This window comes from Leptospira kobayashii, from assembly GCF_003114835.2.
In the GTDB taxonomy this organism is placed as follows: Bacteria; Spirochaetota; Leptospiria; order Leptospirales; family Leptospiraceae; genus Leptospira_A; species Leptospira_A kobayashii.
This window is the reverse complement of the sequence record NZ_AP025028.1, coordinates 3,290,831-3,348,501: the sequence shown is the minus strand read 5'-3', so window position 1 is coordinate 3,348,501 and position 57,671 is coordinate 3,290,831. Positions and strand designations below refer to the sequence as shown.

General features: G+C 40.9%; 55 protein-coding genes and 2 tRNA genes (2 of these 57 running past the window's edge). 29 read left to right on the top strand and 28 right to left on the bottom strand.

What is annotated here, in order from left to right:
- The 9 genes from DI077_RS15020 to DI077_RS14980 form a co-directional block, all read right to left on the bottom strand.
- On the bottom strand, positions 1-160 hold the beginning of the coding sequence (locus tag DI077_RS15020; protein WP_109021204.1) for a SpoIIE family protein phosphatase. 2,117 nt of this gene lie to the left of the window's left edge; 160 of the gene's 2,277 nt are visible here — the first part of the coding sequence; its start codon is at positions 158-160; its stop codon lies beyond the left edge, outside the window.
- A gap of 99 nt (positions 161-259) precedes the next feature.
- Positions 260-1,444, bottom strand: a complete 1,185-nt coding sequence (locus DI077_RS15015; protein WP_109021041.1) for an EAL domain-containing response regulator — start codon at positions 1,442-1,444, stop codon at positions 260-262.
- Positions 1,434-4,508, bottom strand: coding sequence for a PAS domain S-box protein (locus DI077_RS15010; protein WP_109021042.1), 3,075 nt, complete (start codon positions 4,506-4,508; stop codon positions 1,434-1,436). Before DI077_RS15010 ends, DI077_RS15015 begins: the two co-directional genes overlap by 11 nt.
- Positions 4,509-5,136: 628 nt before the next feature.
- Complete coding sequence (locus DI077_RS15005; RefSeq protein WP_109021044.1) at positions 5,137-5,577, bottom strand: hypothetical protein; 441 nt, start codon at positions 5,575-5,577, stop codon at positions 5,137-5,139.
- A gap of 1 nt (position 5,578) precedes the next feature.
- Entirely contained in the window at positions 5,579-6,847 is a 1,269-nt protein-coding gene (locus DI077_RS15000) for an acetyl-CoA acetyltransferase (protein WP_109021045.1), read from the bottom strand.
- 14 nt (positions 6,848-6,861) lie between these two features.
- Positions 6,862-8,172: a 3-hydroxyacyl-CoA dehydrogenase family protein gene (locus DI077_RS14995; RefSeq protein WP_109021046.1), complete on the bottom strand. Its 1,311-nt coding sequence runs from the start codon at positions 8,170-8,172 to the stop codon at positions 6,862-6,864.
- A 194-nt stretch (positions 8,173-8,366) separates the two neighbouring features.
- The gene (locus DI077_RS14990; protein WP_242935231.1) at positions 8,367-9,428 is read right to left on the bottom strand and encodes a tRNA dihydrouridine synthase; all 1,062 of its coding nucleotides are present in this window, start codon (positions 9,426-9,428) and stop codon (positions 8,367-8,369) included.
- 3 nt (positions 9,429-9,431) lie between these two features.
- A complete protein-coding gene (locus DI077_RS14985; RefSeq protein ID WP_109021047.1) occupies positions 9,432-9,917 on the bottom strand; it encodes a DUF2721 domain-containing protein in 486 nt (161 codons plus the stop codon).
- 205 nt (positions 9,918-10,122) lie between these two features.
- Positions 10,123-11,319: an MFS transporter gene (locus tag DI077_RS14980; RefSeq protein WP_109021048.1), complete on the bottom strand. Its 1,197-nt coding sequence runs from the start codon at positions 11,317-11,319 to the stop codon at positions 10,123-10,125.
- Positions 11,320-11,434: 115 nt separating this feature from the next.
- Between DI077_RS14980 and DI077_RS14975 the strand changes: the two genes are divergently transcribed.
- Genes DI077_RS14975 through DI077_RS14955 form a run of 5 tightly spaced genes read left to right on the top strand, consistent with a single transcriptional unit; the run spans position 11,435 to position 15,342 of the window.
- Positions 11,435-12,547, top strand: coding sequence for a DNA alkylation repair protein (locus DI077_RS14975; RefSeq protein ID WP_109021049.1), 1,113 nt, complete (start codon positions 11,435-11,437; stop codon positions 12,545-12,547).
- A complete protein-coding gene (locus tag DI077_RS14970) occupies positions 12,544-13,152 on the top strand; it encodes a hypothetical protein (protein ID WP_109021050.1) in 609 nt (202 codons plus the stop codon). Before DI077_RS14975 ends, DI077_RS14970 begins: the two co-directional genes overlap by 4 nt.
- Position 13,153: 1 nt before the next feature.
- Positions 13,154-13,669, top strand: a complete 516-nt coding sequence (locus DI077_RS14965) for a hypothetical protein (RefSeq protein WP_109021051.1) — start codon at positions 13,154-13,156, stop codon at positions 13,667-13,669.
- Complete coding sequence (locus DI077_RS14960) at positions 13,666-14,616, top strand: CE1 family esterase (protein ID WP_109021052.1); 951 nt, start codon at positions 13,666-13,668, stop codon at positions 14,614-14,616. The genes DI077_RS14965 and DI077_RS14960 overlap by 4 nt, the downstream gene beginning before the upstream one ends.
- Complete coding sequence (locus tag DI077_RS14955) at positions 14,617-15,342, top strand: SDR family oxidoreductase (RefSeq protein WP_242935230.1); 726 nt, start codon at positions 14,617-14,619, stop codon at positions 15,340-15,342.
- A 31-nt stretch (positions 15,343-15,373) separates the two neighbouring features.
- On the opposite strand, the gene DI077_RS14950 is transcribed toward DI077_RS14955, so the two are convergent.
- The 5 genes from DI077_RS14950 to DI077_RS14930 all read right to left on the bottom strand — a co-directional run bounded on the left by DI077_RS14950 (position 15,374) and on the right by DI077_RS14930 (position 20,590).
- On the bottom strand, positions 15,374-15,880 hold the full coding sequence (locus DI077_RS14950; RefSeq protein ID WP_242935229.1) for a Crp/Fnr family transcriptional regulator: 507 nt from the start codon (positions 15,878-15,880) through the stop codon (positions 15,374-15,376).
- Positions 15,870-16,295, bottom strand: a complete 426-nt coding sequence (locus DI077_RS14945; RefSeq protein WP_109021053.1) for a Crp/Fnr family transcriptional regulator — start codon at positions 16,293-16,295, stop codon at positions 15,870-15,872. Before DI077_RS14945 ends, DI077_RS14950 begins: the two co-directional genes overlap by 11 nt.
- The gene (locus tag DI077_RS14940) at positions 16,295-18,262 is read right to left on the bottom strand and encodes an ankyrin repeat domain-containing protein (protein ID WP_109021054.1); all 1,968 of its coding nucleotides are present in this window, start codon (positions 18,260-18,262) and stop codon (positions 16,295-16,297) included. The genes DI077_RS14945 and DI077_RS14940 overlap by 1 nt, the downstream gene beginning before the upstream one ends.
- 16 nt (positions 18,263-18,278) lie before the next feature.
- The gene (locus DI077_RS14935) at positions 18,279-19,994 is read right to left on the bottom strand and encodes a peptidoglycan DD-metalloendopeptidase family protein (protein WP_242935228.1); all 1,716 of its coding nucleotides are present in this window, start codon (positions 19,992-19,994) and stop codon (positions 18,279-18,281) included.
- Positions 19,995-20,071: 77 nt separating this feature from the next.
- Positions 20,072-20,590 (bottom strand): helix-turn-helix transcriptional regulator, encoded by a 519-nt coding sequence (locus tag DI077_RS14930; protein ID WP_109021055.1) that lies wholly within the window; start codon positions 20,588-20,590, stop codon positions 20,072-20,074.
- Between the two features lie 165 nt (positions 20,591-20,755).
- Between DI077_RS14930 and DI077_RS14925 the strand changes: the two genes are divergently transcribed.
- Positions 20,756-21,223: an ankyrin repeat domain-containing protein gene (locus DI077_RS14925; RefSeq protein WP_109021056.1), complete on the top strand. Its 468-nt coding sequence runs from the start codon at positions 20,756-20,758 to the stop codon at positions 21,221-21,223.
- A gap of 1 nt (position 21,224) precedes the next feature.
- A complete protein-coding gene (locus tag DI077_RS14920) occupies positions 21,225-21,551 on the top strand; it encodes a hypothetical protein (protein WP_217351563.1) in 327 nt (108 codons plus the stop codon).
- A 158-nt stretch (positions 21,552-21,709) separates the two neighbouring features.
- On the opposite strand, the gene DI077_RS14915 is transcribed toward DI077_RS14920, so the two are convergent.
- From DI077_RS14915 to DI077_RS14900, 4 genes are read right to left on the bottom strand one after another with little or no spacing between them, the layout of a single operon-like run.
- Positions 21,710-23,797 carry an adenylate/guanylate cyclase domain-containing protein gene (locus tag DI077_RS14915; RefSeq protein ID WP_109021057.1) on the bottom strand — a complete coding sequence of 696 codons (2,088 nt, stop codon included), beginning with the start codon at positions 23,795-23,797 and terminating at the stop codon, positions 21,710-21,712.
- A 6-nt stretch (positions 23,798-23,803) separates the two neighbouring features.
- On the bottom strand, positions 23,804-27,547 hold the full coding sequence (locus tag DI077_RS14910) for an adenylate/guanylate cyclase domain-containing protein (RefSeq protein ID WP_109021215.1): 3,744 nt from the start codon (positions 27,545-27,547) through the stop codon (positions 23,804-23,806).
- A gap of 50 nt (positions 27,548-27,597) precedes the next feature.
- Complete coding sequence (locus tag DI077_RS14905) at positions 27,598-28,593, bottom strand: spore photoproduct lyase family protein (protein WP_109021058.1); 996 nt, start codon at positions 28,591-28,593, stop codon at positions 27,598-27,600.
- Positions 28,586-29,467 (bottom strand): nucleoside phosphorylase-I family protein, encoded by an 882-nt coding sequence (locus DI077_RS14900; protein ID WP_109021059.1) that lies wholly within the window; start codon positions 29,465-29,467, stop codon positions 28,586-28,588. The genes DI077_RS14905 and DI077_RS14900 overlap by 8 nt, the downstream gene beginning before the upstream one ends.
- Before the next feature lie 27 nt (positions 29,468-29,494).
- Between DI077_RS14900 and DI077_RS14895 the strand changes: the two genes are divergently transcribed.
- The 5 genes from DI077_RS14895 to DI077_RS14875 are packed head-to-tail and all read left to right on the top strand — an operon-like array spanning position 29,495 to position 35,020.
- On the top strand, positions 29,495-30,037 hold the full coding sequence (locus tag DI077_RS14895; RefSeq protein WP_109021060.1) for a glutathione peroxidase: 543 nt from the start codon (positions 29,495-29,497) through the stop codon (positions 30,035-30,037).
- Between the two features lie 6 nt (positions 30,038-30,043).
- Entirely contained in the window at positions 30,044-30,928 is an 885-nt protein-coding gene (locus DI077_RS14890) for a ChaN family lipoprotein (RefSeq protein WP_109021061.1), read from the top strand.
- Positions 30,929-30,958: 30 nt separating this feature from the next.
- Positions 30,959-33,592, top strand: a complete 2,634-nt coding sequence (locus DI077_RS14885; protein WP_109021217.1) for a transglycosylase domain-containing protein — start codon at positions 30,959-30,961, stop codon at positions 33,590-33,592.
- 1 nt (position 33,593) lies between these two features.
- Positions 33,594-34,538: a hypothetical protein gene (locus DI077_RS14880; RefSeq protein ID WP_109021062.1), complete on the top strand. Its 945-nt coding sequence runs from the start codon at positions 33,594-33,596 to the stop codon at positions 34,536-34,538.
- Entirely contained in the window at positions 34,538-35,020 is a 483-nt protein-coding gene (locus DI077_RS14875; protein WP_109021063.1) for a hypothetical protein, read from the top strand. Before DI077_RS14880 ends, DI077_RS14875 begins: the two co-directional genes overlap by 1 nt.
- A 2-nt stretch (positions 35,021-35,022) precedes the next feature.
- Here the strand turns inward: DI077_RS14875 and DI077_RS14870 are convergent.
- Positions 35,023-35,104, bottom strand: a tRNA-Tyr gene (locus DI077_RS14870).
- A gap of 9 nt (positions 35,105-35,113) precedes the next feature.
- Positions 35,114-35,188: transfer RNA gene (locus tag DI077_RS14865), tRNA-Thr, on the bottom strand.
- Between the two features lie 113 nt (positions 35,189-35,301).
- Here DI077_RS14865 and DI077_RS14860 point away from each other — a divergent pair.
- From DI077_RS14860 to DI077_RS14845, 4 genes are read left to right on the top strand one after another with little or no spacing between them, the layout of a single operon-like run.
- Positions 35,302-35,667 (top strand): DUF420 domain-containing protein, encoded by a 366-nt coding sequence (locus tag DI077_RS14860; RefSeq protein WP_174705650.1) that lies wholly within the window; start codon positions 35,302-35,304, stop codon positions 35,665-35,667.
- 9 nt (positions 35,668-35,676) lie between these two features.
- On the top strand, positions 35,677-36,489 hold the full coding sequence (locus tag DI077_RS14855; protein ID WP_109021065.1) for a transketolase: 813 nt from the start codon (positions 35,677-35,679) through the stop codon (positions 36,487-36,489).
- A 49-nt stretch (positions 36,490-36,538) separates the two neighbouring features.
- On the top strand, positions 36,539-37,432 hold the full coding sequence (locus DI077_RS14850; protein WP_109021066.1) for a transglutaminase-like domain-containing protein: 894 nt from the start codon (positions 36,539-36,541) through the stop codon (positions 37,430-37,432).
- A 3-nt stretch (positions 37,433-37,435) separates the two neighbouring features.
- Complete coding sequence (locus tag DI077_RS14845) at positions 37,436-38,389, top strand: polyprenyl synthetase family protein (RefSeq protein ID WP_109021067.1); 954 nt, start codon at positions 37,436-37,438, stop codon at positions 38,387-38,389.
- An 8-nt stretch (positions 38,390-38,397) separates the two neighbouring features.
- Here DI077_RS14845 and DI077_RS14840 read toward each other — a convergent pair whose 3' ends face one another.
- Together DI077_RS14840 and DI077_RS14835 are read right to left on the bottom strand one after the other, a co-directional pair.
- Positions 38,398-40,611 (bottom strand): sensor histidine kinase, encoded by a 2,214-nt coding sequence (locus DI077_RS14840; protein WP_109021068.1) that lies wholly within the window; start codon positions 40,609-40,611, stop codon positions 38,398-38,400.
- Between the two features lie 18 nt (positions 40,612-40,629).
- The gene (locus tag DI077_RS14835; protein WP_242935226.1) at positions 40,630-41,337 is read right to left on the bottom strand and encodes an LIC10920 family plasminogen-binding lipoprotein; all 708 of its coding nucleotides are present in this window, start codon (positions 41,335-41,337) and stop codon (positions 40,630-40,632) included.
- A 101-nt stretch (positions 41,338-41,438) separates the two neighbouring features.
- Here DI077_RS14835 and DI077_RS14830 point away from each other — a divergent pair, with 101 nt between their 5' ends.
- Genes DI077_RS14830 through DI077_RS14815 form a run of 4 tightly spaced genes read left to right on the top strand, consistent with a single transcriptional unit; the run spans position 41,439 to position 46,395 of the window.
- Positions 41,439-43,247: a chloride channel protein gene (locus DI077_RS14830; protein WP_109021069.1), complete on the top strand. Its 1,809-nt coding sequence runs from the start codon at positions 41,439-41,441 to the stop codon at positions 43,245-43,247.
- A gap of 60 nt (positions 43,248-43,307) precedes the next feature.
- Positions 43,308-43,847: an ATP-dependent zinc protease family protein gene (locus DI077_RS14825; RefSeq protein ID WP_109021070.1), complete on the top strand. Its 540-nt coding sequence runs from the start codon at positions 43,308-43,310 to the stop codon at positions 43,845-43,847.
- A 2-nt stretch (positions 43,848-43,849) separates the two neighbouring features.
- Positions 43,850-45,445, top strand: a complete 1,596-nt coding sequence (locus tag DI077_RS14820) for a 7TM domain-containing protein (protein ID WP_109021071.1) — start codon at positions 43,850-43,852, stop codon at positions 45,443-45,445.
- The gene (locus tag DI077_RS14815) at positions 45,442-46,395 is read left to right on the top strand and encodes an alpha-L-glutamate ligase-like protein (RefSeq protein WP_109021072.1); all 954 of its coding nucleotides are present in this window, start codon (positions 45,442-45,444) and stop codon (positions 46,393-46,395) included. The genes DI077_RS14820 and DI077_RS14815 overlap by 4 nt, the downstream gene beginning before the upstream one ends.
- Before the next feature lie 3 nt (positions 46,396-46,398).
- On the opposite strand, the gene DI077_RS14810 is transcribed toward DI077_RS14815, so the two are convergent.
- Positions 46,399-46,935, bottom strand: coding sequence for a DUF6580 family putative transport protein (locus DI077_RS14810; protein WP_109021221.1), 537 nt, complete (start codon positions 46,933-46,935; stop codon positions 46,399-46,401).
- 76 nt (positions 46,936-47,011) lie between these two features.
- On the opposite strand from DI077_RS14810, the gene mazG reads away from it, so the two are divergent.
- Positions 47,012-47,878 (top strand): nucleoside triphosphate pyrophosphohydrolase, encoded by an 867-nt coding sequence (mazG, locus tag DI077_RS14805; RefSeq protein WP_242935225.1) that lies wholly within the window; start codon positions 47,012-47,014, stop codon positions 47,876-47,878.
- Positions 47,879-47,896: 18 nt separating this feature from the next.
- Here the strand turns inward: mazG and DI077_RS14800 are convergent, their stop codons facing one another.
- Positions 47,897-49,468, bottom strand: coding sequence for a M14 family zinc carboxypeptidase (locus tag DI077_RS14800; protein WP_242935224.1), 1,572 nt, complete (start codon positions 49,466-49,468; stop codon positions 47,897-47,899).
- Between DI077_RS14800 and DI077_RS14795 the strand changes: the two genes are divergently transcribed.
- From DI077_RS14795 to DI077_RS14765, 7 genes are all read left to right on the top strand, one after another.
- Complete coding sequence (locus DI077_RS14795; protein ID WP_109021224.1) at positions 49,365-50,306, top strand: formylglycine-generating enzyme family protein; 942 nt, start codon at positions 49,365-49,367, stop codon at positions 50,304-50,306. The genes DI077_RS14800 and DI077_RS14795 overlap by 104 nt on opposite strands.
- A gap of 7 nt (positions 50,307-50,313) precedes the next feature.
- Positions 50,314-51,318, top strand: coding sequence for an LIC_10091 family protein (locus tag DI077_RS14790; protein WP_135354915.1), 1,005 nt, complete (start codon positions 50,314-50,316; stop codon positions 51,316-51,318).
- Positions 51,315-51,713, top strand: coding sequence for an LIC_13241 domain-containing protein (locus DI077_RS14785; RefSeq protein ID WP_109021076.1), 399 nt, complete (start codon positions 51,315-51,317; stop codon positions 51,711-51,713). Before DI077_RS14790 ends, DI077_RS14785 begins: the two co-directional genes overlap by 4 nt.
- Positions 51,714-51,814: 101 nt before the next feature.
- Complete coding sequence (locus DI077_RS14780; RefSeq protein ID WP_109021077.1) at positions 51,815-52,837, top strand: patatin-like phospholipase family protein; 1,023 nt, start codon at positions 51,815-51,817, stop codon at positions 52,835-52,837.
- A 154-nt stretch (positions 52,838-52,991) separates the two neighbouring features.
- Positions 52,992-53,903 (top strand): hypothetical protein, encoded by a 912-nt coding sequence (locus tag DI077_RS14775; protein ID WP_109021078.1) that lies wholly within the window; start codon positions 52,992-52,994, stop codon positions 53,901-53,903.
- 349 nt (positions 53,904-54,252) lie between these two features.
- Entirely contained in the window at positions 54,253-54,717 is a 465-nt protein-coding gene (locus tag DI077_RS14770) for a DUF1499 domain-containing protein (protein ID WP_242935223.1), read from the top strand.
- Between the two features lie 9 nt (positions 54,718-54,726).
- The gene (locus DI077_RS14765; RefSeq protein WP_109021079.1) at positions 54,727-55,122 is read left to right on the top strand and encodes an acyl-CoA thioesterase; all 396 of its coding nucleotides are present in this window, start codon (positions 54,727-54,729) and stop codon (positions 55,120-55,122) included.
- A gap of 6 nt (positions 55,123-55,128) precedes the next feature.
- On the opposite strand, the gene DI077_RS14760 is transcribed toward DI077_RS14765, so the two are convergent.
- Both DI077_RS14760 and DI077_RS14755 read right to left on the bottom strand, forming a co-directional pair.
- Entirely contained in the window at positions 55,129-55,533 is a 405-nt protein-coding gene (locus DI077_RS14760; protein ID WP_135354916.1) for a hypothetical protein, read from the bottom strand.
- Between the two features lie 131 nt (positions 55,534-55,664).
- The gene (locus DI077_RS14755; protein ID WP_109021081.1) at positions 55,665-56,042 is read right to left on the bottom strand and encodes an LIC_11502 family protein; all 378 of its coding nucleotides are present in this window, start codon (positions 56,040-56,042) and stop codon (positions 55,665-55,667) included.
- 9 nt (positions 56,043-56,051) lie between these two features.
- On the opposite strand from DI077_RS14755, the gene queG reads away from it, so the two are divergent.
- A complete protein-coding gene (gene queG / locus DI077_RS14750; protein WP_109021082.1) occupies positions 56,052-57,026 on the top strand; it encodes a tRNA epoxyqueuosine(34) reductase QueG in 975 nt (324 codons plus the stop codon).
- Here the strand turns inward: queG and thiE are convergent.
- On the bottom strand, positions 56,998-57,654 hold the full coding sequence (gene thiE / locus DI077_RS14745) for a thiamine phosphate synthase (RefSeq protein WP_109021083.1): 657 nt from the start codon (positions 57,652-57,654) through the stop codon (positions 56,998-57,000). The genes queG and thiE overlap by 29 nt on opposite strands.
- Positions 57,623-57,671 carry the final stretch of a hydroxyethylthiazole kinase gene (gene thiM, locus DI077_RS14740; protein WP_109021084.1) on the bottom strand. It continues 752 nt past the right edge of the window, so only the last 49 of its 801 coding nucleotides appear in the window; its start codon lies beyond the right edge, outside the window; its stop codon occupies positions 57,623-57,625. The genes thiE and thiM overlap by 32 nt, the downstream gene beginning before the upstream one ends.

Genomic DNA, 57,671 nt, shown 5'->3' with positions numbered 1-57,671 from the left:
CGGTTGCAAAGAAGAGGCATAAGGCGACAAAGATCATCCATTTTTCAGTTTCCATCTTTTGGGTGATGATGGCATAATAAACAGCAAATGGAACAGGAACTGTATGTGTGAAAGTTTCTAGTTTTAAGGTGAGTTCCCAGAATAGTTTTTTTGAATTCACGGATTCCACCTGAAAAAGCAACTGTTCGTTATTTTTTCCCTTGTGTTTAGATTATGCAATCATAAAGAAACTTTGTAAATTAGAAAACCGGAATCCGGCTCAATCTGCATAATGAAAATTCTTGATAAAACTGACAACTCCCGAAGTAGGTAAAGGAACACTGAAATAATAGCCCTGTCCCAGATGAACTCCCGATTCACGTAGTAGATTTCTTGTTTCTTTGTTTTCAATTCCTTCAGCTACAACTTCCATCTTCAATTGATTTGCCAGATGCACTGTTGAATCAATGATCTTGCTGGTATTTGCATTCTTTAATACATCAAATACAAAACTTTTATCGATTTTCAATTCTGTGAAAGGTGCTTTGCTCAGTTGATCCAGAGAAGAAAATCCTGTTCCGAAATCATCAATGGAAAGTCCGATCCCTTTCATGCATATCCTTGTTAGTATTTCCAAAGCCTTCGGATGATCTTCGATTTTTCCGGTTTCAATCAGTTCGAGAATGATTTGGTTTGGGTCCAGGGAATATTTTTGAATCAGATGGACGATATCTTCCGGCATGGAAGTATCCACCAAATCATAAACAGAGATATTGATGGAGACTCTTTTTTTGATTCCTAATTTTGCCAAAATCCCGAAGAAAGAACATGCTTCCTGGATCAGATATTTCGTAAGATCACCTAACATATTGAAATTGGAAACCAAGGGGAGGAATTGGTCCGGAAAAATAATTCCATGTGCAGGATGGATCCATCGAACCAATGCTTCAAAACCGCTGATTTCTTTTATTTGTAGATTGATTTGGGGCTGGTAGTATAAAACGACTTCTTTGTTTTTAATTCCTGTTAGAATTTCCTCTTTGGAGAAATGAAATTCTTTTTTTTCCAATTGTTTCGGTTTCTTTTTTTGATTTTTTCCTTGTTCAATTGTTTTTAAAATGGTATCGATAGAAAAGGGTTTGGTTAAACTACCGATTACATTCAGTCCGTAAGCCTTTGCCACACGTTCCGCGCTTTTAAGAACGGACTGACTGTGTCCACTGATCAAAATAATCGATGCTTCCGATTGTGCTTCTCCCAAATATCTGAGAATTTCCACTCCGTCCATATCGGGCATAAACAAATCGAGCAAGATCAAATCAATCTCCGCAGAATAGTTTTCAAAAAACGAAGTAGACTTTATCAATTGGATGATTTCCTGGAAATTCAGTTCCTTCAGAACATCGGATAAAAACTCATTCATATCCGGTTCATCATCTAAAATCAATGCCTTGTTAAAGTTCATGCTTTCGTCCTAATACTTTTTGAATGGTTTCTTCCAGTTCTTTTGCTTTGTAAGGTTTACTTAAAAAATGAAATTCGGTTAAATCGTTATATTCTCTTTTTCTTAAATCTCCGGGAAAGCCGGAAGTAAGAATGATTTTCATATTAGGATAATCTTTTTTTACAATCTCTGCGAGGGCGAGTCCGTCGATCTCACCCGGCATCATTATATCGCTGATCAACAAATCAAAACTTTCTTTTTGTAATAATTTCAAAGCATCATCGGCGGATAATACTGCTGTAACGGCAAATCCCAAATCACTCAAAAGGCTTTCCGCAATATCGATGATTCCTTCTTCATCATCTACAAGTAACACATGTTCGGAGTATTTTTCGCCGGAAGAGTTGCTCGATTTTTCTTCAGCTGCCGGATTTTCCTTTTTCGGGCTTTCTTCCATTATGGGAAAATATAATTTAAAACTAGTGCCTACATCCACTTCACTATATACCTTGATATGGCCGTTGAAATGTTTTACGAAAGTATAAATCATCGATAACCCGAGTCCTGTTCCCTGTCCTACTGCCTTGGTTGTAAAAAACGGTTCATAGATTTTTTCCAATACATTCGGAGGAATTCCTTTGCCTGTATCTATTACCGATATTTCGGCGTAATTTTCCTGGAGGTCGGGTGAGTTTTGCAGTTCGGGCAAAATATTCTTTTGCACTTGATCGATCGTTATGATCAATCGGCCCGTATTTTCCATGGCGTCTCTGGCATTGATTGCCAAATTCAAAATGGTATTTTCCATATCGTTCTTATCAAGGAAAAGATAGAGAGGTTTATTATAGAAGTTGAATTGAATTTGAATGTGTTTTCCTATAACTCTTTCGAGAATTTCATGCATGTTGGAAATCACTTGGTTGATTTCAACCAGAGTCGGAACAACCGGTTGTTTTCGTGCGAAGGCCAAAAGTTTTTGGGTAAGTTGAGAGCCTCTCTCTACCGCTTTAAGAGCGCTGCCGATTTGTTTTGTGAATTGTTCTCCTTTGTCTATGATTTTTCTTTGAATTAGTTCCAAATTTCCACTAACAATTGCTAGTATGTTGTTGAAGTCATGTGCGATACCTCCGGCGATTTGACCGAGCGCTTCCAGTTTCTGTGATTGTTTGAGTTGTTCCTCTACCTTGATTTTATTGGAAATATCCCGTATGGTACCTGTGAAATATTTTTCACCGGAAAACTCCCATTCGGTGACGGAAAGCTCGGCGGGAAAATTTTCTCCGTTTTTTCTTCTTCCGATGATTTGTCTTCCGTAACCGATGATCTTTTTGATTCCCGTGGTGTGATATCTTTTCAGATATTGATCGTGTTGGGAATGATCCGGTTCCGGCATTAGAATTTTTACATTTTGGCCTACGAGCTCTGACTCCGTGTAACCGAAGGTTTTTTCCGTAGCCAAGTTGCATTTTTGAATGATTCCATTCTGATCTATGATCAGAAGTGCGTCTATGATGGTTGCCAAAATGGTTTTGAGCCGGATTTCATTTTTGATCAGAGAGGCTTCGTGTCTTTTGCGTTCCGATATATCCTGACGGGTTCCATGCATGAATAAAGGCTCTTTGTCTTCAGACCATTTCGTAACCTTGGCTCTGTCCAAAACCCAAATCGTATGACCAAACTTATGTTTCATTCTGAACTCGGCTTCATAATAGGGACTTTCACCTTTGAGATGGTGCCCCATAATTTCATTGATTCGGTTCAGATCGTCTTTCAATGTGAACTTAGTCAATGTATTCAGGTTGGTTTCTCCCAATTCGGCAAGTTTGTAACCTAACATGTTTGCCCAACGTTCGTCTAAAAATACTTCTCCCGTCGGAATATTCCATTCCCAAATTCCTACGTTCGTTCCTTCCAGAATGTCGGTTAACCTTTGTTTTTCGATCTTCAGATCTTCTTCCAGTTTTCTTCTTTCTGAAACATCGATGCCTGTAATCAGAATGTATGTTTCTCCTTTGTAAGGAAAAATCTCTGCCGAACTGAGAACGGTTTTTGTTTCCCCGCTTTTGTTTTTAATATTGATCTCGAAATTTTTTAACTTTTTGTCTTTTTCCAGAATTTCGAGCAATTGGGCTCTTGATTCCAATTCCAAGATGCCCAAATCTACGGAATTGCGACCTATCGTTTCTTCCAGGCTATATCCGAAAATTTCCGTCCATGCCAGGTTTGCCTCGACGATGATTCCTGATTTTTGTTCGGATAAGATCATAAAAGAAGGATTGGAAAAGAATGTTTTTTTGAATTTCTCTTCGCTTTCGATAAACTTCTGTTCGGCTTTCTTGATGGCCGATAAATCCTGAACTACTTTTACTATATAATCAATGTTTCCGTTTTGATTGTAGATGGCGGAAAGATGCGCTATGACCCAGACGTAAGTTCCTCCTTTTTTCAATAATCTTTTTTCAACAGAATATTTATCTATTGTTCCATTGAGTAATTCGGAGAAATGGGGACTATTCGAATTGCGATCTTCGGGATGAGTTACATCGTCCAAAGTTAGATTTTCCAGTTCCTCTTTGGAATACCCTAAAAGTTCCTGAAATTGTTGGTTATATCGTAACCATTTTCCGTTGGGATAAAAATGTGCGATGCCTGCGGCTGCATGTTCGAATGTGGATCTGAATAGATTTTCGGTAACTATTTTTAAATCAGGGTCATTTGATTTTGCTTCTACAACATCATGTCCGATCTGCAAAACCCCTGCATACATTCCATCTTCGTTTTTCCACGCGGAAAATTCCCATTCCGTCCATTCGTTGACTTCGGGATCATTGGAATGTTTTCTACATTGAAAACGAATCAGTTTGGAAGTTGAGGCGCATTCTTCCAATGCGGTTAAATACACGGATCTATCATCAGGATGAATGAAGTTCAATGCTGAGTGGTAAAGAAGAGCAGCGTGCGTTTTTGCAAATCTATACTTAAACCAATCGTTTGTGTATAAATATTCTCCCGAAAGATTCGTGAGTACATAATAATACACTTCTGAGTTTGTCATCCATTCCGGAAATATATTAGTAAAATTCATTGTTTGCAAATTACCATTATAAAAGTAAAAATTGAAAACCGTTTCAAAATGAAATGGAACGTAGGAATGAAAGCTTAGAGTTTGATTATCAGATAATAGTTTTTTTAAAAATAAAGCAAAAATATTACACCTATCTGTTAATTATACGGCGTACAATCAGTACTGTTTGATTTTTGTTCTATGGTCTTAGAGAGAGTCTAGGGAAATCCCCAGGAATCCTTGATGCTTAATTGTGTAAGGACTGTGTCATAAAGTAGGCATTTTGCTGATGTAATTTATAATTTATTTAAGGAGAGATCCCTCGCCAGGGATTGCAGCAAAGAGCCCGGTTGTGATGTCGTTGCATCCTATTCGTCTAACACCTCCGAGGTAATCATTAGGCAAAAAGGCGAACTTATAGAAAAAATTTTTACAAAAGTCTGAATCGGGATCGCGGAATTTGCTGATTTATGTTAGGTGGAAAACGGCAAGCCCACGAGCCACACCCCCCAACCCTAAACAGGGCGGGGGATTTTAAGATTCAATGCAATATTATGTCTCTTCCTTCTATTGGTGCCCAGACCTGGGCGGGGAAACTAGATTCGCGCGTGGTTCAAGGCAGGAGAGCTGGGAACATCGAACACAACGTCTAATTGTCTTCCGAGTCCCAACCGATGGAATAGATGGCACCTGTAGCAAGTGCAAATAGAGTTTGGTATCCTACCCATACCCAAATGAGAGCCGTTGGTGCGACTGATACTAGGTTGGAAAGAAATAAGCCGAGTCCCACGTAAGCGGTCAAACTAAAGAGCAGTCCGAATAAGAGTCCACCCACAAGTCCTTTGGGTAGATTTTCTTTGGCATAACCGTACATAATTCCCAAAAACAAAGTTTGGAGTAGGTCGCCTGCAATCGGTCCAACCCAATAAACATCTGCTATCGGAACGAAAATCCCTTTTAAGGAAGGGTCAAAATAGAATTTGGAAAAAAATAACATGCGTAAGGGGATCGCAATTGCTTCCCAGAACGCGAAGGCCAAAAGGAACCGGACTAGAATCCGGTTCCATGTATCTGTGTTGGCAGATTTCATTTTATCTTCCTACGATGAACACCATATTGGTAGTTGCAGAACCACCGATGTTCAACATAAGACCGTTTTTAGCACCTTTCACTTGGTATTCGCCAGCATTTCCAGTCACTTGTTTGTGAAGGTCTAGCATCATACGAACTCCCGAAGCTCCTACCGGATGGCCCACACCAATGAGTCCACCGGATGGGTTGATCGGTTTTTTACCACCGAAGTCGATTGTGCCTTCTTCGATTGCGATGTGTTCTTTGCCCGGATCGGAGATTCCGAAAGCGGAGATCGCAGCGTATTCGGAAGAAGTGAAACAGTCATGAGTTTCAAAGACATCAATGTCTTTTACGTCCATACCCGCTCTCTTATAAGCGTCTTTTACTGTTTGGCGTGTCCAAGGAAGGATGTATTTGTCACCCACGGACTCATCTTTTTTTGCTTCGAATGTAATCGGTGCTACACGGTGTCCCCAACCTTTTACGCGAGGGATGTCACCTAGGCTTTTGCCGTGTTTTTTAGCATAAGCCTTAGCATAATCTTTGGATGCAAGCACGGTTACCGCAGCACCGTCCGTTACTTGAGAACAGTCAGTGATACAAAGTCTTCCACCCACAGCCATATTGTTATCACCACCGCGAGCAAGTGCATGTTCTTTGTTCATGAACCAGGAACGGGTTTGTGATTTAGGGTTACGTTTTGCGTTTGCATAATTGATTCTGGATATCTCTGCAAGAGCATCCATAAATCTTTCTTCTTTTAGGCCGTATCTTTCTAAGATAACGTCTGCTAGTTTTCCGAAAAGTTTAGGGAAAGGAAATTGAACTCCCTTTGCTTCTTTTTCGTAATATGCTGCAGTTCCTAGGAAGTCTCCTCCAACCGAAGAAGAAACCGTTTTCATCACTTCGATTCCTAGAACGATCGCAAGATCGTAATCATCTGTGCGAATGTGAGAGATCGCTGCATCCAACGCAACGGATCCGGAAGCGCAAGCTGCTTCATAACGAGCACCGGGAACTCCGTAAAAAGCAGGGTTCACTTCCGTTAAGAAAGCACCCAAATGACCTTGGTTTGTGTATTGTTCCGCATCAAAGTTTCCTACGAATACCGCTACGCGGTTTTCTTTGTTGAGTCTTTTGATTTCGGAATATTCAATTCCTGTTTTCTCCAAAGAGTCTTCGATGATTTCTCTCATCATGGATACGAAGGTTTTTCCTTCTTTGGACCAGTTTCTTTGGAAGTCGGTTTGTTCTCCGCCGAGTACGAATACTTTATTATCACCCATAGTAATCTCCTGCCTTAACCTTTGAAAAGAGAGCGAGCATCGAGTTTGTCGCCTAACTCATAGAATTTTTTGCCTGATTTTGCATCCGAAAGGATTTTCGGAACCGGCAATTTGGATGTTTCTAACATTTTGATGGTTTCTTTCGGTCCACCGAGGAAATCTACTAGTGCGGAAGCAGGAACCCAGTTGAATCCGAATCCCATCGCACCGTCTGTCATTTCTTTAGTTTCCACTACTTCTCCGACTAGGGAAAGAGAATAGCTAATATAACGACCGATAAAGTAACGAGCGATGTCTGCTTCGAAACCGTTTGCGGTTTTTACAATTTCCATAGCACCTTTGTAATCGGACTCTTTGATCTTTAGACGTGCTTGTTTGATAAAAGGGATATCGAATTTCGGATAAGGATCGTAAGCACCGGTTTTGATGTTATAAACGAATTTTTCACGTTTTCCATCAGCGTGTTTTACTACTTTGGTGAGTCCGCTTCCGGATTTCATACCTAACTTTCCTTCGTCGATCAACTTTTGGAAGTAACCCGGAAGTTTGAAAGTTTCGTGTGCTTCGTCTTTTGTGTTGTCGTAAATATTATCAACGATCGCTTTGTGAACGTCTAAGCCGACAAAATCAGCAGTAGCAAGAGGAGACATCGCACGACCGGTATAACCGGAAATGATTTCGTCAAGTAATGCAATTCCACCTTTGTCTGCATATTTTTCCGCGAAGTGAGCCACTTCGTTCATCAATTGAAAACCGATTCTGTTTCCTGCGAAGGCAGGAGTGTCGTTTGTATAAACTACGGCGCGGCCCAGAACTTTGTCCAAATACTCACCGAGTGCTTTGGTTACTTTTTTATCGTTACCCGCATGAGTGACTAACTCACAAAGGATCATTTTATAAGGAGGGTTGAAAAAGTGGGTTCCGTAATAGTGCTTCTGACCGTCTTCATCATAAGCTTTTGCCAATCTTCCGATGGAAAGACCGGAGGATACGGTTGAAACAATGGTTCCCGGACGTCTTGCTTTCGCAATACGGGCATTAATCGGTTCCTTGACTTCGTAACTTTCGGCAACAAGTTCAAATACCCAATCGGATTCTGCGACTGCTTTTTCCAAGTCGGCATCATACGAACCAGGGATCATTCTGCCCCGTATTGTATCTGTTTTTACAGAACTAACTGCGGCTTCGATACCTTGTTTTGCTTTTTCTACGTCTCTTGCGAGCATATGGACTTTAGCACCACCGAAAGCGGCGATAACGCCCGCACTCCCAGAGCCCATAGCTCCGTTGGCACCTAAAATCGTGACGGTTTTGATTTCTCTCATGAAGTTGGATTCCGAATATAATTTTACTTACCTTTGTACAAAAGGAAACCCCTAGGAAAATCGTTTTTTTTGTCAGAAATGTTACAAGCGGGTGGGGAATTTATGCGTCTAAGAGGGTTTAAAAGATCACAATGTGACATAATGTCCGAGGAGTGGGGAATGGGAGTGGAGTTATTTGTAAGAGGTACCACATCTTAGGAGCGTGGGCGGCTCGAACATTTCCAAAGACCCGGATTTTTTCCTTCAACGACCCGGCTCTTCGCTTCAATCAAACGAGACAGGTTTCGTTTGATTTCCGCTTCGATCCCTGCCGCGGGTTGATCATCGCAAAGATATAAATTCATCTCTTCCTGGTCCGTGAAGCGTTTTACGGATGCAAACCCCTTTTCCGCTTCATCGTAACGGAGAGAAAGATAATGTAACCATTGCTTGATTCTCCCTAAGCGGCTTTGTGCGTTCATATTGCCCGCCAGGCTGATCCAATACTGATAAAGGATTTCTTTCATCTCTTTCCAGGCAAATGATTCGTTTCGTTCTCCCCGAATTTCCAAGGCCAGGGTAGGATTCGCAATCATACCTCGACCGATCATAAGATCGGTACAACCGGAAATCTCCCGGCAGCGAGCCGCATCTTCCTTCGTCCAAATCTCACCGTTTGCCACCACGGATACCCGGACTTCCTCTTTTATTTTAGCAATCCATTCCCAATATGCAGGGGGTTTGTAACCGTCGATTTTCGTTCTTGCATGCACTACGATTTCTTCTGCGCCGCCGCTTTCCAGAGCTTTTGCACAATCAATCGCCTGTTCGGTGGAGTCGAATCCCAAGCGCATTTTTGCAGTGACAGGAATCGTTGATGGAACTGCCTTTCTAGTCGCATAGACGATTTTGTATAAAACATCCGGTTCTTTCAGTAATACTGCTCCCCCTCGGTTGCGATTGACCGTAGGAGCGGGACAACCGAAATTGATATCGATCCCATAAGCACCAAGGCTCGCTACTTTCGCTGCATTTTCCGCCATACAAACCGGGTCCGAACCCAAAAGTTGGACTTTTACGGGAACGCCCGCTTTCGTTCTGCAATTATGATTCAATTCGGGAACGTATCTATAAAATCTCTGTGAGGGAAGAAGCGTATCATTCACTCGAATGAATTCACTGACACATTGATTGATCCCGCCGATTTTTGTGATGATATCACGCAAACGGAAATCGAGAAGCCCTTCCATCGGAGCAAGTAAGATACGCCCGATCATGATTTATCTTTTGGCTTTTTGCTGTAAAAATTCGGTAAATTCAATTTGTCCCATAATGAATGTTAGATTGTATCTGCTTTCGTATAACAAAAAGGCGCTTGCTAGAAACAAAAAAACTCCACCGAACAAAGCAACTATTATGGGAATCCAGGAATATTCCTTGGAGACGGCAAGCGTAATCGCAAGGCTTAGACTCGAAATCACGAATAAGGAAGTAGCAGTGTATAAGAAAGCCATCGAACGTTGGATGAGAACCGCCCGTTTTCTTTGTATGGACAATTGATTTTTTAAATAAGATATTCTTTCTTCAGGAAATTCGAATTTACCTTCCAGTATTTTTTCTACTTCCGCTTTGAGGAGATTGACTCTGTCGAAAATCCGCCCTAACCGATTGGCGGTGGAAAAAATGAGACTGGCACTGGCGGAGACAAGCACGGCGGGCGTGATCATTCCCGAAAGAATTTCTAAACTGGAAAAAGATTCGAACATAAGGTTAAATTTGCGGTCTTAGCCGCTTTCACAAACAAAAAATGATGACTAGGCAAAAAGGTGAACTTTTTGGGAAAATTTTTACGAAAAGTCGAATTGCAACGGACAAAATCCTGATTTTGTGTTAGGCGGTGATGAGCAGCCCACGAGCCACTCCCCCCAATCCCTATGAAGGGTGGGGGCCACTGATTCACAAGCATTAGAATTATGTCTCTTCCTTTACTTCCCTCTTTAACAAAACCAAAACCATCGATGGCATCACCAAGACAGAAATGGCGATCGCAATCGGACCCAGCCCCCATTGTAAAAAAGGAGATAGGATTCCGGTGATTCCTCCGGAAAGAACTGTCACAGCCAAAATCATAAATGCGGAACCGCGGGCATCATTGTCCCTTGCGGCAATTAAGGCATTGACAAATCCCGCTCCACCGCGCAACCCAAGCCCGATATTGATCGGGATAAAATAACATACCAAGTAAATTGGGTCGTCTAACCGAAAAAGTGCGCCAAAAAGAAACAATACCGAAGAAAGGGAAGCAAATACAGTGCCGATCAGAATGACTTTTTCCGGACCGAATTTCCTTACGAAATAGGATGAGATTTGTGCGAACGTAAAGAACATCGCTACCGAGATGATTTGCAATAGAATGAAACTTTCAATCACTCCTTTTTTATATGTTACGATCAAGTTCGGTGCGGAAAATACAAACACCAATAATCCACCCAAAACACCTGCATGACTGAGAGCGTATCTTAAAAAATTAAAATTTGTAAATAGACTTTTATAGCTTCTGTTCGGATTATCAGCTAACTTTGATTTATCTCTCATCGGATCTTTTGTTTGGGATACGAATAAAAACACACTTACAATCAGAGAAAGGATCGCAGTCAGTTGAAATCCCGATTTCCAACCGAACTTTGCCGCCAAATACGCACCCAGGAGAGGCGCAAATGCGGGGACCATGGATTCTATACTTCCCATAATACTGATGGCGCGCATTGCACCGTGAGAAGAAAAAAGCCCGCGGATGAGACCTGGCGCGAGCACTGCGGCTCCACTGGAACTGAGACCTTGCAAAAAACGGTAAACGATCAATTCGTAAATATGAACGGAGAAAATACAAGCCAGAGAAAACGCCGCAAAACAAAGTAAAGATGCGGAAAATAAACGAATCGGGTCAAACCTGTCCGCAAGAAAACTAAATACCAAAAGTCCTACGCTCGTTCCCAAAACATAAAACGCGATGATCCATTGCGCCTCGGCAGGAGAACTTCCCGGAAACACTTTGCTAAAGTCGGGAATGGAAGGGAGGATGAGGTCTATCCCGGATAAACCGAGAACTGTTCCCAAATTGATCAAAACTAAAATCCGGAGAGAGGGCCCGGAAAGAAAATGATTCATGGATACAAAGATTTGATCGGAGTTCTGTTTGGCGATTCCTCTTTCTTACCAAGAACCTTCTTTACAGAAGCCGAATGTGTTTTTTTACTGAATCCATTCTTTCCCGGCTACTTGAATGGAACCACTTAAATATATTTATTCCGAAACATTGATTGCCCAGTTGACAAACGCTTTGGCAAAGGCTCATCCCAAGTTGGAAAAAGACCGATTTCAAAAATCCGTTTTTGCATCCCCTTGGAAGGATCTGGAATTGAAAGAGAGAATGTCCCGTATTTCAGATACGATCATAGAATTTTTACCAAAGGATTTGGATCTTCTTTTTCCTATTTTAAAAAATACTATCGATCATCTCAGACAGAACGGAGTGGCGGATTTTAACTTCGCCTATATGTTCTTTCCTGAAATTGTTCAGAAAGCAGGGCTCTCCGAATTTTCAAGAAGCATGAAAGCATTGGAGTTTATCACCGTATTTTCCAGTGCAGAATACGCCATTCGTATTTTTTATCTCCATCATCACAAAGATACAAATAAACAAATGTTAGTCTGGTCGAAACATAAAAACCCCGGAGTGAGAAGGCTTGCCAGCGAAGGAAGCAGACCTCTCCTTCCTTGGGGATTGGGAGTGCCCGACTTAAAAAAAAATCCGGGACAGAGTCTTTCCATACTTGAAAATCTTTGGGATGATGAAGACGAAGTAGTAAGGAGAAGTGTTGCCAATCATCTGAATGATATTTCCAAATTGGATCCGGATATGACTTGGAATTTTTGCAAAAATAAATTCGGAAAGTCGAAAGAGTTGGACAAAAGTCTGAAACACGCAGTTCGTACTCTTTTGAAAAGAGGCCACAAACAATCATTAACTCATTTTTCCTATGATACGGAATGGTCTCCTACCAAAGTATCTCTTAGTTTGGAAAAAGATTCCGTTCGTATCGGTGAAAAGCTAGAGTTTCATATCGGCTTTGATTATAAGGAAAAGAAAACAAGAAAGATCCGAATGGAGTATTTGATTGAATTTGTTCTGGCAAATGGTAAAACCGGCAGAAAGATTTTCCAATTGGGAGAAAAAAACTTGAACCTGGGAGACAAACTTGCGTTAACCAAAAAACATAATTTCGCCTTGATCACCACAAGGACTTATTATCCCGGAAAACACAAATTGATTCTTGTGATCAACGGCAAAGAAGTTAAAGAGATAACCTTTCTTTTGACAAAAGGTAAAAAATGATTTCAAATTATAAGTTTTTCTTTCTATGTATTTTTTTCTTTTCCCAATGTTCCGTTTATTATTTGGAAGAAAAAAAGAATCTGAAACCGAATCACTCGGCGATCGATAAGGAAATCAGTTACGAATTGATCGGTTGGGAAACGAACGAAAACCGTGAGCTAGCTTCTTTATTACTGAAGGCATTCCATACATCAGGCAAATTCAAAAAAATATCCTCTTATGTGAAATCGGACTTAGATATGAGAGTTCAAATCATTTTGGAATCCTCTCCCCGTTTCCAAATTTTATTCGGAGAAAGTCCCGAGCCGGTTTCTTGGATGGTGGAGAGAAAGTTAGGGAGCTTTTCTTTGTATATTTTGAATCGTGTTGCTGCAATGCAAAGTCTCTTTATTATCCCCGTATTTGTTAAAAATGACGATACGATTCTGTTTCGTATTTGGAAAAAGAACAGATTGATCGGGGAATACGTTTATCCTGCGCATTCCCTATATGTAATCGGATGGGTATCCTTATTCTTAAGATGGTCGGATGACCGTGAAACTTTGGATAAACATTATTCCGATATAGTGCATCAATTCATTGAAGATACAAGAGAGGTGTATTAGAATGTACTTTCGAATCGCTTTCTTCATTATAAGTATTTTGTTCCTCGGTTGTGCAGGGTTTTCCAATCCGGTTCGTCAGGCGACCCCGCCAGATTCTTCATTTCCTCCTACTCCCGTTCGCTTGCATTTTACCGGATTCGGTTTTTACGAAAAAGAAAAACTCAAATTGCGTGAGACGATTCTACAATCAGGTTATACGGAAGATCCGAACGCCGATTCGCTTTTGGAAGTAAAATTGGAAGAAATAGAACATTATTATGAAAACATCAATCTGCATCGATTGAATTTTGTATTGAGTTTGGTCAGTGTTTCTTTGATTCCTTATCGAATTGATACGGATCATAAGATTACATATCGTTACGCAAAAGAGAAAGTCATAAAAGAATCCGAATACCAATTGCATTTGAGCCAATACAGAGGGATTTTGATATTATTTCTATCTCCTTTCTATTGGCCTTCAAGAGCTTTTTATCAAAATATAGAAGAAACCTGGAAACAGGAGTCTACGAACAAATGACCTATCCGAAATTGTTACATTTTATTTTATATGCCTTCCTGGCGGTTTCGCTCTGTTTCGGATGCGGATTCATTCGAAAACAGAAAAAATTAAAAGATTCCGATACCTCGGCTCATGAACTGGAAATGAACGGAATGGTTCGAAGTTTTTATGTTCATGCGGGTAACAATCAAAAAGAGGCTGAGTCCAGACCAGCTAACAGCCGTCCACTTTTGATTGTATTGCACGGACGCCTTGGTTCCGGTTTGCAGGTGATGGAGCAGTCTCGGTTCAATGGATTGGCGGATAGGGAATCCTTTGTAGTAGTGTATCCGAACGGATATAGCAGGAGCTGGGCGGACGGAAGAGGCAAAACTCCTGCCGATAAGGAAAAAATAGATGATGTTTCTTTTTTGGAAGAAATGATTTCATACGTGAAGGACAGATATAATATAGATAGTTCCAAAGTATTCATCGTTGGTCATTCTAACGGTGGTTTTATGGTTCAGAGGATGGCCGCGGAAAAACCGCATTTGTTCAAGGCGGCAGTGAGTATTGCCGCTCAATTGAGTAAAGAAGTTGTAAAAAAATGGACGCCAAAATCCGATTTATCGGTCGCTTTTATGTCCGGGACGGAGGATCCTACGGTTCCGTATTATGGCGGTTACGTGAGAGATGGGGGTGAAATTTTGAGCGTTGAAGATTCCTTTGACAGGTGGAAAACTTGGAACGGATGTTCCGGCAGGGCGACGATCACAAAAAAGGATGAAAAACCTGATGAAACTAGCCTGGAGATTTTCTCCTATACTGAATGCAAAAATAATACAATCGTCCGACTTTATAAGGTAATAGGGGGAGGGCATTCCTGGCCAGGAAGAAAGTCAAGTATCCCTATCATTTTTCGCGGAAAACTTACGGAAGAACTGGATGCAACCGAAGAAGCTTGGAATTTTTTTAAAGGTTTATAAGTGAATCCTGATAAGAATCATAATATAGCAATTGTTACCGGAGCTTCCCGTGGAATCGGACTTGCCATTTCAAAAAAACTGATCTCTCTCGGGTATTCGGTGAGAGGTGTTTGTAAAAATCCGGATCGCTGCGAATTTTCCCATCCTGATTTTGTTTTGGATCGTCTCAATTTGAACGACACCAAACAAATCGAAGGTTGGCTGAAAGATTTCTCCGGAAAAGAGAGAGTTCGCATTTTGGTTCATAACGCAGGGGTAGGGTATTTCGCCCCTTTTGAAGAGTTGTCTTGGGAGCAGATTACGGAGATGATAGCGCTCCATTTAACGGCACCTATGTTGATTTCGAATTATTTTTTGAGAACTTTGAAGACAAACGAGGGACGTATTTTTTTTATCGGATCCGTTTCAGGTACCAAAGTTTCTCCCTGGGGAAGTGTTTACGGTTCCACAAAGGCGGGACTCATCCATTTCGGAAGAGAATTGTTTCAGGAACTTCGCAAATCGGGTGTTAAGGTAACGAATCTGATTCCGGATCTTACAAACACCGGTTTTTTCGATCGTCTGTCTTTTACAACGGATGAAGACACCCGTTCTTATATTTTACCGGAATGCATTGCAGATGCGGTAGAAACTGTGCTTTCCCAACGGGAAGGGACCGTTTTATCGGAATTGATCATTCAGCCGGAACGATTCAAGATCAAAAAGAAAGAAAAAGGAAAAGATTGAGATAAGTTGCGGATAGGAAGGATAGGGAAACTTACTCGATCGGAGCCTGGGATTCGTAATGTTCATCGGACGCCTCAGAATCGTTATGCGAACTTTCGTCCGAACTTTCATGATGATCTTCTTTGGAAGTTATTTTTTTACCGTCATCATCTTTCTTTTTGATGGCTCTGATTTTTGAATCCGTTTCATACAGCCTCTCTATCACTCTTTTTAAAAGTAAAAACAGAAACTCCGGACTTTCCTGTCCCATTTGAACAAATGTACTCCGGTTTATGATTCCCAGTTTTGCACCTTCCGAGACTACGACGATGGATGCTGATCTCGGACTGTTGTTGATGATTGCCATCTCCCCGAAAAATTCTCCGGGCAAAATACTTCTCATCTTAGTATGTTTGCCTTCGATGTGTTTGTATATATCCAGCTGGCCTTCAAACAAAAAGAACATAGCCCCATTCGAAGGAACTCCTTCTTTGAATAGAAGCTCACCTCTTTTGAGATTGATCATGGAAAGTTTTGCGAGCGATTCTTTAAGTCCCATCGGTTAACTCTTTTAGTTTTTGCTCCGCTTCGATGAGTCTTTCCACATAAGTTTGCAAGAGGGCATAAACGAACATGGGATTGGAGTTTGCAATTTTAGTCAGATTTTGTTTGTCTAAAATCCCCAACTGCGCGCGGTCTGATTCTATAAATACGGTCATTGTGCGGGGATGAGCGGAGATGAGTGCGATTTCGCCGAAAAATTCCCCGGTAGAGAGCTTTCTCACTTCGTGGAAGTTTTTTTGATCGGGTGCTCCCATTCCTACGGATAGAGTTCCACTTAAGATGAAATACATCTTTTCGTTAGACGGCTCTCCTTCGCGGACGATAATCTCTCCTCTTTTGAAAGATTTCGTCGGAACGGTATTAACGAAGTCGAATATATTGATTCTATTTTCTTTTTTGGGAAGGGACATCAAGCGCCACGATATATTTCTACTAATTCCGGTATGTTTTTATCTTCGGCATATTTCAGCGGAGACTTTCCACTACTATCATCTAAATTTGCATTACCGCCATTTAAAATAAAAATTCTACCTAACTCTAATATGGAGTCTTTTTTACCAGGATCAAATTGCAGCGCCAGTTCGGAAAGAATAGTTTTTCCGGATTTGTCAGTGAGGTTTAAATTTGCTCTTCGTTCAACTAGTAAAAGTACTAATTTCTTATATTGTTCAGCAACTGCAGCTTCACGCGTTTGTAAAAATTTAATTACAGCCTTTCTTAATACGGTGAACCCGTTGTTGTCTGCGGAATCCACCTCTGCTCCTTGGTTCAGTAATAACAAAATAAGATCACTATTGTTTCTGTTAAATGCAATATGGAGTGCAGATAATCCTCTTTTGTTTTTTGCATTCACACTCACTCCTTTGGAGAGTAATGTCTTAACAAGTTCCTGAACGAACTTCTGATCTTTTTTTTCTACTTCCTGTTTGGCGACCACCATAATCAGTGTTTCTTCTTCCGAATTTTTTTCATTCGGATCTGCACTATTTCCAAGTAGTAATTTGATCGAATCCAAATCCTTTCTCTCGATGGATTCGGTGAGTAAAGACTTGCCATTACGGGAAACATGATTCGGATTCGCTTTTTTGCTTAATAGAAGTTTTGCGGCTGTGAGTTGTTTCGCTTCCAAAGCAAGCGCAAGTGGGGTCTCCCCGTTTTGTACCGTTAAGCTATCCACAGCAACGTTCTTTTTCAAAAGTTCTTCGATGATTTGGTTGCTTCCTTTTTTTGCCGCAACATGGATCGGAGAGTATCCTCCTTCCGTTTGGATATTGAGATCGGCACCGTTTTGAATCAATGCAACTGCAATCGGAAAACGTCCTTTTTCCAAAGCGTCCTCTAGCGCAGGTTTTTTATTCGTAAATCGGATATTTAAGTTTGTTTTGAATTCAATTAAGAGTTTGGCAAGGCTGAGATCGTTTTTTTCAACCGATAATTCCAAAAGTGTTTTTCCGCTTTTTCCTTTCAGTTCGGTGGACAAACCTTTTCCGAAAAGAAGTTTGATTATGTTTAAGTTCTTTTTGTTGTAAGCGGTAAAACTAAGAGGTTCGTCATTATCATCCAATCCGTCCCATTTTGCACCTCTTGTAAGAAGTAGTTCCACCCCCGGTTGATAGGACTTATCGATGGAAAGCAGCAAAGGGGTGATTGTTTTCGTATCTTTCGCATTTGCATCCGCGCCTGCGTCCAAAAGAGTAGTGACTAATTTTATATTTTTCGATTCCAATGCCACAAACAGTGGAGTTCGACCGGTTAACTCCGGTAAGTTGACATTGGCTCCGTTCTGCAAAAGATAAACGATGGAGTCCGTTTTCCCTTTTTCCACTGCAAGGAAGAGAGGAGATTTTCTGGGATTGTTACGAAGGTTAACATCCGCTTTGCTTTCCACTAAAATCTTTTGAATGGAGAGGTTTGCTTTGAGAACTGCGATATGCAAAGGAGTGTTGCCTTCTCCGTCATAAGCATTCGGATCGGCGCCTTTTTCGATCAGTGTTTTGATTTGGTTTGTCAATCGGGAAGTCACCAAGTAGTGAAGCAGGGTTTTTCCGGAAAAATCCCTTCGATTCAAATCGGCGTTCGCAATCACCAAAGAATCGAATTGTTTTGTTTTTCCTTTTTCCACAGCCAACATCAAAAGAGTTTTGCCGTCCGTATCCGCTGAATTGACATCTCCTCCCTTGGAAATGGCGGTATCCAGATCTTTCGGTGTACCTTTGAGTAAAATCTTCACCATATCCGGTTTGATTTCTTCAATGGCTTCGTTTACATTCGGTTTTACCGATTCAAGAGAATTGTTCGTATCTTGAGAAAGCAAGGAATTGAAACTGAAGAGTAGAATGATAAGTGTGATTCTGTGTTTTATTTTTGATGTTTCCATTTTTTTCTTTTCTTTATTATTTTGGTAAGTAAGCGCTAGGGTCTAACGCTTGTTGTTGGGGGCCTTTTCTGACTTCGAAATGTAGGTGAGGTCCTGTAGATTTTCCCGTGTTCCCCACTTCTCCGATGATATCACCCGAACGAACCACATCCCCTTCTGCGATTTTTCTTTGGTTTTGATGAGCGTAATACGTATAAACATTATTTTTATGACTTAGGATGGTGAGCACTCCGTAACCGCCCGTTGTTGTGATGGTTTTCCATACTTTTCCATCGCTCACTGCGCGAATGGCAGTCCCGACAGGTGCGGGTAAATCCACTCCGGAATGGAAAGCACCTACTTTGCCTGTGACCGGATCGACTCTGGTTCCGAAATTCGATGACACATAACGATCGTTATCAATCGGAATTTGGAAGTATTTGGAAATATCATCATTGTCCACCAATTGCCCCTTGTCTTTGGAAACAAATCCTCCGAAAACCCAACCTTCCCATTGGTCGTCCCAATTCACATAAATCCATTTGGAACGGGTTCCTCCGATGGTTTCTATTTCGTTTTTAGAATCTATGATTCTCAGTTTTTCATCCCCGGGAATGGATGCGATGACGGTTCCGTATTCGTTCGGTTCGTCCCGCAAGCGCAAACTGGCCGCTCGAACATATCGTTTTTCGCCTGGCTTCAGTTCGTCGGGATTTTCCTGAGGGAAAGAAGGGAAATCCGAATTGGAACTGGAATCGTAACTTTGTACTTCGGAAGAACTTAAATATCCTCCGAATACCCAACCTTTTTGGTATCCGCTTTCCACTTGATGCCAAGCGGCAGAGATACCGTCTATATTGTCTTCATAATTTGTGGATTGAATGACAGTGATTTTGATTCCTTTGGTAAGTCTGTCCACGATATAGGAATTCACTTCCGGGTTTTCGCGAACATTCAGGGAACTTGCATTCACCCAAAAAAATTTACCTTTCAGTTTGTCTGTGGTTTTCGGTTCCGGTTCCAGGTTTACCGTTTCGGTCACACCGATTTGTTCTTTGCCGGGGATTTCCGTAAACTCGGGAACATTTTCCGTCATCTCTCCCGTCACAGGATCAAAAAACGGTTGTTCTGCGGCTCTCGATTTTTTGGAAGCTTTCAGGTTTTCGGGAAATGCAAATGCTCTTGTAGACGGAGGTTTCAGACTTGCCAGTTTTTTTTCAGGCGAATCTTCTTTGGAAAGCGCAACGGAAGACAAATATTCGGAAGGAATGTAACCTTCTTTTTTCGAATTCGTTCTCACTAAACACCAGTTTGGTTGATCTTTCTTGTCAGGCCCGTCATTTTTTAAAACCAAAACCACTTCTATTTTTTCACCTCGGAGTAGTTTTGTGTCCGTATTGAATTTGGGAAGAGGGTTCGGTTCCGATTTCAATAGATAATTTTCGGCGGAATAGGCGAAAATGGATTTTGCTTTTTTAATTTGACCGCCGGGGGAATCGTTATGTTCGATTACATCGCGGGCAAGACTGGGATCCACCGGCAACTCTTGGAAATTGAGTCCCGGATAACGATCTTTCAGTTTGGAATAGAATTGGTAGTACTTTGCCAGTATCTTTTCTCTATTGGCTTTGTCTTTTTGCAAAAGCGCATCTTGTTTGTCTTTTGCTTTGTTGTCTATGGAGCTTTGCGAGAGTAATGGGAAGCAGGTGATTAGAAAAAGAACTAAGCTCAGTATTTCGGTTTTTTTGTTCATTCCATCCTCTTCTTTTTCCTAAGAAATTTAGTGAAATTTGGGATTTGGTCAAGATTTTTTGGGTTTGGAAACCTTCTTTACTCCTCTTCCGGAAGAAGTGGAGTGAGAAAAAAAGAGATAAATTCCAATTTTCCTCTCATAGAAGACTTTTCATAAATGGAAGCCGTTTGGTTTTCCACAGTTCTTAAGCTTTTCCCACGAACCCCTGCGATTTGTTGGTGGGAAAAACCTCTTAAAATCAGAATTGCAATTTCCTTTTCCGTATCGGTCAGTTTCCATTCATTCATTTGTTGGTTCGCTTCTTTCCAAAAATTCATCTCCGGTCCTTTTAGAATCCGGTTGGTTCTTTTTAGGTCATGGATCACTACTTTGGCTTGGTTGTTTTCTCCGGCTTCCTGTTTCAGTTCTTTGTAGAGGATAAAAATGGTAAGAAAGGATGAGACTGCGATCAAAGTTTCGAAACTGGCAATAAAAACCCGATAACGATCGAAAATGTCGGGCGGGTTGGTCAGAGTGTAGGTTTCTTGGACAATCCAGAGAATGAGAGAGATTCCGTAGAACCAAAGGAATAGAATTCTATATTTACGGTGATTCATGGGTAAATGTAATGTTTACGGGAACCAAACGATTCGTGCAAGGAATTTAACTTGTAGGTGTTATCCGCAATTGCGGGAAACACTCATATCCTCGTTTTTAGTGGGTTCCCACATTTGCGGATAACCTCCATTTGCAGACGAGGTTTTTTTTGAGATACTGTGAGCATGAAACGAATCGCTCTGGGTATTTTGCTGATTTTTCTGGTGGTCGGATGTGTTTCCTTGCCTAACCCGGGGAGGAACTACCGTTATAATAATTTCTACTTTCAGGTAGCACAAGGGAATGTGGAAAGAGTCCGGGAAATGTTGCGTGCGGGCCAGAATCCGAATATCCCGGAAGATACCTTCGATAGGATGACCCCTCTTATGATCGCTTCGAAAGAAGGTCATCATGATGTAGTTCATGTACTACTGACTTTCAAAGCGAATCCGAATTTAAAATCCAGAAACGGACACACTGCTCTTATGATGGCAGCATACAACCGTTATCCTAAGGTTGTGGAGTATCTTTTGGACGCAGGTGCCGATCCCAATTTGAAATCCGAAGCGGGTCATACTGCACTTTCCGAAATCCTTCAGAACGAAAAGGAAACAATCGTCCACTTACTCAAATCCAAAGGCGCGGTTGAATGATATGAAACGATTTATGATTTATTTTATACTATTTCTCGGTTTTGTCTTCTTCGGAAATTGCGGCAATGTAAAGAGCAGAGCAACTTGTTTGAACCAATGCGGTTCGGAACAGTTGGTCTGTAGTTTGGTCACCCAACAACAGAATATGGGCTCGGGTGGATCATTCGTAACCTGTCTTGCTATTTATAATATATGCGAATCAAAATGCGGAGGTACAACTACGACCACTACACGTACCACCAGAACCAGCTCTAGTTCCGGCGGCGGTGGAGGTTCCGGAGGAGGAAGTAGCAGTGGTGGCGGAGGTCACGGAGGAAGCGGGCATTGATCGGGTCATTTAGGTAATTTGAAGTTTGAGTTTTATTTCTAGACAAATCTTTTCCACCTCTTCTCTGTTGGTGGCAAACATGTGTTTGCTGCCAAAAGATTTTTTTTAGAAATCCCGCAGGCATTTTGTGATCCGAGAAAATCATTCCGAAGGACGGATTATCCGGTTTGTCTATAAATGATTTTTGCTCCGATCTTTAGATTTTTATACAAATCGAAAAATTGTTCATTGGGAACGATACCTTCCCCGTCTCTTGAAAATTCGGGACGTAATGCTTTTAAATAGTACATTCCCATCTCACCTTTGTTTTTGGCGGATACCTTGCCTCTGTATTCGCAAACGAAAAATCGTTTTACTTTTTCATAAGTTTCTTCCGAGAGATTGACTTCACCGGGTGTACTGCTACTTTCCATACGACTTGCAATGTTTACCGTATCTCCCCAAACATCATAAGCGAACTTTGTTTTGCCGACTACTCCGGCAACAACCGATCCCGTATGAATTCCGATTCGTATTTCCCAGAAAGGCTGACCTAACATTTCTTTTACGACTTTTACCTGATTCATAAAAGATTTGATCTCCATGGCAAACAAACAGGCATCCACCGGATGAGTGAAATTTCCTTGAGGGATACCTCCGGCAGCCATATAGGAATCTCCGATCGTTTTCAATTTTTCGAAATTGTGGCGAACCGCTATATCATCGAATTGGGAAAAACAAGCGTCTAACTGTTGTATTAGATCTTCAGGAGAGAGGGACTCTGCAGCGTTTGTGAAATTTTTAAAATCCGTGAATAGAATCGTAGCCGATTCGTATTCCATAGGTATGACTTCTCCTTTTTCCATCAATTCTTCCGCAAGTTCTCCCGGTAGAATGTTTTTTAGAAAATGAATGGTTCTTTCTTTTTCGGATTCCAAATCATTCATCAGGTTGGCATTATGAATGGAGCCTGCTATCTGTTCGCAGAAAGAATTGATTTCGAAGAATTCGTCTTTGTTCCAGTCGGAGCCTCTGGTAAGTCTTGTGACGCAGATGATTCCTATGGTTTGATTTTGAACTACCAAAGGGATTTGTGCAAAATTGTCCAGATTGAATGCATCGATGATTCTTTTGTCATAACCGGAAAATAAATTGTCGGAGGATTGGATTCGTTTCAGATAAACCGGCTTTTTCTTTTCATAGGTTCTGAATAAGGAGCCTGATTCTTTGGAAAGAGGTGCGGAAAAATTGCGAAGGAAATTGGTTACTAAAAGTCCTTTATTGAATATCTCTTTGGAAAAAACATAAGGCATTAGTTTTTTCTTTTTTTTATCGGTAAGTAAAATAAATCCGAGTTCCACCCTGTGATTAGATTTTAGAAATAAAAAAACTTCAGTAATAATATCATCTATCTTGTTATGCGAGTTGATTTTTCGGATGGATTTATAAAGTAATTCCAGCTTTTGTCTGTTAGTCTCCAGGATTTGTTTTTCGTTCTGAATCTTTTTATTTTTGTCTGCAAGCTCGACGATCAAAAATCCGGATTCGATGGAGCCAGCAACATAATCTCCTATGATTTTGATTTGATTTTGTTCTTGGGGTGATAGTTTCAAATCACCCGAATAATCCAAAAGATCCAGAGTGCCTATGAAATTTTGGCGTAAAAACAAAGGTACGATGAATAAGGATCTTAAGTTTACGGAATTTTTATTTTCCAGCTCGACTCCTTTCGTGTCGTATTTGTTCAAATCTTCTATAAAAAATGTTCTTTTTCGTTTCCACGCATAGGAATGGGCATAATAAGTGACAGTTTCATTCGTGACTTTGATTCTTCTGGAACGGATTCCTTCCCGAAGATCTTCTTCTATTTCATCCGGAAAATTTGAATCGTAAAACACGAGTTCGTTTGTGTCTTTTTCGAATATGTAAAGAACATAGTGGGGGACTTTGTATTTGTCCCGGAAGTAACGAGCCAGTAAGACCAGGATCTCCTTTAAATCGCGACAAGCATTGATTTCTCTCAACAAAGAATCCAAGTCCGTCAATTGGGAATAAGACCTGTAGAGTTTGTCGGAAAACTCGTCCGATTGGGATTTTATATCGTATATTTCCTTTTTTTTGGAAACGATCGTGTTCTCCAATTCGGAAATCGTATTTTTGTATTGGGCAATCTCTTTGTCGCGGGCGGATAAAATTTTATAAATGCGAAAGAGCAGATAGAATATAATCAGGATCCCAAGAGCGGCAGCGGCTAAAAATTCAATCATATCGATTTACTTGATTAGGATTCTTGCACCGCGTTTTTGTTGGGTGTAGAGTCTTTCGAATGCTTCATTGGGATGAATGCCTGATTCCAATGCAAAGTCCAATCGTAAGGATTTCAGTTCTATGATCGGGATCGGATCTCCTTCGTAAGTATTGATTTCTTTCTGGTTTTCCAAAACGAATAATCTTTTTATTTTTTCGGCGGTCTCAAGCGATATGTTGATTTCGCTGGAATGAGCCCCTCTTCGTATAGCTTGTGTTTGTGTAACGGTTTTGCCCCACACATCATAGCTGAATTTTGTTTTTCCTATTACGCCGGCAACAACAGGACCCGAATGGATTGCAATTGTAATCGAAGGAGGTTTGAATGCAATGTCCGGAAATTCGAGTTTGATCCGGTTCGCTTCATCTCTGATTTGAAGTGCTGCAAGACATGCATCAATCGTATGAGTGAAATTTCCTACGGGTAGTCCTCCGGCGGCAACGTACATATCTCCCGTCATTTTTAATTTTTCCATATTATTGGATTTGATGATTTCATCGAATCTGGAAAAATATAAATCCAATCCTTCCAATAGTTCTTCCGGAGTGAGTTGGGAAGTCATCTGAGAGAAGCCGGGAAAACTAGTCATCAGCATGGTTACGTTTTCGAATTCCACCGGATTGACTCTTCCTTTTCTTTGCAATTCCTCCGCGACGTTTTTGGGTAGAATATTCAAAAGAAGAGAATCGGATCTATGTTTCTCCTCTTCGATCTTGTTCATCAGAAAGTTATTTCCTATAGCACCCGCTATGTGTTCGGAAACCCCGACGATGGATGTGAGCTCCTCTTGATTCAATTGGATTTCCTTGTCCATAATTCCGAAAATCGCCATAGCGACTACTTTGTCGTTATTGATCAGAGGAGATAGAAGTAAGGAGGAGACACCGGATCTGTTTATTATTTCTCTGTCGATTTCGTAAGGGATTTTTTTAGGAATCTTTTTCATATAGAAAAATCTTTTTCTCGAATAACACTTGTAAACGAATCCGCTTTTTTCGTTTAATTGGAATTTCAAATTTTTGAAAAAGAATATGTTTTCATCCGCAAGCAAATCGAAGCCGGAATGATTCAGATAACGGAACTCGGAAAATTCATCATCCATATAATACAACACGCAGTTGGAGATCCGGTAGTTGGATTTTATAAATTCGAAAATCTCTGCGAGAGTTCCTTCCAGATTGGTTGATGAGTTGATTGTTTTTGCAAACTCATTCAGTTTTTGAATTTCAAGTTTGGCAGACTCCGCTTTTTTTCTTTCTTGTTCGGTGATCTGAAGTAGTAGCGAGTTTTGAATGGCTCCTGCAATTTGATCGCAAAAACCTGTGATCCTTCTCAATTCATCCCTACCTAAGTTGAGTCCTTCCTTATAGGAAGTGAAATAAGCCATGCCGATCACTTCGTTCTGAACAATCAAAGGATTGATGATAAATGATTTCAGTTCCAGATTTTTAATGATTTCTTTGTCAATTGAATATTCCAAATAACCGGGAACCCGGGAAAGATAAAGAGGCTTCTTTCTAACGTAGGATTTATAAACAAATCCTCCCTTTTCGTTCAAGGGAATGATTAGGTTGCGTGCAAATTGCAAATGTTCAGGTTTTGCCTGTTCCGGATTCGTAGTGCTGTAAGTATAAAATTCGTTTTTCTTATGATCAATCAGTTGTAAGATGGTTCCTTCGATCCCGAAAGTTTTCAGAATATAATCGAACATCTCCTGAATGATTCGATCCAGATTGGACTCCGAATTGATCTTTTTGGAAAACTCATTCAATTTGATCACTTCGTTTTTGGCGTATTCGGTATTGGCTCGAGCTAGTTCCGCGAGATTTCTTTCTTTATTCAGATTTTCGATTAACATCGAGTTGATGACTGCGGTAGCGATCGCTTCCGCAGTACTTTCCGCTACACGAAGATGATCTTTGGAAAAAGATACGTTTTCTTCCGTTGTGAATAATGTGAGTAAGGCGATCGTTTTCCCCTGTGCCACGAGTGGCAAAATCATCCCAGGATGTTTTCCCACAATATCCACCATGATTTGATTGGAATCGGTCAAAATCCCTTCTTTGACTTTGGAAAATCGAAACGGCCTGTTCCGTTTGTAAACCAAATACATAACTCCCGAATCGGGATGAAGTGCGAAGTGTAGATTGGATAATAACTTTTGTTTTTCTTCCGACAAATCGGAGGAAAGTGCGGATTTATAATAATCAATCGAACCCTTTTCCTCATTGACCAAAAATAGAATCATAGAGTCGCAGGAGACTTCTTTCTTCAGATAATCAAATGCCTTGGACATAATGGATTCCAGCCGGAGACTGGAGTTGAGGGTTTTTGCAAACTCGTTTAACCTTTGTATGTTTTCTCGGGAGTTTGCGAGTTCCTTGGTCCTTTCCACTACCAGCCCTTCCAACCCTTCTTTCAAACTGTTCAATTGTTCGTTGGACCCTTCCAGATTTTCTTTCAACTTCTCAATGGATTCGTAGGCGCGGGTGAATCCGTATGAAAGAATATAACCTTGAAATAGAATGAACAACAGAAACCCGAAAGGAGTGAGGTTGAGAGTATTGATTACGTTGTTTTGATAAAGTATGTCGTTTGTAAGGGCAGCGCATACGAATAAAAATCCTGCGAGAGACATGCTTGCTGCCACCTTGTCATTGTTAAATGCCATAACGGTGGCTGCGATGATTACTAGGCAGATAACCATAAGCAGTAGTTGAAAATAGAGAACAAGAGATGCGAACTGGTGGACCGGAAAAAACAAGGAAATCATAAAAGGAGTGATCAACGTCAAAATTGCCAAGGTTGTTCTTTTGCCTAAAGTCGTGGGGAATATCAAATGATAAAAGTATACGAACACCGCCGTTGAGATGTAAAAAGTGGAAAATTCAAAACGAATCAGCAGATCCATAGGTATTTCCGGGAAAATGCTTGTGAGTAATCTTTCTCCCGTTGTTAAAATCCGCAGAATTAAAAGCAAACTGAATAAGGCTATGAACAAACTTGCTTTGTCCTGCCTTCTCATAATGAAGAGTCCGATATGATAGAGGGCCCACAGAAAAATACTTCCTGCAATAAAAGATGTGACTTGGTAGATTCTGTTTAATTTTCCATATACTTGTTTTCGTTCTCCAATTTCAGCGGATTCCCAAAATCCTCCTTTGGGATAATGGTAATTGGATACTTCATAAACGATCTCGGTCTCTCCCGATAAATTTTCCAAATCAAAGAGCCCGGGTTTGTAGGAAGGATGAAATCTTTCCGGGAATCGGGAAACTTTCCCTTCTTCGTGGACCAACTTTCCGTTTACGTACAATTTGTACGCTGAGGATAAATCCAGATTATGAATGGCAAGAGGAGGATTGTTTTCGGGGAGTTTTAATTTAAGCCGATAACTTGCGTAACCGAATCCTTCCAAGGTTTTCCCTTCGACTTCCATCCCCTTCCAAGTCGAAGGAATGGAAACAGTAACAAAAGATGCGGGGTTTTCCGTTTCCATAGAAGAAGAAATATCTTCATAAGTTTGGTTCCAGTAAAATTCCCATTCTCCGTCAAGCGCCACGATTCCGTTTTTGCTAAAATCCCAAGTCTCCAAATCCAAAACCCCTTGGGAAGCCGGATCAGCATGTCTTTCTTGCTTTTGACAGGAAAGAAAAACGAATCCAGGAACAAATAGGATTAGAATGAGTTTTTTGAGGTAATAAGGCATGGCGGTAGCCATCCAAGCTAAACGAAGATGTCGATTTTTAAAGCAAAAAATTAGTAGCTGAGTTTTATCTTCGAGTCTTCAATCCAATCCGATAACAAGGAACGAATCGAATCGATCATCTCCGTGTTTTCGGATGCACTATAGGAAACAATTCCGTTCTTTTTTTGGAATGGATAAAATAAAACCGCAGTATCCTGACGTAAGTCCTGCATGTTTTTCAGAAAGTCCGCATTCATTCTGAAGCTGCCCACACTTATATCCATGATCTTTTCCGCATTTAGGGTTTTCCTGAACTTTTTGATCAAATCCGAATAAGCTTCTTTCCATCCCGGTTCTCTTAATATGGGATCCAGACAAATCCGTACATTCCATCCGTCTTCACTCGCTTTTTTCAAAGATTGAATTCTTGAATCCGTCGGTGCGGTTTTTTTTTCTATCTGTCTGGAAATGGCTTCGGGAGAAACGGTCCAAGCCAAAATCACATTGGGAATCGGTTTCATGTCAGCTAATAGTTGATAGTTGCTCGATTTGGTTCTGATTTCCAAAACAAGTTCCGGTCTGGATTTTGCAAATTCAATCCATGCTTTAGTTGCCGGGAAAAAAGCTTCCGTCGCCAAAAGATCGGTATCATAAGAGAGAGCGAGATAGAGACTTCCTTTTTTTTTCAGGAATTCATCCGTAGATTGGAAAAAATCCTCCCAGTTTACAAATAATACGATGTTCCCCGAAGAAAACATTCCTTGCAAATAACAATAATCGCAGTCGTAGAGGCAATTCAAGGCAAGAGTATTGTAATAGAATTGCGGATGATCGAAGTTAGGTGAAAAGTCGCTTCCCGGATAAAGATATTGATCCTTTTTTTTGGCAAGTATCAGTTTGGGGGAAAGTTTTTGAATTCTGAAATCCTGCCCTCTTTTGTTGAATACGTCTTTGTAATGTTTTATTTTGATCATTTCGGAAGACTTGAACTTTTCCAGGATCTGCAAAGTTCTGAAATGATTTTCGATCTCTTCTTCGATGTAAATGTGGGAAAAGGATTTAAACAAGTAGTCTCCCGAGCCAGATTTGAAAGATTTCCTTGGCGATTCGTTTTTCCAACTTTTTTTCTTCCGTAGGAAATTCGGGAAGAGGGATCTCGGAATTCGGGTGTCTCAGTTTGAAATATAATATCGTTTTTTCCAATTCAACTAACATAGATTCCGTGAAATGAAGACTTTCCCCTATGTTTCTCCAATTCGTTTTTTCGGGATTCGAAACTGTTTCTTCTTTTTCCCAGGCGAATGGTTTTAAAAAATCGGATAATAGCGGTTCAAGTGTTCGTTCCATATATTCGATCACTTTATTTTCCGTACAAAATGTACCTTCCAGGTGATCGGATATGATTTTACCCACCTGAATTTGTTCCAAGTCGAAATAGAGACTTGCCGCTTCAAAAAAACCGCTGGCTTCCATATCCACCAAATCAACCGATTCCGACTCGGATTCCGAAAGTTCCCTGAAATTGGGAAGAGGTTTCGAATTTCGAGCTTTGGAAAAACTCACCGGTCTGTCGAATGTGGTGAGGTGGGCTTCCGCTTTGAGGGAGAAGGATTCGATTCTTTCCGGGAAATATTCCTTTTTCGTAGAATCATCCGTTATGCGGTTGATCCAAAAAAAATCACCTAAGGATTTGTTCGGAGATGTGGTACCTGCGATTCCCAAATTCCAAATTCTATGGTATTTTCTTTCTTCTTTGGGGATTTTGTGGCTGATCTCTCCGAGAGCGAGTGCGGCCGCTAATTTTCCCACACCGGTCACTGCCAGAATGTGTTCTTGCGTGCGGAAGTATCTGAATCTTCCTTGGGTCGGGTCGGGTTTGGCTCCGAGCGCCAGGATCCAGGGTTTCGCTTCCGAAACTAAGGCAAATGTGATCACTCCCATGGTCTAATCTTTTGTCCGGGGGCATGCATGCAAAGAAAACTTTTACTAGCAATCTTCTTCTTCATCTATTTACCATTACATTCAGGAGAAAAAAAAATGTCATTCCATGATTTCCATTCTCAAACCATCCAAGGCAAAGATATCTCCCTTTCCGATTATAAAGGAAAAGTGGTGCTTGTCGTCAACGTAGCATCTAAATGTGGTTATACGCCACAATATGGCGGACTCGAACAACTTCGTAAGGATTATAAAGACAAGGGATTTGCCATCATAGGATTTCCTTGCAATGATTTCGGCGCGCAAGAGCCAGGAACGGAAGCGCAGATTGCCGAGTTCTGCCAGTTGAATTTCGGTGTGAGTTTTGATATGATGAAAAAGATCAAAGTTCTTGGAAAAGACAAAGATCCTATTTATCAATTTCTAATCGAAAATGCTCCCGAAAAAGGAGATGTGAAGTGGAATTTTGAAAAATTCCTAATCGATAAAGACGGTAAGGTAAGAGCCCGTTTTCCTTCCGCCGTAAAACCGGAAAGCGAAGAGTTGAAGAAAGCGGTCGAAGGTTTATTATAATAAGGAATGTTTGATTTGTTAAGAAGGTTTTCTTTTTTATTTCTGATCTGTTTTGCCGCATCCATTGCGGCGGAAGAAGTTTCTTCTTTGAAAATCTGGAATTCCAAAACAAAGTCCTATGGGGATTGGTCGGAGATTCTGAAACAAGCGGAAGAGTATGAAGTTGTCATTTGGGGAGAAGAACATGACGACGAGGAAGGTCATAGAGCCGAACTTATTTTTTTCAAAAAATTTACGGAAAGTTTTTCTGCGACTGCTTTGAGTTTGGAAATGTTGGAAAAAGACCAACAGTTGATTTTGGACGAGTATGCGAAAAACGTCATTCCCGAGAGGCAGTTGTTAGCTGGTAGTGGTCATTGGAAAAATTTTACCTCCGATTATTTTCCTTTGGTCAAACATGCGAAAGAATCTTCTTCCTCAATTGTTTGTGCCAATCCTCCCCGTCGTTATGTGAATGCGGTGGCAAGAAAAGGAACGGTTGCCTATTCCGATTTTTCCAATGAAGTGTATCATTGGATTCCGGAAGCACATACTTTAAAACAGAATATTTCCCCCAATTACCAAACCAAATTGTCCTCTATGTTTCAGGCGGATCATAGTTCCGATTCCACTCCGAAGCCCAATCTACCGAACTCGGAAAATATGATACTCGCACAGTTCATGTGGGACCAGGGAATGGCGGAGTCGATTTCCCGCGAAATCTACCGCTCCGGACGTAAAATCTTCCATTTGAACGGTAGGTTTCATAGCGATGACGAGGGAGGAGTTGCGTTCCGTTTGCGTAAAATGGGGCACAAGGTTTTGGTTTTGTCCGTTTTCCCCGAGGGAAAGGAAGAAGAAGGGGATTTCTCAAAATTAGGTGATTTTGTAATTTTAACAAAGGGCCGATAATCAGAAGAGAGAGTTCCTATGCAGGCAAATATAAGTGTACCATCTCCGAAATATCTTTGCCCCCATTGCAAAAAGGCTTCACGCCTTCCCCAGCCCTTACCCGAAAACGGGTTATTTCAACTAACATGCGCTCATTGCCAAGAAAAGGTCGTACTTAAATTCGAAAATTATAATTTCGAAGTGGATCGGATTATCCCTGCTAAACGGGAGGAGTCGGTCCTTCCTCAGGAACCTGAAAAAATCATTAACACTGCAAATAGTACGGAGTCGGAACAGAAACCGCTATTTGAAAAAAGAGTCGTAAGAGAAAGAGAAGAGATAAAGCCGGAAAAACCTTTTTTCAAAAAAGAGGAAAGAAAACAAAATCATAACCGAAGCGAGAGAAAACCTCTCCCCGCCTGGCTCACTTCTTCCCGGCCGCAAACTGTTCCCGTTCAGAAAAGACCTAGGATCAAATCGGATTTATCATTTTTAAAAGTCGGATTCACCGTCACCGCATTTGCTTTGTTTTTATTTATCATCGTTTTTGCTTACTTCATTGCCGGAGTATTTCAAATCAAAAAGGAAGTTCCCGATTTACTGGTTTCTCTTTCTAAAAATATTCCTACTAAGATTTTGGATCGAAACGGAAATGTAGTCAGTGAAATTTTTCAAAAAAGGACTTCCACATTACGTTTGCAAGACTATCCGGAAGATATGATTTCCATTCTTTTGAATATCGAAGATCAAAAGTTTTTTTCTCACGGCGGGATCGACTATATTGCAATCTTGCGTGCTTTCGGAAAAAACGTAATCGGTTTCAGTTATAAGCAGGGTGCTTCTACAATTACACAACAATTGGCAAGGATCATCATTGACGACAGAAGAAAAAGCCTAACGAGAAAAATACGGGAAGCGCAGCTTGCTTTTGCGCTCGAATCGGTAATGTCCAAAGAAGAGATTTTGGAGACTTATATGAACCATGTCTATCTGGGGCATGGTGCGTTCGGTTTCGGGGAAGGAGTGAAATTTTATTTTCATAAAAATCCCCAGGAGCTTTCCCGCGAAGAGATGTTGTTACTTACTTCGCTTCCTTCCGCACCGAATAAATACTCTCCTTTGAAAAATCCGGAAGACTCTTACAAAAGAGTACGGGCGATACTTGCGATGTTTAGGAATCGGGGCATTTTCCCCAATCTCCAAAAGGAAAAATTCGCCTCTCTTTATCATAATTTTTCCACGCGTTCGCCGAATGAAACCGTATTCGGTGCGAGACAAGACATCGCTCCCTATGTAACCGAACATATACGAACCATTCTTTCTTCGATTGCGGGAGACAAGAACATATACGAGAACGGTGGTTATACGGTCGAAACCACTTTGGACCGTAATATCCAGGAAATCATCAGCCCGCTTGTGCGCTCGTATCTAGCCAAAGCGGTCAAGTCGGGAAAAATTCAAAAAAAACTGATTCGGAAATTGCCGGATACTTCCGAAGAAAAGGCCATCAAACAAAGGTTTGAAGATGTTTCTTTGATCAACGACTTTCTTTGGGAAGCCGACTTCACGGAAAATGCCAAAGAGTCCGGAATCCAAGCTGCTATTGTAGGCATTCAACCGGAAACCGGAGAGATTCTTTTCCTTCACGGAGGCCAGGAATTCAATAGCAATAATCAATTCAATCGAGCCATTCAGATGAGACGCCAAACGGGAAGTTCCATCAAAGCAGTGTTATATGCTTCAGCGATTGATTCGGGAGTGATCCAATCGGGAACCAAGATCCTGGATGCACCTCTTTATTACCGGGGAGGCGGGGGAAAGGAATGGTCACCAGACAATTTGGGAGGGACTTTTGACGGAGAGATTTCCCTTCGCACTGCTCTGATCAAATCCAAAAACACGGCAGCAGTTCAGGTGGCGGAAAGACTCGGATATTCCGGAATCGAAAATTATTTTACCAAATTCTTTTTCCCGAACGCGGGTGAGAAAAAGGCAAGGTTTCGGGGAGATCTTTCTTTGGCATTGGGGACTCTGGAAATTTCTCCTTTGGAGATGGCATCGGCTTTCACCGCATTTGTGAATCAAGGAACAGTGAAACGTCCCTTTCTGATTAGAAAGATCACCAATTCCCGGGGAATGGTTTTGTATGATCTGAAGGATATGGACGAGTTTAAACTCAAACTACCGAACGAAAGGCAAGTCATTCGCCCCGATACAGCCGAAGTAATGATTTCACTTTTGAAGGACAGCGGTCGTGCCAGTGGAGTACGAAACGGCGGTTATACGGGAGAAGTTGTAGGTAAAACGGGAACAACCAACGATTATAAGGATGCTTGGTTTGTGGGTGCGAGACCCGAGGTATCCCTTGCCGTTTGGATCGGTTATGATAATCCGAAATTCGGTATGGGAGGGAGCGGACTCGGAGGAGCGCTTGCTGCACCTCTTTGGGGTGAAATCCTGAGCATAGTCGATCGAAATCATTTTATCACCCGTAAGAATTTCACTCCTCCTGTTTACAGCAAAGTTCATAATATCTGCCCTATCTCGGGAAAGGAAGCAGGCCCTAATTGTCCGAATCCCGCTCATGAGCTTTATCTTTCCGACTATCCACCTAACGGTCTTTGCACGGACGACCATAAACTCCCTAATTTGGAAAACAGGGACTTGATGAAGAGTTTGTTTTAACATGAAAAAGATTTTATGCCTTATCTTTTTTTCCGCCGGGATTTATGCGAATGAGGCGACTCGTTACCAACAAGCATACGAGATGGAAAAAAAGAGCACTCTTTTTGCCATTCCTCTTTATGAATCCTCCTTACAAACCGCAGGCTCCGCAAGCCTAAAAAAAGCAGCCGTTAGTCGGTTGTTCTTTCTTTATAAAAAACACAATAAAATCATGGAAGCGATTCTTTTGGGAACCCGGTTTTCGAATATCATCAATTCCAAAGAAAAAGCGAGTCTTTGGAAGAGTTTGACCGAGATCTATCGTCCATTGTCTTACGGGGAATTGACTGCAGCATATTCTTTGGCTATAAAAACAAATCCTGATAACTATTCGGATTTGTTGCAGTATCTTCATTCGGTAAACCAACCGAAATTATTCGAGTTCGTATATATAGTATTGTACAAAAGAAAACAGTATGAAACTTTGAATCTTCTTTTTACCCAAGACCATTCTCTCTCCAAATCTCCATTATACGAAGGGATCGTTCTTTTGAAACTGAATCCTGAAAAAGGAAAAGAATTTATCCTTTCCTGGGGTTTTGGAGTTGATAAGGACAATCCTACCAAATCCGACCTTTTGTATCTACTGGGTCATTATTTCAGAAATACGGGAGACTATGATTCATCCGCACGCTATTTCAGAATGAGCGCTTCCTATCATTGGCAGGAGCGCGCTAAGCTGGAGACAGCAAAATCTCTCGTATTGGGTGGGAAGTTTAGTGAAGCATGTCAAAGTTTTAGTTTCACTCCCTCCCCCAATGAAGAAGTCGGCCAGCTTCTGTATTTGATTTGTACGAAAAAGGATAAAGATTTTCTCGGTGAGATCCATTCGAGTATCACTGCACTCGGCGCTAAAGAAGGCGGAGAATTCTTTCAAAAAGTGAACCAAGCCTTGGAGAAATGGTAATGATTCGATTGTCCTTTTTTAAAAAATCTTACAATCTCTCTCTTTTATTTTTGTCTTTGTTTTTTCTTGTCGGGGCAATCGATTCGGAAACGAATTTTTTATCGTTGGAAGACAAGGGAAGATCTTTGAATTTTCAAGGAAAGCCAGTAGATGAGATTTTTCTTTGTCAGTCTGAAAGCAAGAAAACCTTCGGGAAAAACGGTGCACTCACTAGCGAGTGTTATGCTATCGCTCAAAATACGATTTCAAATGCATTGACGTTATTTTTGGAACAACCTCGCACGGAAGAATCACAGTTCGGTTTTTATACGACCAGTGGAAAACAAATTCATCCTGAATGGGAAGAAGAAGGCTACGGTAGGTTGGCTCTTCTTTCTTTTGTGATTACAAACAAACAGCAGTTATTTGTTCAGGTTGTCCGTAAGGACAAGGCTTATTTTTTCTTGAGGACTATTCCTGGGAACTGGGACAGGTCCGAGTGAATTGGGCAGGGAAGGATTCGAACCTTCGAAGACATAGTCAGCAGATTTACAGTCTGCCCTCGTTGGCCACTTGAGTACCTACCCGAGAAAAAATGGAGCCGCCTGAGGGATTTGAACCTCCGACCGGCTGTTTACAAAACAGCTGCTCTACCACTGAGCTAAGGCGGCGCGTGCTTTCCAATTTTCGGGAAAACGCTCTAAGGTCAAATAAAAATTCACTTTGTATCGGAGAGAAGTCGGACAAGATGGCTTAAGTGGCTTTATTTCTCATTCACAGCCTGATGAGCGTCTCCCTAATTTGTTTCTATACCGGGTATTTTTTCCGAAAAAGGAACCTTTTGGCCCATAGAATTTGGAATCTCTCCGGTGTGGGATTCAATCTTTCCGCGGCAATTTACCTGCTTGCCATGAAATATTTGTTAGGTGGTATCGAGGCTCATTCCATTTTCCCGGCTGTTGCCAATTGGATCATCCAGACTCACAGATTTTTTGCAGCAGTAGCTCTAATCATGATGTTGGTCATGGCATATTCCGGAATAAAAAGAAAAAGAAATTTGCACGTAAAGCTGCATCGTATCTTTTTACCTTTATACACCTTTGTTTATGTTTCCGGTCTTATTATATTTCAAACCCATCCCATCTCATAAGGTATAAAAATGAGCGCTATCGACACAGCTAAAAAGTTCGCAAAAGACATTCGCATCCAGGTAATCAAAATGGTTACTGCAGCAAACTCCGGACACCCCGGCGGACCGTTAGGTCTCGCGGATATCTATGCAGCATTATATACTAATATACTGAAACACGATCCTAAGAATCCTGAATTGCCTACCCGCGATCGTTTGATTCTTTCCAACGGACATGTTTGCGCGGTTCGGTACGCTGCGATGGCTCTTTCCGGATATTTTCCGGTGGAAGATCTGCTTAATTTCAGAGGGATCAACTCTTATTTGCAAGGACATCCTTCCACCAGATATATGAAAGGGATCGAGTCCAGTTCCGGATCGCTCGGACAAGGTCTTTCCGTTTCTGTAGGTTATGCGCTCGCAGCGCGATTGAAAAAAGAAAGCTATAAAATTTATACATGTATCTCCGACGGTGAATGCGGAGAGGGAATGACTTGGGAAGCCGCCCAGTCTGCGGTTCATTATAAAACAGACAATCTGATCGCTTTCATGGATAGAAATTATATTCAGATCGACGGTAATACGGAAGACGTTATGAAACTGGAACCGTTGGATGAAAAATTCAGAACCTTCGGATGGAATGTGATCAATGCGGACGGACATAATATGGAAGAGATCTTTGCTGCGTTTGAAAAAGCAAACTCCCATTCAGGCAGTCCTACTTTGATTGTATTTAGAACTATCCTTGGCAAAGGTGTTTCCTTTATGGAAAATAATCCTAAATGGCACGGCACTCCGCCAAACAAAGAACAAGAAGCGCAAGCTCTTGCAGAATTATCGTAATTCCAATTTCTTCGATTGACACTGGGAATACAATTCCCAGTATTCTTGCATGGGACAGGCTCATCATCCAAACTTTTCTTCTGACGACATAACCCGCCTCCTATATGATTGGGAGATTGCACCTCCGGAAAAAAAACGTTTTATTTTAAAAATGATCGCTTCCCGTATTCCTTGGCAGATGTCCATTGATGAAGCGACGGAAGAAGTGAAAGATCCTTTCCTTCGCATCATGGCTCGCAATATCTCCGACGATATTTTTCGTTTGAGAGTACGTCATAGTTTTTTTAAACTCACTCTTCGGGGAAATCCCAATCATTATAAGGATTTGGAAGAAGCGGTCGTTCATCTTTCCAGCCTTGGGTATCCTAATCAAAGTTATACGGAAATCAAAAAGGAATTGGATCGTATTTCGCTCCGGGTTTCCGAACTTTTTGACGAACATTCCGGCCATTTGACCGAAGAAATGAAAGTCCAAATCCTTTGTAAGGTTTTATACCAGGAAGAAGGTTTTGTGGGAAATATTCAAAATTATAATGATCCTGCCAATTCCTATCTTTTTCACGTATTAAAATCCAGATTGGGGATTCCTATTTCTCTCTCCGTCATTTATCTGTTAGTTGCTCAGAGAGTGGGTATGCCTCTGTTCGGAACCAATTTGCCTTTGCATTTTTTATTGCAGTATGAATCGGGAAGTTATTTCACTTATATTGATCCGTTTCACGGCGGAGTGCTTTTGGATAGATTCACTTGCGAAAAGTTTCTGGAAGCGAACGGTTATCCTTTGACTCCCAAATATTTCACCAAGGCGAGCACTCTTTCCATTATCAAACGTATGTGCCGCAACCTGCTTCATATTTACAGAGACGGTCAAAAAAAAGATATGGAAGATCTGATGAAAGAACAGCTTTCTATTTTAGAAAGTCGTTCTACCCATGTCGAATAAATTATGCCGATCTCTCTCTCGCTTTCCAAAATCATTTCCCGGGTAGATAAAAATCTTTATTCTATCATCGGGGAAGATCTTTCCGTTCTAAAAAAAATCAAATCCTTCGTCATTGAATCCGGCGGCAAAAGAATTCGTCCGCTCACTCATTATCTTTTTTGCGAATTGGTCGGATACAAAGGCAAAGACTGGGTGGATGTAGGTGCTGTTGCGGAATTGATTCATGCTGCGAGCCTTCTGCATGACGATGTAGTGGATCATGCTTTGGTTCGCAGAGGAAAGCCGACCGTGGGAGCAAAATTCGGAAATAAGACTGCGATTTTGGCAGGAGATTTTTTATTAGCATGTGGAATCCAAAGATTGAATTCTTTGGAAAATCCAAGGCTTATGACATTGTTTTCTGCAGTGCTCCGGGATCTTTCCGTAAGCGAACTCATCCAAATGGAATGGGAAAAAAATCCCAAAATCACTCTCAAGATTTATGACTCGATTATTTACGGAAAAACGGCTTCTCTGTTCGGTGCTTGCACGGAAAGTGCGGGAGTTCTTGCCAAACGTTCTGAAAAGGAAAATATTCTACTCTCCGATTTCGGAGTAAGACTCGGAAAACTATTTCAAAAGAAAGATGATTGTTTGGATTATTTTACGAATACGAAGGATAGTGGAAAAGAGTTTCTAAAAGATTTTAAAAACGGATTATTCACCTATCCTGTGTTAGTTCTTCGGGAAAAGGCAAACGGAAAGGAAAAAAAAGAAATTCATTCCCTTTTCGCAAAAGAAGAAAGAACATCCGCAGATGATGAAAAGATTTTATCGATGTTGTCCGACAAACAAATCAAAAGGATTTTGGATGATGAATTTGAAAAAGAAAAATCCTATTTTTTGAAATTTTTATCCGGTTACAGTAATTCGGAAGCAAAATCCCTTCTGATTGCTCAGATTGAAAAGTTAGCTTAGCATAAACTTTAAACTTCCACATATTCAATCACAGGCAGATTGATGATAAATTCGGTTTTGCCTTCTTCCGATTCCAATCGAATGTTTCCTCCGTGTTTTTCTACGATCGATTTGGTAAGGTCAAGTCCAAGTCCACTTCCTTCTCCCGGATTTTTGGTAGTGAAAAACGGATCAAAGACCTTTTTTTGAATTTCAATAGGTATGCCGGGACCGTTGTCTCTGATTCTGATTTCGATCATTGTGTCTTCTTTCTTTTGAGTCATTAGAATCAAATTGCCTTTGTCGTTCATTGCCTGTAATGCGTTCAAAATAATATTGGTCCAAACTTGAACGATTTCTTCCGGCCAACCCAAAACATTCGCATTGTATAAAAATGTTTTTTTGAGAGATACCTTGCCTTTCATTTTGTATTGATAAATGGTAAGAACAGTTTCGATGCTTTCTACAAGATCAAATATCCTTTTTTCTTCCAGTTTGCTTACTCTGGAAAAGTTTTTTAAGGCGGAAATGATTTTTGCGGCTCGATCCACAGCAATCTTAACAATGGATAGGTGTAAGTTTATGTTTTTCTGATTGATGATGTAATCTATTATGTTTTTGTCCTTGTGGCCAAGGATATCGATATCGTTTTGTGTCGGGGTTTCAATTCCGACATCCAATAGTTTTTCTATAGTATCTTCATCATAGTCGAATTGATTTTCAGATAAGATTGTTTTTAGGTTTTTCTTTTTTTCTTTTCTTTCCGTATAGCTGGAAACAACACCTATATCGTAATCTTTGGAAATAATATCAACAAGTTTGGTTAATTCGTCTATGGAAAGAGTGCTTAAGGTTTCCTTCGTTTTTCTTAAGATTTTAATTTCATGGTCCGATATTGCGGATAATGTTTCCGATGAGGCTTTGATCGCGCTCAAAGGATTGTTCAATTCATGCGCAATACCCGCCACAAGTTTGCCCAGCTCATTCATTTTTTCCGAATAAACAAGTTGGTTTTGCGTTTGTTTGAGATGATGTAATGTTTCTTCCAGGTTTTTTTTCTGTTCTTGCAGTTCTATGGTTCTTTCGAAAACCATATTCTCGAGATTGATATTTTGTTTTTGAATGATTTTTTCCTTTTCTTTACGCAAACGAACGTTAGTTCTTGATATGGCTATTGTAAATATAATCATCTGAACCGCAGCACCTATATCGCTCGATTGATTTAAGAAGGAAATGGAGGTAGAGGTGAAAATTCCCAGATTTGTGAGTATATGCGTGGAGGTTCCCAATTGCCTTACCAAACATGCTATAAAAAATACTACGCCTTGCCTTGTTTTGAGAATAATCGCGTAAATTCCGAAAGAAAGAGCAAATAAACTGACTGCCAGGTTGTTTGCATACATCACTTTTATATATTCCTGAACTCCTATGATGTTTACAAATGAAGTAAAAGGAATAAGATAAAGATAGGCCACCAAACCCTTGTCAATATATGGAAATAGTTTTTTCGTTTGCATAAACTCCCGAAAAAACAAAACCATAGAAAAAGGAGTAAGTACTACGAATGGTGCCGCAATTTTACTCCAATAGGGCATATCGTAAAATACTGTGGTGAAAAGAAACCCTGAGCGGAATGTGTTTGCGAGGCTGATAGCAAAAGTGGCGAAGGCCAGGTATAGATATATTTTTTCTCTTGTGAAAATCCACTGGGTAATCCCGAAGATGATAACCAATACGGAAATTCCTATATAGATACCTTGTACAATGGATGTTAAATTTATGAAGCGGAGTAATTCCTCCTTTTGGAACGGAGTGAAATTGATCCGATGGGTATCGTCATTATGGATCTTCAGATAATAATCCCCTTCTTCCTGAAAATCATAAATAAAACCGTAAGTAAAAAACTCGGAAGGGTCATAAGGCCTGTAAATCCCGGAAGCCTTGTGCCAAACGATAGATCCGTTTCGAACGAGATAGATATCGATTTCCGTGAGGTGAGGGTTTCCCATGTAAAGATAAGGAGGGGATCCTTTTTTATCTGGATAACTTACCTTATACCAAACGGATTCTTTGCTAAATCCAAGGTAATGGTCTCTTCGAACGAGTTGTTTTAATTTTTCTCCGGAAAGGCTTTTTTGGAAAGCCTTGGGATTTGTATCGTCCATTGGAGATTGGACTTCATAAATAGTTTGAGAATAGAGAGCGAATTGAAATAAAAATAATAAAAGTCCGGCTAATTTCAAAGTCTCATTAGCGTTAGGTTATTGCGCTACCACATTCGGTGAAGTGCATTTGACTTGCCCCGTAATTGTGATCGGTGTTCCGTTGCCGCTGGCAGCTACGTAACAAGTCTGGTTGTTAATCGTATAACAAGTAGTAGTAGTGGTAGTCGTTGCTGCAGTACAATTGACATTGTCCAGGGTAGGGCAAGTACTTGTTGTAGTGCTTGAGCTTGTGTCCGTAGCATAACCGTTCAAATTCAAACTGATGTCGAAACTGGGAATCTCCTGGCTGGTTGTGAGACTTGTATTGATATTGATTCCCGATGAACTCCAACTTACCGATCCTAAAGTTCCGGTTGCTGTTTTGGCAAACACACCACCTGTAAGGATGAAACCTTGCTGGGTGTTGATGGTTCCTTTGGTCTGCATATAATCGTAGGTATATCTCATGCTGAGAGTTTCTTTTGTTTTGAAAGTTAGTATGGAAACTATGGAAAATTTTGTACTAGTTGTGGTTGAGGAAGCCGCAGGTGTGGTTCCTGTTGTACCTGTGGTGGTCGAGGAAGTTGTGGCAGGGCTTGCAGTTCCGCAACTGGAAGTTACGTCCGTATCGATCTCACCTAGAAAAAAGGGATTGCTGCTTACCAGTCCCAGAAGGTTGATATTTGCTTCGTTGTCGTTTTTTGTCTTACAACTGGAAAAAAACAAAATCAGAGAGAGAGAAATTAGAGCGAGTTTCGACCACATACTTTCATTCTTCCTCCTTCGAAATCATCGGTCAAGAGCATTCCTAAAGTAAAAATTGTTTTTCCTTGGTAAAAAAAATAGATTTTGGGAACCATGGTTTTATGGTTTTTGGAATCAATATCCGTTCCCTTTTTTCCATCCAAGGGCCCAAATCCATTTATGTCTACTCGCTCCTGATCGGACTGTTGTCAGGCTTTGGTGCCTACGGTTTTAATTTTATTTTAGCATTCGTAGAAAGTGTGAGTTTCGGAACCTTGATCGGATTTGATCCGGGAGTTCCTGCAGGGGATCGTTTTTTTTCTTTCGAACATGGAAATTATCCTCTCAACAATCTTTGGTTATTCTTTCTGCCTGCTATCGGCGGTTTGCTTGCGGGAATCATTACTTATTATTTTTGTCCGGAAGCAGCCGGCGGAGGAACGGATTCACTCATTCATTCCTTTCATTATAACGAGGGAAAGATTCACTGGAAGGTTCCTTTTTACAAAGCAATTGTCACCATCCTTACTTTGGGGAGCGGCGGTTCCGGAGGAAAGGAAGGTCCAACCGCGCAGATTGGTGCGGGGTTCGGATCCACTCTGGGAAATATTTTAGGAGTAGGGGCGAGAGCTCGTAGAACTTTAATGTTAGCTGGGACTGCAGGAGGGCTTGGTGCGATTTTTCGCGCACCGTTAGGTGGTGCCATGACCGCCGTTGAGATGGTTTATAAAGAAGATATCGAAAGTGATTCTCTCGTCCCTTGTATTCTTTCTTCCGTGACCGCTTATTTGACGTATTCTTCTCTGGCGGGAAGAGGCTCCATTTTTGAAGTCCAGAAATACTCACTTAATGACTACAGGCATATCCCCATTTATGTGTTTATGGGATTTCTTTGTTTTGCAGTAGGGTATCTTTTTGTCCGTTTTTACCATTTTATACAGGACTTTTTTACCGGTTTAAATATCCCCAATTATTATAAGCCGGCAATCGGCGGTTTGGTGGTCGGAGCGATTGCTTTGTTTTTTCCGGAAGTGCTCGGTTCGGGATTCGGTCTTTTGCAAAAGATGGTGGATGGAGAGGATATCCGGTCTTTTCGATTCGGATTTTACGGCCCTTTGTTTTTACTTTCGATTGCGTTATTCAAAGTCGTATCCACTTCCTTTACCGTCGGTTCGGGAAGTTCGGGAGGACTGCTGGGTCCTTCTTTTTTCATCGGAGGAATGTTAGGTGCCTTTGTGGGAAGTTTGTCTCAAATGTTATTTCCCGATTGGAATATCCAGGTTTTTCCGTTTATGTTAGTGGGCATGGGTTCTTTTTTTGCAGGCGTGTCGCGGGCACCTATTGCAGGTATGGTGATGGTCTGCGATATGATAGGAAGTTACGAATTGTTGCCCCCTCTGATGATCGTATCGGTGCTTGCTGCCATTCTTTCCAGCAAGATGTCCATCTATCGCAACCAGGTGACAAATCGTTTTCTATCTCCGTCCCACCACTGGGATATGAACCAAGATATCATGGACCGGATTAAAATTTCCCAACATTTTTCAGAATTTAGAAAATACGCAGTTATCTCAAATAGCCTTCCCCTAACAGAGCTTCAAACCAGGGCCCCTGGAATCCAGGCAAGTGATTTCGTCATAGTAGATCAAAACGAAACTTATAAGGGAATCGTATCTCTTCGAAAAAATCGGATTTTGCCCGAGTACGAGGAATCTTTACAAAACTTAATTATGTGTGAGGATATCGTGGAGTCCGTTCCGAGTGTCTCTCCTTCGGATAGTTTGGGGGAAGGGCTTCGTATTCTATTACAATACGATGTCGATAAAGTAGCTGTTGAAAACGAATTCAAAAAATGTCTGGGTTACTTGCGCTATATCGATTTTTTCCATGCCTACCAGGCGGAGATTCGGATGAACTCCCGTAAGAACTAAATCAATCTAAAAAAGCAGTGGATCAGGGGAGAATCCTATCATAACTTGCATATATAGGCGATGAGACATAGACTACTGCTCCTAATATGGATTATACCTTTTTCGGTTTTTTTCGGCTGCCTCAGAGGCAACGTCAAAGAGAAAAAACCGGACCCTCACACCAAACCGATCGTTATCCCTCCGCAGTATTTGAAACCTATCATCGGCCGTGTAGAATGGGTTGAGATTCCCAATTTGAAATTAAGAATCCGGGCCAGGATCGATACCGGTGCCAAAACCTGTTCTATCCATGCAGTGAATATAGAAAAGAAAGTTGAAAACGGAGAGACATACATCTATTTCGATACGTTTCTTCCTGATGGCAAAATTACCCGGGTGAGAAGCAAGTATTCCAGTGAGACCAAAGTGGTGAGCACAAACGGCCAATCCGAAACCAGAATCGTAGTCCGCGAGGTTCTGAAATTGGGCAAGATCACGGAAGAAGTAAATCTTACTTTAAACGACAGAACCAACTTGACCTATCCTTTTTTAATCGGTCGCAACTTTCTTATGGGCAAGTATCTGGTAGATGTTTCCTTGTCACATGCATTAGGTGATTAGTTGTGGATCGGAAAACATTGATTTTTTTTTCCATATTGGTGCTGATCCCGATATTTAGTTTATTTTACAAATTAAAGATCGCAAATCTTTCCCTTCTCCCCATGCCGATTGAAGACACTTGGAATTTGCAGGTGTTTTTGTATCCCAAAGAAAACATCGCCTTTTCCGAAGCGAACTTTCCTATACCGAAAAACTTCGGTCAGGTGAAGGTTCATAAATGGGAAACACAGGATCGGGATATGAATTTCAGTTTGATCAAAACGAAATTCGGAAATATGGGATATTGGGAAGGAGAGGACTGGGATGTAGGTCATCCGATCGGTTATTCGGCCAAGGTTCAGGTCTCTCCTTATTCCCATGATGATCCCGATTCCGACACTTCGAAAAAGGTTTCCGAAAAACAAATCGATTATATCTCTTTGAAATTCTATCAGCCTACGGAACTCGCGGAAGGAAAAAAAATCCTCGCATCCATCCATCCTTACGATAAGGACAAATTGAACGCCGCCAAACAGATATTTTATTTTGTTTCCGAGGAAGTTTTGAATACTTCCAAGGAAATGAAACTGGTGGATACCTTGCTCGTCAGGCAAGGAAATGCCTATTCCAAGTCGCTGATGTTTTCCTTATTGTGTAGACTCAGGGAAATTCCGGTAAGGACCGTTGCCGGTTTTGATTTGCAAAAGGTTTCCGAAAAATCCAAAGACAACAAGGTTCGGTTTACGTTTTGGAATGAAATCAGTTTGAACGGACGATGGTATCATGTTTCCACTTCCAAAGAAATTTTCGGAAACAAGGCCGAGAATCTGCTTCCTCTTTGGAAACGAGTGGAAGAAAAAAGAGACCTTGGTTTTGAGCCGTCAACTCTTCGTTATTCGGCATACATTACACAAGCGAGTGTAAACCGTTATAATTATAAGGAATACAGTGAAGAAGTAAGAGAAACAAATTCCTTTCTGAAATACTATTCACTTTATACGCTTCCGTTGCCTTTGCAGAATTTATTTCGTGTGGTGATTTTACTTCCTATCGGAGCGATCGTTTTGGGTATTGCCAGAAATTTAATAGGAATCCCTACTTTCGGGATTTTTACACCGATACTACTTTCCATGTTTTTTTGGGAAACGAATCTATGGTTTGGGATTGTTTTCTTTCTTTCCATGATAATGATAGGATTTTTTGAAAGATACGCTTTGGATAAATTTTATCTATTGGCGGTGCCCAGGCTTTCCATTTTACTTACGATTACCGTTTTGAGTTTGATTTTATTTTCCATCTGGAATGAAAGTTTTTCATTATTTAATAATTTGACGATCACTTTGTTTCCTATTGTAATCACTACGATTTTTATAGAGAGATTTTCCATCATGCTGATTGAAGAAGGTGTGAAAAATACCCTGGTAACACTCGCCGGTACTTTCTTTATCGCACTCGTCACCTATACTTTGTTTTTGTTTTCTTCCTTGCAGGTTTTGTTTTTTACACACCCCGAATTGCTTTTGGTTATAATCGCCATACAGTTGTTACTTGGTCAGTATAAGGGGTACAGGTTGACGGAACTTTTCCGATTCAGAGAGATTTTTTCCAAACTACAATGATTTCTATACTTAGGAAATTCAAAGAAACGGGAATACTCGGGATCAATAGAAGGATCGGTGAATTCATTCTTCCTTTGAATCCCAGAGAAAATTATCCTCTTGTGGATGATAAATGGCTTACTGCGGAACTTGCTTCCAAAAATGGGGTTTTTATGCCTCATCATTATTCCATGATTGAAGAATTCGGTAGGGTGAAAGATGTTCCTTTCCTTCTTAAGGATCAGTCTTCCTTTGTCGTTAAACCGGCTAACGGTGGTATGGGGAATGGGATTTTAGTCATCGAAAAAACGATCTGGAATGAAACCGGAACTCCTTCCTATCATAAGGTCGGCGGGAAAATTCTATCTTATAAAGATCTTCTGCATCATATCTCGGGAATTCTTTCCGGATTATATTCGTTAGATGGAAATTCGGATCGGGCGATTTTTCAGGAAAAATTGGACGCTCATTCCTTTTTTACGGATATCAGTTACCAGGGGATTCCCGACATTCGTGTGATCGTTTACCGCGGGTATCCTGTGATGGCGATGGTTCGTTTGCCTACGAAAGAATCCGGCGGGCGTGCCAATCTTCACCAGGGAGCCATCGGGGTTGGCTTGAAGATAAAAGAAGGAGAGATGACAAAGATTGTTCATAAGGACAAAATCATTCCTTCTCATCCCGATACGGGTTTTCATTTGGAAGGAAAAATCATTCCTCATTGGGAGGAGATTTTAGTCCTTGCATCTTCTTGTTTTGAAATGTCGGGACTCAATTATTTGGGTGTGGATATTGTTTTGGATGAAAAAAGAGGTCCACTCCTTTTGGAAATGAATGCGAGGCCGGGTCTTGGAATTCAAATCGCAAACCAGAAGGGTTTACTCGGTGCTCTTCGTTGGGTAGATGGAAGGGAGAGAGTGTCGCCGAACAGTCCACAAAAACGAGTGGAGGCCGCCCGGCAGGGTCTTTGAGAGTTAGATTTTTGCTTTGATTGGGGCGGAGTTTGTTGTAGGTACCACATTCATTCTTTCCAAGAGGTACATCCCCCCGAAAAGAGCTCCCGTATACACCAAATCTCCCGCGATTGAATTTTGGAAAAAAGGAATCGCAAGCGCAAAACAAGCTACCAGACCTTGTTCATTCAAAGGATACATCCCGGAAGTGAGCCAAACCGCAAAATTGGTAACAAGGAAAAAAAGAACAGATCCTGCAATTGTGTAACCTGCCGTTTTCAGCGCAGGTCTATCCGGTAGGAGTCGGAATCCGGAATATACACCAAGTGCCATACAAAGATAAATCACTGGCATCAGGGAATGAAAACCGAAGTATAAATCGCTGATCAACATAGCCAATAGAGGAACTCCATAGGCCAAACGTTTGTCCGAAAGGAAGGCTCCGGAGAAAAGTGAAACTGCAAGAAGTGGCGTGAAATTAGGAGGGTGCGGCAAAATACGACTTGCGACTGCGGCCATTACCATCAAAGAGGCTACAAATAATCGGGACTGAAACATATTACTGCAATCGTTTGGCTCGCACCTGGCAAGGGCAAGAGAAAATTTCACTTTGCCTGGGATCTGTGTTTGTAAAATGGAAAGCATGTTACCTCCTTCTTCTCCCTCTCCCATCCAAAATCTACTCCAATTGGCGGCGGATCTCCGCAGCGAAAACGGATGTCCCTGGGACAAAGAACAAAATCACAGTTCCGTCATTCCCTGTCTTTTGGAAGAATCCTACGAAGTGGTGGATACGATCGAAAGAAAGGATGACGTGCATCTTCGGGAAGAGTTGGGGGACTTGCTCTTTCAGGTTGTTTTTCATTGCCAATTGGCATCCGAAAGGGGGGCATTTAACTGGGATGAGGTGGTATCGGAAATTGTGGAGAAATTGGTTCGAAGACATCCTCATGTATATGAATCCGTAGGAAATATCAAGGACAGTGAAGGGGTTCTCGGGCAATGGGATGAAATTAAAAAAAAGGAAAAGGCGGATAAGGCAAAACGAACCGGGGCCGAAGCGGAAGTTTCCGTATTGGACGGAATCCCTCTTTCCCTACCTTCCATTCAGAGATCGGAAAAAATCCAATCCAAGGTCGCAAAACAAGGGTTTGATTGGGAAAATGTTTCCGGTGTTTTTGAAAAGTTTAAAGAAGAGATAGGGGAGTTGCAAGAAGCTATCGGGCAAAATGCCGATTCCGGTTTGAAAAAAATACCTTATTCGGAAAATATTGAGGAAGAAGTGGGAGATTTGTTTTTTCTTTTGGTGAATCTTTCCAGAAAACTTTCTTTAGACCCTGAGACCACACTACGCAAAGCAAATGAAAAATTCGAAAAAAGATTCCGACTGATGGAGGATTTGCTTTCTCAAAAGAAAGAAATGATGAAGGGAAAATCTTTGGAAGAATTGGATCTGCTTTGGAATAGGAGCAAGGAAATTTTGAAACAAAAAATAGTATGAGCCTTCGGGCAAATTTTTTTATTTTTCCGAATTTGTTGCTTCTACCAGGTCTTTTGATTTTTCCAAACGAATCGTTTCGGGCTGGAAAGTCTGTTTCGGGTTTGCCGGAAATACGATCGTATCATAACCTTTTTTTTCGATTCGTATATTCGGTATTATGTTTTCATCCCAGATTTGGAAGAAGATCCCCGTCTCAGGATGACTTTTTCTTTTTTCTCCCTGAAAAAACTGGATTGAATCCGAAGATATTTCCGCTTCTGTAGGAGAATCTTTTTCATCCGAAATTTTTAAAATGATTTTTTTGCGATCCAAGAGCTGATCCAAAAGACCGGTCCATACCGGGCGAAACGAATCCATTATAGTCCTTGTTAGATGATATTCCGGGTTCAAATGGGAAGACTCCATTACATAAGCAAGCGTTCCATGTTGAAAAAAAAGATAATCCTGATCAACCCCGTCAACAGGGTATAGATTCTTTTTGGCGACGAATTCCTTTTCAGGATGAAAACTTCGAATCCCGGCCGTCATATTTTTTCCGATGGAGGAAGCAATGTCCGGTTCCGGATTGATAAGAGATTCGATAGAGTAGGGAATTAATAAACTATTTGCATACGCATGGTAACTAATGGAGGCGGCAAATCTTTGTTTGTTGGCAAGTGCGATCAGCGCTTTCGTTTCAAGCTCCGAACCTTCGGCCATTCCGATATAATAAGGACTCTCCCTGTTTTTGGAAGAATACTTTCCGCCGGACTTTCCCCATTGAAAGGGAAAGTTCCGATTCAAATCCACATCGGGGTTTTTTCTTCCCGTCAAATGCGAGGATTGCCAAAAAATTTCCGAACCATCCGGATTGAGTATGGGAATGACCCAAATCCGAAAGACATCCAGATATTTTTTTACCGATGTTTCCGAATTTAAAATCGAATATATGATATCGTAACAATGTTCCGTTGCAATCACTTCGTTTGCATGTATGGAACAATGAAATAGAATCGGAATTTTTCCCGTGTTTGTGGTTCGATTGTTGGAAAGAGATAAAGCCAATATGGATCTGTTTTCTTTGGATCTGCCTATGGAGTGAAGTTCTGCGAGATGGGGGTATCGTTTTGCAATGGAATGCAAATAGTATTCGTTGAGGTTGTTGTCTTTGTATCCTAGTTTGGTATCTGTTAGTTGAAATAACTCTTTGTTTGTTTGGTTTTGGTAATTTCCCGCAAAATATTTGAAACCCAAATTCTGTTTCTCAGATCGTATCCATTCTATGTTCTTATAGGATAAGTCCCAATCTTTTTTCGGGATTAAAACATAACTTAGTCCTTTTTCCCGATATCGGATTTGTATTTTATTGTTTGTTAAATTCCGGAACTCGGTTAATTTTGATTCAGGAAAAGAAGCGAGAACCCAATGCGATCCGTCACCTAAAGGAATTTGAGGGATCGTTTTTCTTGAAAAACTTCCGCATTGAAAGCAAAAAAACAACGATAAGATGAAGGCATTGCATATTAAAGAGGATTTTCCGTTTTTAAAGATAAGTTTCATTCGTTTGTTATCTTTTTTATTTTCCGATTCACTAAAGATTTTTTTATTCATACAGGCAAGCTTTCTTTTTACTGATTGTAAAACAGAGGTTAGGAGACAACTCCCTTGTGACGGCAAAGCACTCACCGGCATGCAGTGCATCCCCGGAGGAGAATTCGTGCGCGGTAGCAATGTATTTTCAGCGAATGAAAAACCGGAGTCGGTCATATACATCAGCGATTTTTATATCGATTCTTACGAGGTCACAAATGAGGATTTTGAAGCCTGTTTGAATGCAGGATATTGTTCCGACTGTCTTACCGAAGGGAAATGTGATTACATCGGTCCGAGATACGGAGCTCCTTACTTGGGTAAAAGACAACCCGTTTTAGGTGTTAGTTGGTATACCGCGAAAGAGTTTTGCAGTTGGGCGGGTAAACGATTGCCTACGGAATCGGAATGGGAAAAGGCGGCAAGGGGAACAAACGGAAATCTTTATCCATGGGGAAATGAACCTGCCAGTTGTGAGAAAGCAGTGATTGAGGTTGACACTAAAAAAGGATGTGCAACAACAAAAACAGAGAAACCCCAGCTTATGCCTACCCTGGATGTAGGATCGCGCCCTCCCGGAGCGTACGGATTGTATGATATGGCGGGGAATTCCTGGGAATGGGTTTCCGATTGGTATTCCGTTAGTTATGATAAATGCGGAAAAGATTGTTTCGGGAAAGATCCCAAAGGACCGTGTAACGGAGAAGAGGTTTGTTCCGGATCGAACATGAAAATAGTTCGCGGGGGATCCTGGTGGTGGCCCGGTGAAATGGCGCGGGGATCTTACAGAAGAGCGCATGTTCCGGAGAATTTTCCGGAATACCATCATTTCGGATTTCGTTGTGCAAAAACATTCTAAGGTGTATATGAGCTTCAATTTTAAGATTCTAAAGCGTTTGTTTTTTTTCGTTTTTCTCGTATCGTTTGCTTCTTGTAATGCGACATTCGGAAAAAATTATTCTTATCTGAGAGAAATTCGACAGGAAACACTTGTGCCTACCCGTTGGGATGTGGGGAACACGACTGTCTCCAACGAAGATAGATTGGATATTCTCATTCCTTATGTAAAAAACATCGGTAATGTGTATATCGGAGTAGGATCGGAACAAAATCTTACCATAGCTGCCTGGGCCAAGTCCGAGTTTATTTATCTTATGGATTTTACTTCGGTGGTTGTGACTGCCAACGAGATGATGGTTTTTTTTCTCCAGGAGTCTCCTACCAAGGAAAAGTTTTTATATTATTATTCCAAAGCGGGGGAAGAGGATGCGATGAAGCTCATCCGGGAAAAACTCCCCAACCCGGAATCTTATACGAAAGTTTATAAAAAAATCATTCGTTTTGTCCGTAAACGTCATAAAACAAATCTTATGTTATCGGAATTGTACCATTACAAAATGTTCCAAACCGATGATGATCAATACGCACATGTTCATCGTCTTGCCAAAGAGGGAAAAATTTTCCCTGTCAGAGGCAATTTGCTTGGTACTGTTACTCTGCAAAGCATCGGAGAAAATCTGCGTAAAAACAATCTCCGTTTGGGAATCATTTATTTCAGTAATGCGGAAGAGTATTTTTATTATCCCGACCAATTCAAAAATTCGATTTTGAATCTTCCCATGAAAGATGAGTCCGTCGTGGTCCGAACTCTTTCGGTCAAAAAGAACGTATTTCCTTGGGCCCCCGGTTCGGATATCTCCACCAAACTAGGGTTTCATTATTGTGTTCAAAGCGGTCATAGTTTCCAGGAATGGTTAACGTTTGTTAAGGCTCCTTTCCGCTCATTGAATATTATGGAAGAGTCCGGAGAAATTGATCCTAAACTGGGCTTTACTTATGTGGGAAAAGGACCTGGGCAAGATTCACTTTGAAAAAACTCAAAATAGACGTTTCCGATTTTGAAAACCTTTCCTTTCATTCAAAACAGGTGGTAAAATTTCTTTTGGAAAATTATCCTCCGAAGAACAAGGACGATGCAAATATCGGACAGTCGGAGTTTGTTTTTCCTTTGAAATGGAAAGTGGAGATTTTAGGTTCCGTTTTCGAGTGGGTTGTTTCCGAAATGGGTTCGGTGACATTGCGGCTCGCGGAACACCCCAGGTACTCCCGCAATCCCCCTCCTATTTTTTACGTAAGCCTTGGTAAGTACGAAGCCGCCGAATTCCTCTGGGAAGACCCTGAAGGAAATCCGATCGATTTGTTTTCGGAATCCGGAAAAACCCTGATTCTGGACAAAGTGAAACTTTATCTGGAATCCCAGTCTTAGTTTTCTATTTTTTTTTCGAAAGAGAAGATAGGTTACGATTTTTCTTTTTGCAACCGGATGGGAAGTTTTAGACTCAGACTTGATAGAAAGGAAAATACAATTTGAAACTTCCCATTGCTAAAGGGGCAAAGCGCGCCCTACTTGTTGAAGGTGGCGGAATGAAAGGTGCATTCGCCGGCGGAGTATTGCACGGTATGAACGGTTTATTAAATGCAACTAACTTTGATTTGGTTGTTGGCGTTTCATCGGGAGCTTGTTCTGCGGCTTATTATGTTACCATGCCGAAACCGGAACCGGTTAAAAGTGAAAAAGCATTGTCCGTTTGGTACAGCGAACTTTCAGGGAGACAACTCATCTCCGTTTTTCACCCTTTTCAGGGAAAAACGTTTTTAGACCAGGAATATCTGATTGATTATATATTTAGAAATAAGGTTCGTTTGGAATCGGAAAATTTGGAAAAAGAGGGATTGCCTGAATTCAGAATTGCAGTGAGCAATCTTCATTCCCATACGGTAGACTATGTTCGTGCTACCGCTACAAATGTATTCGACCTTTTGAAAGCGGCTACATCTCTTCCTATCGCAACCAGAGGAAAACATAAGTTAGATGGAACTATTTATTCGGACGCTGCGATACTCAACCCTTTGCCCTTACAGGATTTGATTGAAGCGGGATATAAAAGTATCACTATAGTGATGAATTCTCCGATCGCGAGGATTTCCGAACCTCTCGGATTTATCACAGGACTTCTTGCTTTTCCATGGAATTGGAAGTTGAGTAAGATGATGAGGGAATGGCATCATCATCATTTTAATGACGCTCGTAGGATTGCTTTGGAGCCGCCTAAGGGGGTTCAGATTCATACGATTGCACCGGACGATTCTCTTCCTGTCGGACTTGTGACTACCGTTCGAAATAAACTGAGAGAAACAGTCGAGCTTGGAGTAAAGAAAGGGGAAGAGGCGTCTCAGTTTTTATTAAACTTATTTGCCGTGAATCGAAAGAAATTGAAAGGAACTACTAAACCTGTTAAAACGTTAACTTCCAAAAAAAGCCTGACTTTGAAAAAAGCGGTAAAAAAGAAGACCAAACCCAAAAAGTCCGGCGTCTCCAAGAAAAAATAAGCAAATCCGTAATATAGGCATCCTGGAATATTTATTATACCGGGATGGATTCGACCACAGAAAAATCTTGCTAAGAAACATACCCACACAAAACATGTGTTATTCTGTTTGATCAGGCAAACGGAAAAATACACAAAAATCCAAGAGATAACAAATGTTTAAAAATTTACTAATAGTCGTATCCTTGTTAGGATTTGCTCAATGTTCGTCGGTTACCTTCAAAGAATCCGATCTTGGCAATGATCCTAAAATCCCTTTTACAGCGTTCAATCCGAAGCCCGGTGTAGACGTATTCAATACTTTGAGAGTTGATATCATCCGACAGTACAGGACCGTAACGACTCATAATGCGAACGGGACCGTTACACAAAGAAGAGAAAGAGTGGAAGATCAACCGGCCGGAATCGAGCTGGGAAACGGACTTTTTCTGGATGCAAATCAAAATCTAATCTTGAGTTTAATTGATGTACTAGGTTTAAGAAACAAAGATAAGTTCAAAGTAACTCAAAAAGCTTCGGGCTTTATGTCCAATGATGTGACTCTTACGAAGGACGGTCAACATCTGACTCTTGATACAGGTGGTATACTTGGCGGTAAAACGGAATATACCGTAACTCCCAATTCCGTTACGATCAAAGGTGGAATTCTATCTTCCGATACAGTGATTACTTATGATAAAGATTCGGTAACATACGATCCGAAAGGAATTTTAGGCGGACTTTCCAAGTTTACGATTCAAAGAAGAGGAAACGATTTTGTTAGCCCCGGACTTTTCTGGGATACCGTTTTCCGATTCGATGGGAAAGATGATAGCATTACTCTTGGCACCGATTTGGTTTTGCAAAATAAGAAAACGCAAATGGAAGTGACTAGAAAATTCGAATCAACATCTTTCTTTTCCAGTGAGATCAATACTTCCACTTATAAATTTTACAGAACAAAGAGCACGTATCTGATGATCAATCCCCAAGGAAAGGGATTCAAAGCAACTATCAACGGTAAGTCGGTAAATATTCTTTACAGCGACTTCTGGGGGAATCGGGAAGTCGAAATTATCGTGGAATAGATTGATTTTAGATTAAACTCCTTCATAAAACAAAAAGCCCATCCCCAGATGGGCTTTTTGAATACTACCTTTCGATTTCATCCTGACCAGGATCTATTTCATTCTAAGAGTCCGATCTTTTTAAAAGAAAATCATCCGGTTCGGTAGTAGGTTCCGTTTGCACAGTCATTGCATTATCCGCTGGAAAAGGTGTGATCAAATCACTTCCTTCCATTAAAGAACCGATACCTGAATTCGGAGAAATGATCCTGATCGGCTCCTCGGAAGCAGAGAGAAAGTTTATGGCTATTTTTGAAAATAGGGAAATATTTAGAAGCCGAAATCACATATTGGAGCCGTCTGATAGTATATGGGCATAGAACATGTTGTAGGGGTATTTCTGATTTGTTGCGGAAGTTTTTTGGGACCTGGAACAGGTGTGGATGAGAACTCCTTACACGGTTGTCCCCCCACTCCGAACTGTGTGTCCAGTCAAAGTTTTAAATACAATTACATCCATAAGATAGATCCGATTGTTTATCTTATGCCGAAGGAAAAGGCGTATTCTTATTTGATGGAACGTTTTGATGGAATGGAAAACGTATATGTGGCTGAGAAAAAAGAAAACGAATACATCCGTCTTGTGTTTTTTACAAAAGTTTTTCGTTTTCCGGATAAGGTTGAATTTTATTTTGAACAGGATAAGAAAGAAATCCAGGTGAGATCGCAATCTATTTTCGGTTTATGGGATATATTTGCCAATAGGATAAGGATCAGTGGAATTCGAAGTTATCTCAATTCCAAAGAGGAACCGGTGCCGGCCGAGGCATTATAATTTAGCACTTTGATCACTACTAAAATTCAATTACGTTTCAACGATATGGACCCGATGAGAAGAGTCAATAACGCAAGTTATTCGACTTATCTTGAGCTTGCCCGTCTTGATTTTTGCAATCAGTATCTCAAAATCAACCAATTGGAAGACATTCCTTTTGTTTTGGCAAGGGTGGAAATGGATTTGATCCGTTCCGTTTTGCCCGGAGATGAGATTGCCGTGAGAATTTGGGTTTCCCGTATTGGAAACACTTCCTGGGATTTTGATTATGAAATATTTCAGGAAAAAACGAATCATATTTATGTGAAGGCTAAGACGGTCCAAGTCTATTTCGACTACCGTTTGGGAAAGAAACTTTCCATACCTGAATCTTTTCGGCAGATACTGGAAAAGGAAAAAAATTAATATTTGTTAGGCTGCTATCTGTAAAGGAGGTTTCCATCCTCTTTCGTCCATCCCCATAAGGATTCTAAATACATCCGTTTGGGATGCATTCGTATGATTTGCAAGGTTTTCCAATTCCCTCAATGTTTTTGAGTAAATCTTGCAATGGAAACGAATCGGGCGGTCTTTTTTCCCGATACTCGGATTCATTTCTTCCTTGGTTTTATGAAAACAGTTGTAAATTGTTCCGGAATAAGAACGGGTCAGGTATTCCAGATAGGTTTCGAGACTTCCATATCCGACCACTTTAGACTGAACGGCTGTTATTTCCCGTTGGGAAAGTAGGAAATAAGTCTGCTTTCTACTATAATCCCCAAAAATTACATACAAAATATTTTGATTATAACTTACGTTAGAGTGATTGTTCTTCATTTTGGAGGAGACTTTCTGAAATCGACAGATGTATGAAAAGCTTAATTTATGTTTGTCTGCGAAAAATGTTCCAAATGTTCGCCTTTTTGCCGTTATAGGAAAATATAAATATGCAGTGGTTAGATGGTATTTTAAAATAATTCTTTTGAGCCGTAATGTTTCCATTCCCAATGAAAGGCCTTTTTGTCTCCGAAGGCGATGCATTCCTCGATCCAATCGGACTGAGAATCGGGTTGAATGGATTGGTAGGCACTTAGAATATCATTTGTTAGATCCTTGTATTCTCCTATAATTTCCTTTGCAAGTGGGTTTATGCCCCTGGCAAATAAAGTCAGTATGGATTGAAAAATCGCGGATTTGACTCCGTTGACTAAAAGCAAATTGTTCATATCCGAATACACAATGTCTTTTTCTATGATTTTAAAACATTCGATGGCTTTCGTTTGCGAAGGAGAAGGATTGACAGAGGGAAAATTGTCTTTGATACTTAAAAAAGGATCCGTTGCCATCACTTTACTATGATTTCATCCGAGCTTGAAAAAATAAAACAATTTTGCCTGGCCCAGGGATTCGATTTGGTCGGGTTTTGTAAGGCGGAAATTCCGGAAAAGGATAGAAACAATCTGCTCTCCTGGGTGGAACATGGTTTTTTCGGAAAAATGAATTGGTATACGAAAGAAGTGAGTCAGGAAATCAGATTGGATTTGAAGCACTTGGGTTTTTTGCCAAAGTCGGTTCTGGTTCTTGCCGTCGTTTATAATTCACCCGCCGCGGAAGAAACGATCCAAGCCCAATCCAAAAAAGTATCTCGTTATGCGCTAGGTGATGACTATCATTCCGTTCTCCGTAAGAAAGCAAACCCTATTTTAAAGGAATTGAAATCCTTATATCCGAGTCATTTCTTCCGCCAATCTGTGGACAGTTTGCCCGTACCCGAAAAAGTTTTCGCACGTTTGGCGGGGATAGGATGGATGGGAAAAAATACGAATATCATAAATGAAGATTTGGGTTCTTATTTTTTTATTTCGACCATACTTACCGATTGTGAATGGGATGTCCCTCTTCAGGAAGAATTCGACCGTTGCGGATCTTGCCGTGCTTGTTTGGATGCTTGCCCCACGGGAGCGCTATTTGAACCTTACAAAATCAATGCAAACAAATGCATTTCCCATCACACAATCGAAGATAGAAATACTATCTTGAATGAGGAAACGAAACTCAGCGATTGGATCTATGGTTGCGATATCTGCCAGGAAGTTTGCCCTTGGAACAAAACCAAAGCCCGTAGAAATTCCGTGAAAACTTCAGTGAATGAATTTTTGCCTTATTCCTTTTGGAAAGAAGAGGATTTGTCGGGAGAAAAAATTTATTCGGACGAAGAGTTTCAATCCAAGTTCAAAGGATCCGCTATAAAAAGAATCGGCTCTCTCGTTTGGAATCGAAATCTAAAATCAGTTCTAGGTTCTAAAGAAACAAATCGGCAAGAAATTTAGCCCGTTTTTCGGGAAATTCCGCCGAACAAAGAAAGGAAACGACGGCAAGACTGTCTGCACCGGCATCTATCACTTGTTTTGCGTTAGCTTCTCCTATGCCTCCGATGGCAACCAAAGGAAGATCGGTTTTGGCTCGCAACAATTTCAATCCTTCTACTCCCCAAGGCGGTTTTGTATCTTTTTTGGTAGTGGTTGCAAATACAGGAGAAACACCCAGATAATCTATCTTTGCTTCCTTAGGGATATGATCGAAATCCTCCATGGATTCTATCGATAAACCTATGATAGCCGAATCTCCCATGATTTTTCGTGCGTAAACAGGAGGCATATCCGACTGACCGATATGAACTCCTTCGGCCCCTACGGCCAGAGCTACATCAATGCGATCATTGATAAGAAGAGGAATGCCGGTATCTTTTAAGATGGCTTTGATTTTAAATGCAAGATCTACAAAATCTTTTGTACCGGAATCCTTTTCTCTCAATTGAATCAACTTAACTCCACCTTGCACCGATTTGGCGACAATGGCTTCGAGAGTGTGAAACAAACAAAGACCGCGATCCGTAACCAAATACGGACCGCTTATATCAGGGTTTTTAAGTTTCTTTGAAATACTTTCTGATTTCATCTTCTGAGATTTCGTAG

What these genes read in the sequence shown, in the direction of transcription:
- DI077_RS15015 (WP_109021041.1), bottom strand. Translation starts at nt 1,444, where the DNA reads ATGAACTTTAACAAGGCATTGATTTTAGATGATGAACCGGATATGAAT.
- DI077_RS15010 (WP_109021042.1), bottom strand. Translation starts at nt 4,508, where the DNA reads ATGAATTTTACTAATATATTTCCGGAATGGATGACAAACTCAGAAGTG.
- DI077_RS15005 (WP_109021044.1), bottom strand. Translation starts at nt 5,577, where the DNA reads ATGAAATCTGCCAACACAGATACATGGAACCGGATTCTAGTCCGGTTC.
- DI077_RS15000 (WP_109021045.1), bottom strand. Translation starts at nt 6,847, where the DNA reads ATGGGTGATAATAAAGTATTCGTACTCGGCGGAGAACAAACCGACTTC.
- DI077_RS14995 (WP_109021046.1), bottom strand. Translation starts at nt 8,172, where the DNA reads ATGAGAGAAATCAAAACCGTCACGATTTTAGGTGCCAACGGAGCTATG.
- DI077_RS14990 (WP_242935231.1), bottom strand. Translation starts at nt 9,428, where the DNA reads ATGATCGGGCGTATCTTACTTGCTCCGATGGAAGGGCTTCTCGATTTC.
- DI077_RS14985 (WP_109021047.1), bottom strand. Translation starts at nt 9,917, where the DNA reads ATGTTCGAATCTTTTTCCAGTTTAGAAATTCTTTCGGGAATGATCACG.
- DI077_RS14980 (WP_109021048.1), bottom strand. Translation starts at nt 11,319, where the DNA reads ATGAATCATTTTCTTTCCGGGCCCTCTCTCCGGATTTTAGTTTTGATC.
- DI077_RS14975 (WP_109021049.1), top strand. Translation starts at nt 11,435, where the DNA reads ATGGAACCACTTAAATATATTTATTCCGAAACATTGATTGCCCAGTTG.
- DI077_RS14970 (WP_109021050.1), top strand. Translation starts at nt 12,544, where the DNA reads ATGATTTCAAATTATAAGTTTTTCTTTCTATGTATTTTTTTCTTTTCC.
- DI077_RS14965 (WP_109021051.1), top strand. Translation starts at nt 13,154, where the DNA reads ATGTACTTTCGAATCGCTTTCTTCATTATAAGTATTTTGTTCCTCGGT.
- DI077_RS14960 (WP_109021052.1), top strand. Translation starts at nt 13,666, where the DNA reads ATGACCTATCCGAAATTGTTACATTTTATTTTATATGCCTTCCTGGCG.
- DI077_RS14950 (WP_242935229.1), bottom strand. Translation starts at nt 15,880, where the DNA reads ATGGGACTTAAAGAATCGCTCGCAAAACTTTCCATGATCAATCTCAAA.
- DI077_RS14945 (WP_109021053.1), bottom strand. Translation starts at nt 16,295, where the DNA reads ATGTCCCTTCCCAAAAAAGAAAATAGAATCAATATATTCGACTTCGTT.
- DI077_RS14940 (WP_109021054.1), bottom strand. Translation starts at nt 18,262, where the DNA reads ATGGAAACATCAAAAATAAAACACAGAATCACACTTATCATTCTACTC.
- DI077_RS14935 (WP_242935228.1), bottom strand. Translation starts at nt 19,994, where the DNA reads ATGAACAAAAAAACCGAAATACTGAGCTTAGTTCTTTTTCTAATCACC.
- DI077_RS14930 (WP_109021055.1), bottom strand. Translation starts at nt 20,590, where the DNA reads ATGAATCACCGTAAATATAGAATTCTATTCCTTTGGTTCTACGGAATC.
- DI077_RS14925 (WP_109021056.1), top strand. Translation starts at nt 20,756, where the DNA reads ATGAAACGAATCGCTCTGGGTATTTTGCTGATTTTTCTGGTGGTCGGA.
- DI077_RS14920 (WP_217351563.1), top strand. Translation starts at nt 21,225, where the DNA reads ATGAAACGATTTATGATTTATTTTATACTATTTCTCGGTTTTGTCTTC.
- DI077_RS14915 (WP_109021057.1), bottom strand. Translation starts at nt 23,797, where the DNA reads ATGATTGAATTTTTAGCCGCTGCCGCTCTTGGGATCCTGATTATATTC.
- DI077_RS14910 (WP_109021215.1), bottom strand. Translation starts at nt 27,547, where the DNA reads ATGCCTTATTACCTCAAAAAACTCATTCTAATCCTATTTGTTCCTGGA.
- DI077_RS14900 (WP_109021059.1), bottom strand. Translation starts at nt 29,467, where the DNA reads ATGGGAGTGATCACATTTGCCTTAGTTTCGGAAGCGAAACCCTGGATC.
- DI077_RS14895 (WP_109021060.1), top strand. Translation starts at nt 29,495, where the DNA reads ATGCAAAGAAAACTTTTACTAGCAATCTTCTTCTTCATCTATTTACCA.
- DI077_RS14890 (WP_109021061.1), top strand. Translation starts at nt 30,044, where the DNA reads ATGTTTGATTTGTTAAGAAGGTTTTCTTTTTTATTTCTGATCTGTTTT.
- DI077_RS14880 (WP_109021062.1), top strand. Translation starts at nt 33,594, where the DNA reads ATGAAAAAGATTTTATGCCTTATCTTTTTTTCCGCCGGGATTTATGCG.
- DI077_RS14875 (WP_109021063.1), top strand. Translation starts at nt 34,538, where the DNA reads ATGATTCGATTGTCCTTTTTTAAAAAATCTTACAATCTCTCTCTTTTA.
- DI077_RS14860 (WP_174705650.1), top strand. Translation starts at nt 35,302, where the DNA reads ATGAGCGTCTCCCTAATTTGTTTCTATACCGGGTATTTTTTCCGAAAA.
- DI077_RS14855 (WP_109021065.1), top strand. Translation starts at nt 35,677, where the DNA reads ATGAGCGCTATCGACACAGCTAAAAAGTTCGCAAAAGACATTCGCATC.
- DI077_RS14850 (WP_109021066.1), top strand. Translation starts at nt 36,539, where the DNA reads ATGGGACAGGCTCATCATCCAAACTTTTCTTCTGACGACATAACCCGC.
- DI077_RS14845 (WP_109021067.1), top strand. Translation starts at nt 37,436, where the DNA reads ATGCCGATCTCTCTCTCGCTTTCCAAAATCATTTCCCGGGTAGATAAA.
- DI077_RS14835 (WP_242935226.1), bottom strand. Translation starts at nt 41,337, where the DNA reads ATGTGGTCGAAACTCGCTCTAATTTCTCTCTCTCTGATTTTGTTTTTT.
- DI077_RS14830 (WP_109021069.1), top strand. Translation starts at nt 41,439, where the DNA reads ATGGTTTTTGGAATCAATATCCGTTCCCTTTTTTCCATCCAAGGGCCC.
- DI077_RS14825 (WP_109021070.1), top strand. Translation starts at nt 43,308, where the DNA reads ATGAGACATAGACTACTGCTCCTAATATGGATTATACCTTTTTCGGTT.
- DI077_RS14815 (WP_109021072.1), top strand. Translation starts at nt 45,442, where the DNA reads ATGATTTCTATACTTAGGAAATTCAAAGAAACGGGAATACTCGGGATC.
- DI077_RS14810 (WP_109021221.1), bottom strand. Translation starts at nt 46,935, where the DNA reads ATGTTTCAGTCCCGATTATTTGTAGCCTCTTTGATGGTAATGGCCGCA.
- mazG (WP_242935225.1), top strand. Translation starts at nt 47,012, where the DNA reads ATGGAAAGCATGTTACCTCCTTCTTCTCCCTCTCCCATCCAAAATCTA.
- DI077_RS14795 (WP_109021224.1), top strand. Translation starts at nt 49,365, where the DNA reads ATGAAGGCATTGCATATTAAAGAGGATTTTCCGTTTTTAAAGATAAGT.
- DI077_RS14800 (WP_242935224.1), bottom strand. Translation starts at nt 49,468, where the DNA reads ATGAATAAAAAAATCTTTAGTGAATCGGAAAATAAAAAAGATAACAAA.
- DI077_RS14790 (WP_135354915.1), top strand. Translation starts at nt 50,314, where the DNA reads ATGAGCTTCAATTTTAAGATTCTAAAGCGTTTGTTTTTTTTCGTTTTT.
- DI077_RS14775 (WP_109021078.1), top strand. Translation starts at nt 52,992, where the DNA reads ATGTTTAAAAATTTACTAATAGTCGTATCCTTGTTAGGATTTGCTCAA.
- DI077_RS14770 (WP_242935223.1), top strand. Translation starts at nt 54,253, where the DNA reads ATGGGCATAGAACATGTTGTAGGGGTATTTCTGATTTGTTGCGGAAGT.
- DI077_RS14760 (WP_135354916.1), bottom strand. Translation starts at nt 55,533, where the DNA reads ATGAAGAACAATCACTCTAACGTAAGTTATAATCAAAATATTTTGTAT.
- DI077_RS14755 (WP_109021081.1), bottom strand. Translation starts at nt 56,042, where the DNA reads ATGGCAACGGATCCTTTTTTAAGTATCAAAGACAATTTTCCCTCTGTC.
- queG (WP_109021082.1), top strand. Translation starts at nt 56,052, where the DNA reads ATGATTTCATCCGAGCTTGAAAAAATAAAACAATTTTGCCTGGCCCAG.
- thiE (WP_109021083.1), bottom strand. Translation starts at nt 57,654, where the DNA reads ATGAAATCAGAAAGTATTTCAAAGAAACTTAAAAACCCTGATATAAGC.